Source organism: Burkholderia sp. HI2714 (genome assembly GCF_002223085.1).
Taxonomy (GTDB): Bacteria; Pseudomonadota; Gammaproteobacteria; order Burkholderiales; family Burkholderiaceae; genus Burkholderia; species Burkholderia lata_D.
Map to the genome: position 1 here is coordinate 1 of NZ_NKFM01000062.1, position 57,671 is coordinate 57,671.

Sequence of the window (57,671 nt, forward strand, 5' to 3'; positions counted from 1 at the left end):
GCGCTGTCGCGCCGAACAGATCGATCACCTGCGCAGCAATGCCTTCACGATTGCGATGCGCGAACAGCGGCGCCATCGTAGCTTCGAGCTGCGCCCACGGCATGCGCGTCGCGAGCACCGCAAGCGGATGGCGCAGGTCGATCATCGAATCAAGGCGGCTTCGGAAGAAATCGTCGGTCATGTCGGCGCGCTCCAGCTCCCAGGTTCTAAATCAGATCGATATTCGTTCTGGGAGTTCGCAGCATATCCGGCTCCCGGCAATCCCTTGCAGGGCTTGGTTCAACTATGTTTTGCATGTCCGACTATCTGGTTGTTTTGGAGCGGGAGTTTCGATCATCGCAATCTCCGTCTAAAACCTGGGGGTTTCAGCGCAGAAGTTCAGAAAAGCGGTGCCGAACGCAGCGCATTCACTTCCTGCACGGAAATTGCCGTGCCGTGATTGCCCCACGCCGTGCGGATATAGGTGACTACGGCCGCCACCTCCTCGTCGGAGAGCGACTGTGCGAACGGCGGCATGCCATACGGCATCGGGTTTCTCTTGGTGCCCGGTGCATAGCCACCGTTGAGCACCATGCGGATGGGGTTTACCGCGGAATTCATCTGTATCGATTGATTGTTTGCAAGTGGCGGGAAGTGCGGTAGCTTTCCCTGGCCTTCGGTCGCATGGCACACTGCACACTGCGCTTCGTAGATCTTCTTACCTAGCGGCGTGAGGCGATGTGCTTCCTCGGTCACGAATTGACTCTTGGGTGACTTGTCGACTTCGTTCGTGTGGCCTGGCAGCGACTTCAGATATACGGCCACGGCGCGTACGTCATCATCGGTAACATACTGGAAACTATCGTAGACGACTTCAGCCATGGGCCCGTAGACGGCGCCGCGCTTCGACACGCCTGCTTGCAGCAGGTCGACGATATCGTCGATGTTCCAGTCACCCAGGCCCGCTTCCTTGTTCGAGGTGAGCGAGGGGGCATACCAGTTCTGCACGGGGATCAGGCCGCCCTGGAACTCCTTCGAGGTCGCATTGCCACCAAGCGCGTTGATCTGCGTGTGGCACATCGTGCAATGACCTAGACTCTGGACTAGATAGGCACCGCGGTTCCATTCCACCGACTGCTTCGGATCGGGTTTGAACTCGCCGGGGCTGAAGAACAGCGCGCGCCAGCCGCGCAGCAGCTGTCGTTGGTTATACGGAAAGCGCAACGTGTGAGCGCGATTGGCCTGATGGACCGCCGGAGTGGAGAGTAGGTACGCGTAGATCGCATCGGAGTCTGCGCGCGTGACCTTCGTGTACGAGGTGAACGGCATTGCCGGATAAAGCAACGTTCCGTCACGGGACTTGCCTTCGTGCAGCATGCGATAGAAATCGTCGGCGCTCCATTTACCAATGCCATACTCCTTATCCGAGGAGATGTTGGGCGTATAGAGCGTGCCGAACGGGGTTTCCATCGGACGACCGCCACCGAACATCGTCTGCGAGGGCACTGTATGGCAGGCGATGCAGTCGCCCACGCGCGCGAGATACTCGCCGCGCATGATCGTGTTGGCGTTGCTTGCGCCAGACCGGGAGGTGGCAGCGAGTGCATCGATCTGCGCGTGAGTCAAAGTGCTAAACGCGCCGAGTGAGCACAACAGCGCGGCGCACAGAGCCAGGGGCCACGCGAGCGTCAGGATGAGCGATCGAAGTTGGTACACGTCGAGGCCTCGTCTATTGGGGGACGCTGCCGCACGCGAGGGGCAAGGGCGAGCGCGGTATCGGTGTCGGATTGGCGGGCGCGGGCTGCGCAGCGAGCCACGTGGCGATAGCGACAATGTCCTGCTCGGACAGCCGTGAGGCCACGTCGTGCATGCAGTCCGGGCTCGTCGCGCGGCGCGTGCCGTAACGAAACGCGCCTAGCTGCGCGCTGATGTACTCGGCCCGCAAGCCTACGAGGCCGGGAATAGCAGGCTCCATGCCGGTTAATGAGGCGCCGTGGCAAGCCACGCACGCGGGCACCTTGCGGCTGGACTGGCCGTTCGTGACCAGCGACTTGCCGAGCGCGAGCATTGTGGCGCTCACTTTGGGCGCTGTCGGCGGCGGATACGGCGGCCTCTCGTGCGCGAAGAACTCGGCGATCTGCTTGAGATAGACGTCGGGTAGATACGCGAGCAGATAGTTCATCGGTGGGTAGCTACGGCCGCCGTCGCGAAATGCGATGAGCTGATTGTAGAGATAGCCGGCGGGCTTGCCGGCCAGGCGTGGGAAGTAGTCATTGTCGGTGCCTTCACCATGCGCGCCGTGACACGCAGCGCACCCCATCACGCGGGCCTGCATCGTATTAGGTGCGCGCTCCGCAGGTGACGCAGCAAAGGGCGTGGCACATGGAAGCGCGAGCGTAAAAGTGCAGAGAACAACGCGGATGATGCTCTTTCTCAATGATTTCCTCGTTGCGGAACATGAAGCCACAATGATGCTGATATTGTCATCACATCCAGTCTTTCGCCATTCTTCGGAAAGCCAAACGGGAAAAATGGAGATGGACTTGTATATTAGGAATCCGGATGAAAAGTGAAATTGTCAGTGAAGAAAATAAACACTACCTCAAAACCAAGCATATCTAGCATCAGAGACAGAGACGCTAGATGCGTTCGGCAACTCGAATTGCGGGTGAAAATGGTGACCTTTAATCACTGTGACTTTTCCATTTTCGAGTTATCCGGATGGACGCAGATGGCAAGCATCGATATAGTTGGAGGGTAAGTGTAGGTCAATTAAAGCGTGCTGCAGGCCCGCGCATCACGAATTGGGCTAGCGCTGAAGGCCGGGACCAGTGCGAACCGGTTGCGCAAATGGGTAAGGTGGCGTAAACGACGGGAGAATGTCGTCGGTGCACAAAGCGCTATCGAGCTGCGGCCTTCGACTTTCATGATAGTCGTCATGATCGACGACGCGCCGGAGCTGAAGCCCACGGAAACAATCCCGCCAGGTCCGTAACAGGCTACTGAGCTCGATGAGCTTTTTCGACAGTTCGGTAGATTGCTGAAAGAAGTTGACACGTTGTGTCATTGTCGCTCCTGCAGGGATGGCGGGTTACATTCACCGTAACCGCGCCGAACACCGTATTGCCCGTACTGCTTGTAAAGAATCTTAACCTTTGAGTTGATTGGCTAGTAGGGTCGGCAAGGTGCGCACTCTGTTGTTGCCCCGACACCAATCCGGCCATCACGTACGCACCGCTGTAGGTTGGGAGATTGATCGCGAGTCAGTCGTTTGCAGGGAGGACTGGCTCGTGTAATGGATCGCGGATATCTGGGACAGGCGTGCGCACCGGCATTCTGACTCGTCGCCGGGCTTCTGCGGCCATGTGGCTCGTCAATGAAGCGACTCCTCGCATGGACATCACGCCCATCGTCTGCGATTCAGGATCACTTTGAGCTGGCTTGGAGTTTGTCTTTACTCACGTGGACCTAGCTCTGCTCAGGCCACCACGGTGCTGGCGCCTCTCGAATCAGGAAGTCGTCCAGATTCTTGTCGGCGAGCCACTTGGGGCGAGAGCCTTTGTTGCCGTCGGAGTCGAGATGGCGTGCTCCGCAGTGAGCGCGCGACGGACAACAGATCATGCCCAAGCTCAACTTTGTTTTGTTCTACGGCGGTGCCCAGCCGCTTCGCGCATTCCTCAATCCCTGCATCACCGATGTGACAAATGCGTGTCATTGGTGAATATGTTTTTTTTCGCTTGATTGAATCCCTATCGAACTGGATAGAATGCTACGCGTTCCTGATGAATACGGAACAGTTCGTACATATTTTGTCGCTTCGACCATAGCTAAAAAACTGGGGATCCAGACATGCGAGACAACGGAGCACCGACGATGCTACCCGAGGAAATCGTCCCACTCGGCGACATCGAAAATATTGCACGACGCCATTTCGTGATGGGGCTCGGTGCAACGCTTCTGGCCGGATGCGGCGGCGACGGAAGCAACGCGGCTACAGGCGGCGAGCGACCATCGGCAAACAGCACCGGCCAGGCGTCCGGCGTTGCTCCAGCTTCGGACGGTATCGACGCAGGGGCGACGTCGGCAGGCATTGCCCGAACCCGCGCGTTCACGCATCCCGGTTTGTTGCATACCGACGCGGATTTCGAACGCATGCGCGCTAAAGTCGGGGCCCACGCTTCCCCGTGGATCGACAGCTGGAACGTGCTCGTCGCCAACGGTCACACGCGCCTGACGAACAAGCCGAACCCGCAGGTCGGCATCTATCGCGGCAATGATCCCACGCATGGTCAGAACTACGGCGCGCTCTACAACGACATCGCCGCCGCCTATGGCGACGCGCTGCGCTGGAAGGTGTCGGACGACACACGCTATGCCGACAAAGCCGTGGAGTATCTGGACCAATGGGCCTCGACGCTGACGACGCTTGGCGGCAGCGACGTGGCGCTCGCTGCCGGCATCTACGGCTACGAGTTCGCCAACGCAGCCGAAATCATGCGCGGCTATAGCGGCTGGAGTCCGGCAGGACTCGCCGCGTTTCAGGCAATGATGCGCAATGTCTTCTACCCCGTCAGTCACGCTTTCCTGACCCGTATCGACACCGCGATGGACACGCACTACTGGGCCAACTGGGGCCTGGCCAACATCGCGTGCGTGCTGGCCATCGGCGTGCTGTGTGACGATGCCGAGCTCGTCAACGAGGCCGTCACCCATTTCAAGACCGGTGGCAGTAACGGCTGTATCCGGCAAGCCGTGTACTACCTGCACCCCGGCAACCTCGGGCAATGGCAGGAAGCCGGCCGGGACCAGGGCCACAGCACGCTCGGCATCGCATTGACGGGCGCCATTTGCGAGATGGCGTGGAATCAGGGCATCGACCTGTACGGCTATGACAACAATCGCTTCCTGGCGGGCGCGGAATACGTGGCCAAGGCCAACCTGAAGCAGGCGGACGGCGCGTTCTACACGGTGCCTTTCGTCACGTACCAGAACAGCGCCGGCGTCACCCAGACGCAGTTCGCCGCCGGCGGGCGAGGCGACGCCCTGGGGCGGCCCTGCTGGGCGCTGGTGGCCAACCATTACATCAACCGCAAAGGTCTGGCGGCGCCTTACACCAAGCGCGCTGCCGAGCTTGTGGCACCGGAAGGCGGCGGCGGCAACTACGGCCCCAACAGTGGCGGCTTCGATCAGCTTGGCTACGGCACGCTCACCTGCACGCTCGACCCCGGCACCCCCGCCGCAACGCCGACCGGCCTGACGGGCTACGCGAGCGCGGGCAAGGTGGTGCTGTCGTGGTGGGGCAGCAGCAACGCCGTCAGCTACAACGTCAAGCGCGCCACCATTGCCGGCGGACCGTACAGCACCATCCAGAGCGGTATCACCGATCTGCTGACCTATACCGATATGCCAGCCGCTGCCGGCACGTATTTTTATGTCGTGACAGCGCAAACGATTGCGGGCGAATCGGCGTTCTCCAACGAAGTGAAAGTGATCACGGCGCAGCAGCTGCTCGCGCACCTCACGTTTGATGAAGGCAGCGGCATCACGGCCGCCGATAGCTCGGGCAACCGGCGCAACGGCACGCTCAACGGCGCAACGTGGGCAGCGGGGCACAGCGGCAACGCGGTCTCGCTCAACGGCTCGGGCGCGTATGTGGCGTTGCCCGACGATCTGCTGGCCGATGTGTCGGACTTCACCATCGCCAGCTGGGTGTTCTGGAACGGCGCGCAAACGTGGGCACGCCTGTTCGACTTCGGCACGGGCTTCCATCGCTACATGATGTTCACGCCGCGCGGGCAGTTGCGCAACGGCTGGGCCGGCATGCGCTTCGCGATGACGGCCAACGGCCCCGGAGACGGCCCTCCGGAACAGATCATCGACGCGCCCACCGAGCTGCCGAGCAAGCGATGGGTGCATGTGGCCGTCACGCTATCGGGTTCGACCGGCACGATCTACGTGGACGGCACGCCCGTCAGTACCAACACGGCGATGTTCCAGGCGCCGTTCCGCCTAGGCAGTACCACGCAGAACTGGCTGGGCAAATCGCAATACAGTGCCGACGCCACGTTCCACGGTCTGATCGACGATTTCCGTATCTATCGCGGCGCGCTCAGCGCTGCGCAGATTGCATCGCTCATGGCGAATTGATTGCGCGGGGCCGATGGCGGGCCCTGCGATGGACCTCTTCCTTCAAGGATTTCTCCGATGACCGTGTTTTCTCAACGATGGATTGCCGCTGCGACGATGGCGTGTGCGTTATGGGGCTGTGGTGACGGATCCGATAGCAAGACAGGCGTGACCAACGCGGGTGCCAATGCAGCCGCCAATCGTAGCCAGATTGGCGGAAATGGCAGCGGCAGCAACCTGCCGGCGGCCAGCTGGACCAGCGTCAAGTGGGGCGGCGGCGGCTATGTCACCGGCCTGATCTACCATCCAGTCAACGCGAGCCTGCTGTACGCACGCACCGACGTTGGCGGCGCGTACCGCTGGAACGCGACCAACTCGACGTGGACGCCTATCACCGACGGCATCGGTTTCGGCGCAGGCGAGGGCGATTTCCACGGCGTCGAAAGCGTCGCGCTCGACCCGAACAACGATCAGCTCGTCTACATGATGACCGGCATTACCGTGACGCAGGGTCACAACGGCCGCATCTACATCTCGACCAACCGCGGCGACACCTGGACGCACTACGACCTGCCGTTCCCGGTGGGCGGCAACGACAACGGCCGCGCCACGGGCGAGCGCCTGCAGGTCGACCCGAACAATCCGTCGACACTGTTCTACGGAACGCGCACGGCCGGCCTGTGGAAGAGTGCCGATTCGGGCCGAACCTGGACGCAGGTCACGGGTCTGTCCTCCACCACGATCAGCGGCGGCGGCTCCCCGATCGGCGTCGAACAGGTGATCTTCGATACGTCGGGCAAGGGGAGTGGCCAGCCGACCTGGATCATGTGGGCCACCGTCGCCCCGGACTACGCCAACGCGGCGGGCCTGACGTCGACCCTGTACAAGTCCACCAACGGCGGCTTCTCGTGGACGCCGGTGCCCGTCCCGCCGACGGTGTCCGGCTACTACATCCCCCACGTCGTGCGCACGTCCGACGGCAACTTCTACGTGGTGTTCAACGCGGGCGTCGGCCAGGGCATCGGCGGACCGAGCTATCTCTACAAGTTCGGCGGCAGCAACAACAGCAACTGGACGCTGCTCAACAGCTCCAACAGCAACGGCTTTGGCGGCCTGTCCGTCTCCGGCCTGGGCGCGTCCGCCCGCATCGCACTGGGCATGACCGGCTGGAGCGACACCAGCAAGACCATCCAGCTGTCCGACGACGGCGGCAGTACGTGGCGCGAGATCGAGGCCGGCATGCCGCATACCGGCACTGCCTCGGGTGGCTGCGCCGGCTGGGTCGAAGGCGTCACCATCGACCCCGCCAATCGCGATCACGTCATGCACGTCCACGGCGGCGGCATCTGCGAAACCATGAACGCCTCGTCGCCCACGCCAACCTGGCGCCCCAAGGTCGACAACCTCGAGGAAACCGTGACGCTGGCGCTCGTCACGGCGCCGCCCGGTGCGTCGTACAAGTTCATCAACAGCGCCGGCGACATCGGCACGTGGGTCAATACGGATCTCATGACGAGGCCGACGAAAGGCCCGTTGAACTCGTGGAGCAGCGGCAATTCGGCCGATATGTCGTGGTCCGATCCGACGTACATCGCCGCCGCGGGCGTCGACAACGCCAACGGCCATGCGACCAAGGGCTTCTGGTCCGGCGACAGCGGCAATAGCTGGTCGACGTTCGCGTCGTTGCCCAACGGCGCAGCGGCAAGCCAGAGCAACGTGGGCAACCTGGTCGTCCCGTCCCGCAACAACGTGACCTGGGCACCGCCGGACTCGGTGCCGTCGTACACGACAAACAATGGCGCCAGCTGGACGACGACCAACCTGCCGGCGTTCAGTGCCACCTGGAACGGCTTCCCGCGTGCCTATCGCCTGGCCGCGGACCGCAAGAATCCGAAGAAGGTCTACGCCTACGACTCCGGCGGCGCACCGTGGAGCTGGCAGCGCGGCAAGATCTACGTCTCGAACGATGGCGGCCGCACGTTCGCGCTGAGCCAGGGCTCGGTGAACGCGAACCTGGCCTGGAATGCGTGGGGGGATACGTCGATCGTGGTCAATCCGAACGCGGAGGGTGATCTCTGGCTGGCCGACGGCACGGCCGTGTACCACTCGGTGGACTCGGGGGCGACCTGGACGAAGCTCGGCGTCTTTGCGTCGACCAACGACACACCGGGCGCCACCGTGATCACGTTGGGCAGGGCGCCGACCGGTTCGCCGTACTCGGCCGCGGTCTATGTGGAAGGCACATTGAACGGTGTCTGGGGCATTTACCATTCCGACGACGGTGGTGCAACGTGGGCGCGCTTCAACGATGACGCGCACCAATTCGGCGGCTCCGGCGTGATGGCCGGCGACTGGAACACGTATGGCAGGATTTACGTCAACGGCGCCGCTCGCGGTCTGATCTATAGCAATTGAGGTTGATCGACCGGAAGGGGGCCATTCTCGACGTCTACGTCACGGCGCGCTGACCAACGAGCATGGGTGTCCACCGATTGGGGAGGTGGGCACCTATGGCCGACAAAGACGCCGAGTTGATCTTTGACCACTACGGCCTGCTCAAACTCTGGTTCGCGCCACGATACATCAGGTTCGGACGTTGATGCGCGGGACGCGGCGCGATTGCGCCGGAGCGAGGCAGCGGCGCGCCCCCATACGCGGCTACTTCACCGCCGCAATTTCCTTCGCGCGAATCAGCCGCGCCCGGAGCACGTTGCGGCTGATGCCGAGCAGCCGTGCGGCCTGGATCTGGTTGCGGTGGCTGAATTCGAACGCGACGCGCATCACGGTGTCCTCGATGCGTTCGAACAGGTTGCCGTGATCCTCGTCGAACAGATCGCGCAGCGCGCGTTCGAGCGCGGCCTGCGCGCCGGCGGCCGGGTCGGGTTCCGGCGCCGACGTACTCAAGGCGGCCGTCGGCACGCCCGGCGGCGCGATATGCAGATCGGCCTCCTGCAGCGAATCGTGTCGGCTCACGAGCAGCGCGTGATGGATCACGTTCTCGAGTTCGCGAATGTTGCCGGGCCAGCCGTGTGCCTCGAGCCGACGCTCGGCGCGCGGGTCGATGCTGCGCGGCCCGTAGCCGAGGCGGCTCCGGTAGTCGTCGAAGAAGTGACGCGCGAGCGGCAGGATGTCGCCCGGACGCTCGCGCAGCGTCGGCACCGCGAGCTGCACGACGTTGAGCCGGTAGAACAGGTCGCCGCGAAACTGTCCGTGCGCGACGGCCTGCTGCAGATCCACGTTGGTCGCGGCAACCACGCGCACGTCGATCGGCACGCCCGTGCGCGAACCGAGCCGCACGACCTCGCGCTCCTGCAGCACGCGCAGCAGCTTGACCTGCATCGACAGCGGCAGGTCGCCGATCTCGTCGAGAAACAGCGTGCCGCCGTTCGCGGCTTCGAACCAGCCGGGCTTCGCGCTGAACGCGCCGGTAAATGCGCCTTTCTCGTGGCCGAACAGTTCGCTCTCGACGAGCGTCTCGGAGAAGGCGCCGCAGTTCACCGCGATGAACGGCCCGTTGCTGCGGCGGCTGAGGCCGTGCACGTGGCGCGCGATCAGTTCCTTGCCGGTGCCGGTCTCGCCGACGATCAGCACGTTCGCGTCGCTCGGCGCGACCAGGCGAATCCGGTCGAGCAGCGCGACCGAGCGCGGATCGACGAACACCTGCGCGCGGGCACGAATGGATGTCGCGAGCGCGGGCCGGTCGGGCAGCGTGAGGACGGGCGCGGCGTCGGGCCACGCATCGGAAGGAGTGTGGTTCACGAGTAGAAGCCCGGCGTCGGATAGGTTCGCTTGAGCGCCCATTCGCCGATCTCGCGAATCTTGTATGCGAGCGGGTCGTGGAGCGTGTGGGTGCGCAGGTTGCGCCAGTGCCGGTCGAGCCGCAGCGCGCCGTGCGTCGCGCGGGCGCCGGCGACGTCGAACATCCGCGTGCAGAGATCGAGCCCGGTGCGCGCGGCCGACACCTTCGCGGCGGCCGTGGCGAGCGCGACCTGGCCGCGCTCCGCATGGGTGAGCGCCGCGTCGCGCGACCATGCGGCGTCGAGCCGGTCCGCCGCGCGGTCGGCGAGCACGCGCGCAGCTTCGAGCCCGACCCAGAATTCGCCGTACTGGCCGAGGATGTACGGATCGTCGCCGGTGCTCGCGACCTGCGCGCCGGGCCACGGCCGTGCCTCGTGCAGCGTGTAGTGCCGCGCGTCGTTGAACGCGGCTTCGGCGATGCCGAGATACACGTTCGTCAGCACCAGCTGCGCGACGAGCGGGCGCAGGCACGCGAACGGCGTCGACAACGGGCCGGGGTCCGTCAGCAGTTCGTGGTCCTCGACGCGCACCTTCTCGAACGTGACCGTGCCGCTGTCGGTCTGGCGCTGGCCGATGTTGTTCCAGTCGTCGGCGATCGAGATGCCGCTGCGCTGCGTCGGCACGGTCGCGATCAGGAACGCGCGAGTCTGCGCATCGTGCGCGGACGCGATCAGCATCTGTGAATCCAGCGCCCCCGAGCAAAAGCTCTTCTGGCCGCTGAATTCATGCCATGCGCCGCGCGAGCGGCTGACCGTGCGCGCGTCGAGCGGATTCAGCGCATTGCCCCAGAACCACTGCTGGCGCGCGGTGCGCTCGAACCACGATTCCCACTGCGCGGGCGCGCCGAACAGCCGCACGGTCGCGAGCATCAGGTGGTGGAAACCGAACACGTGCGCGAGCGAACTGTCGGCGGCCGCGAGCACGCGGACGACGTCGAGCGTCGTGCGCCAGCTCGCGCCGAGGCCGCCATAGGCGGACGGGATGCTCAGCGCGAGCAGGCCGCTGTCGCGCAGCTGGTCGCGCTCGGCCTTCGGCGTGCCGCCCTGCTGGTCGCGTTCGGCCGCGGTGCGTGCAAAACCGGCCGCCAGGCGCTCGGCGGTTTGCACGGCGTCAGCGGGCGCCGGTTCGTCGCGGGACGGTGCGACGACGCGCAGGCCTTCCGCGCGGGGCGATACGGAAATGGGTGTCATGGCGATGAATGCGTCGGGTTGCTGCACGAAAACGGTCAGGCCGCGGCGGGCGTTGCTGGCCGGGTGCTGCGTGATCAGCAGAGTGTTCAACGTTTTGCGCAACGCGGGAAACATCGATTTCTGATAACCAATGCGGGATTGCTGCGCTGGACGCAGTCGCGCACGGCAAGGTCGCACGGCGCGGCGATCGGCGGCACGCAAGGCGACGATGCAGCAGCCATGCCGGCGCTACTGCAAGGGTGAGACGCGTCGCGGCGGCGCGTGAACGGGAAAAGCGGGCGCCGATGCCTGCCGATGGACGCCGTGCGCCTGCCGGAATCCGTGTCGAAGCGGAAAAACACGCCTGCCGCACACCGCGCTGCTGATTACGCAGCAGCGCATCAGCAGCGTTGTTTCCCCGAGTTCATCGCACTGGGGAATATGGTTGTGATGCGATGGCTGGCACGCTTATCGACGTGCGGCGAACAACGGGGATGCCGTGACGGGCCGTCGATCGCTATGAATTTCGTCATGCAGACGATCGTTTTCCGTCTCGATCATCGAAATGGCACGCTCCTTGCTGATCCATGACGTGACGGGTGCGTCGGCACCCGACTCGACAATGGGAATGCAACCGATGAGCAATGCAATCAACGTGGTCGCGATATCGGGCGGCCTGCAGCGGCCGTCGCGCACGCTGGCGCTGACCGACGCGATCGTCGCGGCACTCGGCGCCGCGCTGCCGATCGAAACACGGCTGATCGAACTCGGCGAGATCGGCGGCCGGCTGGCCGGCGCGCTGACGCGCGCGCAGGTACCGGCCGATCTCGATGCGCAGATCCGCGCGATCGAGACGGCCGATGCGCTCGTCGTCGCGAGCCCCGTGTATCGCGCGTCGTACACGGGCCTCTTCAAGCACCTGTTCGACCTCGTGCATCACGAAGCGCTGATCGACGTGCCCGTGCTGCTCGCGGCCACCGGCGGCAGCGAGCGTCACGCGCTCGTGATCGACCATCAGCTCCGTCCGCTGTTCAGCTTCTTCCAGGCCCGCACGCTGCCGATCGGCGTGTATGCGTCCGAGAGCGATTTCGACCAGTACCAGATTACGAACCCGGCGCTGCGCGCGCGTATCGCGCTCGCCGCCGATCGCGCGGTGCCGCAACTGCGCCCGCATGCGCTTTCCGTCGCGGCCGCGTAGGCCGCCTGCGTTTTCTCTCCCGACCAGGACACACTCATGAGCCATCCCGACCCTTCCGCCGACGGCGTCAAATTCGCCTACTGGGTGCCGAACGTCAGCGGCGGCCTCGTCGTCAGCACGATCGAGCAGCGCACCGACTGGAGCCTCGAATACAACCAGCAGCTCGCGCGCACGGCCGAGGCGGCCGGCTTCGACTACGCGCTGAGCCAGATCCGCTTCACGGCCGGCTACGGCGCCGAATACCAGCACGAGTCGGTGTCGTTCAGCCAGGCGCTGCTGCATGCGACGACGAAGCTCAAGGTGCTCGCCGCGATCCTGCCGGGGCCGTGGCATCCGGCCGTGGTCGCGAAGCAGCTCGCGACGATCGACCACATCTCGAACGGGCGCATCGCGATCAACGTCGTGAGCGGCTGGTTCAAGGGCGAATTCACCGCGATCGGCGAGCCGTGGCTCGAGCACGACGAACGCTATCGGCGCTCGAAGGAATTCATCCAGGCGCTGAAGGGCATCTGGACGCAGGACAACTTCACGTTCAAGGGCGATTTCTACCGCTTCAACGACTACACGCTGAGCCCGAAGCCGGTGCAGAAGCCGCATCCGGAGATCTTCCAGGGCGGCAGCTCGCGGGCGGCGCGCGACAACGCGGCGAGCGTGTCGGACTGGTACTTCACGAACGGCAATACGCCGGAGAACCTGAAGGCGCAGATCGACGACATCCGCGCGAAGGCGGCGGCGAACAATCATCGCGTGCGCATCGGCGTCAACGCGTTCGTGATCGCGCGCGATACCGAGGAAGAGGCGAAGGCCGTGCTCGACGACATCATCCGGCACGCGCACGTCGAGGCCGTGCATGCGTTCGGCGATGCGGTGAAGCAGGCCGGCAAGGCCTCGCCTGAAGGCGAGGGCAACTGGGCGAAGTCGACGTTCGAGGATCTCGTGCAGTACAACGACGGCTTTCGCACGAACCTGATCGGCACGCCGCGGCAGATCGCCGAACGCATCGTCGCGCTGAAGGCGATCGGCGTCGATCTCGTGCTCGCGGGGTTCCTGCATTTCATCGAGGAAGTCGAGTACTTCGGCCAGCGCGTGCTGCCGCTCGTGCGCGAACTCGAGGCGCGGCAGCAGGCGGTTGCCGCGTGATGCGGAGGCCGGTGCGCGGCGGGCAATCACGCATGCCGCACGCGGGCCGACCGAACGGGTGAAATCGACCGCTCTTGCGGGTCATCCAGGTTCGACGTTTCGGATATCGAAACAGGAGGCCGGCGGAGGCTTCGCGGCACCGCCGGCCGGTTCATGAGTTTTGCCGGAAATCACATGTCCACGGAAATCATCGAAGAAAACGTACAACCGCACGCGGGCGCCACACCCGTTCCCGTCATCGGCTCGGATGCCGAGGCACTCGACGTCGCGCACCAGGTCGCGGCACGACTGGCCGAGCAGGCCGCGTTGCGCGACCGCGAGCGGAAGCTGCCGTACGACGAGATCGAGCTGTTCTCGTCGAGCGGCCTGTGGGGCATCACCGTGCCGCGCGAATACGGCGGCGCGGAAGTATCGAACGTGACGCTCGCGGAAGTGATCGCGATCGTTTCGCAGGCGGACCCGTCGCTCGGCCAGATCCCGCAGAACCATTACTGCCTGGTCGAGGACATCCGCCTCGAAGGCAGCGATGCGCAGAAGCGCTTCTTCTTCGATCTCGTGCTGAAGGGCACGCGCTATGGGAACGCGTTCTCCGAAGCGGGCGGCAAGAACGTGCTCGACATCCAGACGCGCGTGCATCGCGACGGCGACGCGTTCGTGCTGAACGGCCGCAAGTTCTATTCGACCGGCACGCTGTTCGCGCACTGGATTCCGGTGCTCGCACTCGACGAGTCGGACCAGGCCGTGCTCGCGTTCGTGCGGCAGGGCGCGCCGGGGCTGACCGTCGTGGACGACTGGAGCGGCTTCGGGCAACGCACGACCGCGAGCGGCACGGTGATCGTCGAGAACGTGCGCGTGAGCCCGTTCGAAATCTTCCACACGCAGCGCTCGTACGACCGCCCGACCTTCGCGGGCCCGTTCGCGCAGATCACGACCGCCGCGATCGACCTCGGCATTGCGCGCGCCGCGCTGCAGGACACGATCGCGTTCGTGCAGCAGCATGCGCGCCCGTGGATCGACAGCGGCGTCGAACGCGCGAGCGAGGATCCGTTGACGGTCGCGCAGATCGGCGACATCGCGTACCGCGTGCACGCGGCCGAAGCGCTGCTCGCGCGCTCGGGGCGCTTCGTCGACGCGGCGAAGCGCGCGCCGAGCGAGGAAACGGTCGCGCAGGCCGCGATCGCGGTCGGCGAGGCGAAGATCGCGACGACCGAGGTGTCGCTGCTCGCGGCGAGCAAGCTGTTCGAGCTCGGCGGCAGCAAGTCGACGCTCGCGAAATACAACTTCGACCGCCACTGGCGCAACGCGCGCGTGCATACGCTGCACGACCCGGTGCGCTGGAAGTATCACGCGATCGGCAACTACTACCTCAACGGCGTGAAGCCCGCGCGCCATTCCTGGAATTGACCGGCTCCTGACGAGACAAATCGATGAATCATCCAGCCAGCACCGCGCAGGTATTGCCTGCGCAACATGCCGTGCCGCAGGCAGGCGGCCTGCGGCGCAACTATCTGAGCCTGCCCGAGCTGATCGCGCAGTCGATCGGCCTCGTCGGCGTGTCGGGCGGGATCGGCGTACTGATCCCCGCCGTCTTCGCGACGGCCGGCAACGGCACCTGGCTTGCCTACCTGTTCGCGATCGTCGCGCTGCTGTTCGCGTCGTGGAGCATCTCGGTGTTCGCGCGCGACTCGGCGTCGCCGGGCGCGCTGTATGCGTACGTGTCGGCCGGCATCGGGCCGGTCTGGGGCGCGATCTGCGGCTGGTCGCTGCTGATCGCCTATGCGGTGGCCGCCGCGGGCATCCTGCAGGGGACGATCAACACGTTTCTGGTGCTGGGCCGCGAGACCGGGCTGCTCGGCAGCGCGACGCCGCTCGGCGCAGTGCTCGGGCTGACGGTCGTCACCGCGTTCGCCGCGTGGTACATCGCGTTTCGCGACATCCGGCTGTCCACGCGCTTCACGCTGTTCGTCGAACTCGCGACGCTGCTGCTGATCGCCGTCGTCGTGATCGGGACGATCGCGTTCGGCGGGCATCCGGTCGATCGCGCACAGCTGACGCTGGAAGGCGTGAAACCGACGCAGCTGCAGCTCGGGATGGTGCTCGCGTTCTTCAGCTTCACGGGGTTCGAGAGTGCGACCGTGCTCGGCGCGGAAGCGCGTGACCCGTTCCGCGCGATTCCGCGCGCGGTGCTGATCAGCGTCGTCGGGCCGGCGATCCTGTTCGTTATCGGCGCGTACGGGATGGTGAGCGCGTTCCACGGGCAGACGCCGCCGCTCGATCAGGTCGACGGCCCGCTCGCGGTGCTCGCGCATCGGCTCGGGGCCGGCTGGGTCGGCGTGCTGATCGACGCGGGCGTGGCGCTGAGTTTCTTCGCGGCGTTCTTCTCGTCGATCAATGCGGCGGCGCGGATCGTCTATACGTTCGGGCGGCAGGGCGTCCTGCATGCGTCGACCGGCCACGCGCACGAGCGGAATGCGACGCCGCACGTCGCGGTGGCGCTGATCACGGTGCTGGCGCTGGCCGCTGCACTGGTGTTCACCGCGCGCGGCACCGCGCTGCTGGATTCGTATGGCTATCTCAGCTCGATCGCGACGTACGGCTGGCTGCTTGCGTACGTGCTGGTGGCGATCGGCGCGCCGCTTTACCTGCGCCGGCAGCGCCGGCTGCGTGCGCGGCATGTGGTGATCAGCATCGTGACAGTCGTGCTGCTCGCGATTCCGCTGGCCGGCAGCGTGTATCCGGTGCCGGCGGGCGTCTATGCGTGGCTGCCTTATGTGTTCGTCGCGCTGCTGGCGATCGGGCTCGGGTGGTTCCTGGTGCTGCGCGTCCGGTTTCCGGAACGGTTGCGCGACCTGGAGGCCGAGCTGCTGACGAAGTGACGGCGGTGACGGCTTGATATTGATCCGGATACCGAATCAGGCAGGCGATGCTCGCCGACGCATCCGCGCGCCGCTCACTCGGTCGCGTCGAAATCGTCCTCCCGGCCGTTCAGCATCGCGGTCAGCGTGCGCAGGCCGGCATCGAGCTGATCCATGCTCGGCGCGGCCAGTGCGAGCCGGACCGCGTTCGGCGCATGGCCGGACGACACGGCGAAGGTGGTCGACGGCGTCAGCCCGATGTCGCGCCGGGCCGCGGCTGCGACGAGGGCCTGCGAACGCCAGTGCGCCGGCAACGTCAGCCACAGGTGATAGCACTTGCCATTGGTCCGGACATCGAAACCCGCCAGACGCTCGATCGCCAGCGCCTGACGCGCACATGCGTCGATGCGTTTCAATCTCGCGAGTTCGGCCACGGTGCCGTCACGCATCAAGCGCTGAGCGGCTGCAAACGCGAACCCGGAAGCGGTCCATCCCCCCGAGCGTACCGACGCCATCACGCTTTCGCGCAGCCGCGGCGGCGGCACGATGAAGCCGAGGGTCAGGCCTGGCGTGACCCGCTTGGACAGGCTGTCGATCACGATGCAGGCGTCCGGGGCGAGTGCGGCCAGCGGCGGCTCGTCGCCGAGAAAGCCGTACACGTTGTCTTCGATGACCGGTATGTCGAGCTTGTCGACGACACGCAGCAGGTCGGCGCGGCGAGCGGCGCTCATCGTCGTGCCCAGCGGATTCTGGATGGCTGGCTGAACGTAGATCGCCGACAGCCTGGCCTCGCGGTGGGCCTTTTGCACGGCGTCGGGCCGAACGCCGTTTTCGTCCATCGCCAGCGGCACCAGCGAGATCCCCAGCTTGGCCGCGATGCCCTTGATGAACGGGTAGGTCAGTGCCTCCACGCCACAGCGCCCGCCGGTCGGCACCACCGCGGCAACGGCCGCGGCGATGCTTTGCCGCCCGTTGCCGGTAAACACCAGTTGGTCGGGCGACGGGGCCCATTCATGCTGCGCCAGATACGCGGCGGCAACGCTTCGGATGGCCGGGGTTCCGGTACTCGTCGCTTCGCGTAACGCGGTGTCGAGCTCCGCAGGTCGGTGCAATTCGCGCAGGCTTCTGGCGATCAACGCGGTCTGGGCCGGGACGGTCGGGTAGTTGAACTCGAGATCGATTCGAACGCCGCGCGGCTCGCCCGGCGCAGCGGCCCCGCGTCGCGTCTCACCCGACACGAAAGTGCCTCGGCCGACTTCGCCGACCACCAGGCCGCGCCGTAACAGTTCCGCGTAAACCCGTCCCGCCGTCGATGCGGCGATCGCATGCTGGTCGGCGAAATGACGCTGCGGAGGCAGGCGGTCGCCCGGCCTGAGCGTGCCGTCGGCAATTTGGGCGGCGATCGCGTCGGCCAACTGCAGATATTCGGAATTCGACATGGATTGCACCGATAACAATGAATATTGCACCGAGGTCAATGTTTTAATTGCACTGAGATAGGCGGCGGTGCATTCTGCTTTCATCAAGTCGATTGTACCGGGGCTGAAATGCTTGTGCTGCCCATGCGGCCGGCGGTGCGTTGGTGTACCGCATCGCCCCGGCACCTCATTGGAGAAACAGCATGCGCGCAACGCGTTCAACCCGGATCCACCGTGCGGCGATGCCGCCCGTGCGACCTGCTCCGTGGCTGTCCGCCATGCCGCGATTCGAACCGGTACGGAGGTCATGATGGCGACCCCTGCTGCGATGGGCGTGCACTTGACGCTGGCCACGATCCTGATCGCGTTTGCCGGCGTGTTCGTGATCGCGTTCATGCGCGGCGCGTTCGGTGGCGGATTCGCGATCATCGGCATTCCGCTGCTGTCACTCGTGATGGACCCGGTGACGGCCGGCGGCTTGCTCGCCCCGTTGTTCATCGCGATGGACCTGTTCGCGCTGCGGTACTGGAAGCCGTCGACATGGTCGAAGCCCGACCTCGTGCTGCTCCTGCCGGGGCTGGTGATCGGTATCGGGTTCGGCTACCTGGCTTTCCGCTTCCTCGACCATCGCGCCATCGAGCTTTTGATGGCGGTGGTCACGCTGGTCTTCGTCGGGCTATGGGTGCGGGGCGGCGCGCAGCCGACGGTTCGTCCGCGTTCGTCGCCGAAGGCCGTCTCGGCCGGTCTAGCGTCGGGCGTCACGACGATGGTCGCGCACTCGGGCGGGCCGCCGCTCGCGATGTATCTGCTGCCGCTCGGCCTCAGCAAGGAGATGTACGCGGGAACGACGAGCCTGTTCTTCACCGTGGGCAATGCGATCAAGGCGGTGCCGTGGCTGCTGATCGTGCAGCCGACCGCGAACGTCTGGGCGTTGATGGCGGTGTGCGTGCTTGCCATTCCGGCCGGCGTGGTGTTCGGCTGGCGGCTTCACGGCAGGCTGGACCAGCGCCTGATCTACCGGAGTTGCTACGGATTGCTGGCGGTGACCGCATTGAAACTGCTCTGGGACGGCGTTTCCGGCTATCTCGCGTAAAACCGGTGCGCGGCTGGCCTGGTTCCGGTTCCCGGTTCTCATGGGTGGCCACAAATCAGTAGTGCTGAGATGAAAACCCTCGAAAACGTGAGCATATATGCCAATCGATATCCTTCCGCCGGCACCGTCGCGGCGTCGATTCATGGGTGCCGCAGCGGCCGCCATGGCGGGTTCGCTGAGTCGCCTTGCTTGTGCAGAAGCGGAAACGGCGCAGCCTGTCGCGGGCATTGCCCGATCGGCCGGTGGCGCCGGGGCCGCCGTGCGTCCGCTGCGGGTGCATGCGACGGACGCGCAGCTCGCCGATTTGCGGCGACGGATCGGCGCGACGCGCTGGCCCGAACGGGAAATGGTCGCAGATGCATCGCAGGGCGTGCCGCTGGCGCTTTCGGAAGCGCTGCGCGCGAGTTTCCGCGCGCTGCGTTGAACGGCATCCGCGCGATGGCGTGATTGGCGCACTATGCCATGCCCGCCATCTTCGACGCATCGACCACCATCTGCACGCCGAGCCCGCCGAGAATGAGCCCCATCGCCCAGCGCTGTGCCAGCAGCAGCGTCGGGCGCCCGTGCAGGAACGTCGCGATGCTGCTCGAACAGATCGCCACCAGCCCGTTCGCGGACACGAACGCAACGATCAGCAGCGAACCGAGAAACAGCGATTGCCCGAGCACGCTGCCGTTCCGGTAGTCGATGAACTGCGGCAGCAACGAAATGAACAGCATCGCGAGCTTCGGGTTCAGCACGCTGGTCGTCGCGCCCATCGCGAGCAGCCGAAGCGGGCGCTCGCTCGGCAATGCCCGCACCTCGAACGGCGAGCGGCCGCCGGGCCTGACGGCCTGCCACGCCAGATACAACAGATACGCCGCACCGACCACGGCCAGCCCGCTGCCTGCATAGGGCACGCTCATGAACAGCGTCGTGATCCCGAACGCCGCACCGAACATGTAGAACAGGTAGCCGATCATCACGCCGCCGAGCGAGATGAGCCCCGCGGTGCGTCCCTGCGCGATCGAGCGCGACATCACGTAGACCATGTTCGGCCCGGGCGTGATCGCGAGCATGCCGCCGATGACGAGAAATCCGTAGAGCGATCCGGACGTATGCATGTCTGATGATTCCTGCAACGAGTAAGGGCTGACGGGATTCATTGTCCGACCGTGGAGGAGAACAGTAAAACGGGATAAACTGAATCGATTAATCAGTTTTTCTGAATTCTATGAAAAAGCTCGACCTCGATGTGCTCGCGATGGTGGTGGCCGTGGCGGAATCCGGATCGTTCGCGCAGGGCGCGCAGGCCGTGCACCGGTCGCCGTCGGCGGTGAGCATGCAGATCAAGGCGCTGGAAGACGCGCTCGGCAAGCCGCTGTTCATCCGCGACACGCGCAACGTGACGCCGACCGACGAAGGCATGATGCTTGCCGAGTACGGCCGCCGGATGCTGGCGATGCGCGACGAGGCCTGGGCGTCGGTCGTGCGCCCGGAGATCCGCGGCCGCGTGACGATCGGCGTGCCCGACGATTACATTTCGTCGCTGCTGCCGCAGGTGCTCGGCAAGTTCGCCGCGATGCATCCGCGCGTGGAAGTGCGGGTGATCGGCCAGCCGAGCAGCGCGCTCGTGCCGATGTTGAAGGACAACACGGTCGACCTCGCATGCCTCACGCGGATCAAGGGGGTGACCGGCGAGCTGATCCGGCTCGAACCGCTCGTCTGGGTCGGGTCGCCGAAGCGCAATGTGTGGGAAGAGCGGCCGCTGCCGGTGGCCTTTTTCACGCACGGCGGCAGCATGGCGCGCGATCACGCGGTCAAGGCGCTGAACCGGCGGAAGATCCCGTACCGGATGTCGTATGAGAGCCCGAGCCACCTCGGCCTGCTCAGCATGGTGGAGGCCGGGCTTGCGGTCGCGCCGCTGGCGCGCTGCTGCATTCCCGATCATCTCGTGCAGCTGTCGGAAAGCCACGGGCTGCCGCCGCTCGGCGAAATGGAGGTCGTGCTCGCGCGCAGCGCGCAGTCCGCGCGCCCGCCGTGCGACTATCTGGCCGAGCAGATTCTCGGCGAATGGCGCACCTGAGCGGCCCGCCGGCGGCCGCGTTTCAGCAGGATTTCAGCAGCCATTCGCGGAACGCGACGAGCGACGGCAGCGTCTCGTTCCCCGGCGGATAGACGAGGTAGTAGCTGCGCTGGCTGGTGATCGCGTCGCCGATCGACACGAGCTCATGCCGGCTCAGCTCGTCTTCCACCAGCACCTTCGGCACCAGCCCGATCCCCATCCCCGCCCGCACCGCCTGGATCAGGTGCGACGTGAGCTCGAAACTCGGGCCGATGCGCATCTGCCGATGGTCGAGCCGATAGTGCGAAAACCATTCCGCCCACGCCTGCTGGTTGCTCGTCACGCCGAGCAGCGTCTGCTTCGCGGCCCACGCCGGCGTGCGTGCGTCGGCCTTGCGGCGGCTTCCGCTGCCTGTGTCCGGCGGCGCGATCGCGATCAGGAACTCGTTGTACAGCCGGTGCGCGTGCAGGCCCGGCCAGTCGCCCGCGCCGACGGTAATGGCCGCGTCGAGGTCGTCGTTGAGGAAATCGATGGCGCCGATCCGCGAGTGAAGGTGCACCGTCACGCCCGGATGCGCGGCGTAGAAATCGTGCAGGTGCGGCAGCAGCCATTTCGAGCCGAACGTGGGCAGTGTCGCGAGCCGCAGCGTGCCGGCGCCCGCCTGGTGGGACATCGCCTGCAGCGTCGCGCCGCGGATACGCCCCAGTGCGCCGCTCAGCTCGGTGAAGTAGCGGCGCCCGACCTCGGTCAGCTTGACCGAGCGGCCCTCGCGCCGGAACAGCGGCACGCCGAGCTGATCCTCCAGCGTCTGCACCTGCCGGCTGATCGCGCTCTGGCTCAGCGACAGCTCCTCGGCCGCGCGCGTGTAGCTTTCATGCCGTGCGGCGGCCTCGAACACCAGCAGCAGCGACATCGACGGGGTGAGGCGACGGTAATTCATGAGTTTTATGCAATATTCGCCGGAGCAGAATTCGTTTGTTTCTCGCGAAGTATCGAAAGATACTGGAATTCCCGGTCGCGTGGAAACTTGCTAAAAAATCATGTTTTGGCCATGCGAGCCGGCCGGTTCCACCCACACTGCCGCTTTTACCCATGTCGATCGCCTCGTTGCCCCGTCCCGCCAGCCCGCCCGCGCATGCGTACCGTGACTTTCTCGCCGCGCTGCAGGCCGCCGGATTCGCCGGGGAAATCCGCGCGGACCATGCGAACCGGACGGTGCAGGCCACCGACAACTCGATCTACCAGCGTCTGCCGCAAGCGGTGATCTGCCCCGCGCATGCGGACGACGTCCGGTTGCTGGCACGGCTGCTCGCCGAGCCCGCGCATCGCGACGTCGCGGTGGCCGCGCGCGGCGGCGGCACGGGCACCAACGGGCAGTCGCTGACCGACGGCGTGGTGGTCGACCTGTCGCGCAACATGAACCGGATCCTTGAAATCGACGTCGAGCAGCGCTGGGTGCGCGTGCAGGCGGGCGTCGTCAAGGATCAGCTCAATGCGGCGCTGAAGCCGCACGGGCTGTTTTTCGCGCCGGAACTGTCGACGTCGAACCGTGCGACCGTCGGCGGGATGATCAATACCGACGCGAGCGGGCAGGGCAGCTGCACGTACGGCAAGACGCGTGACCACGTGCTCGAGCTCGACTTCGTGCTGATGGGCGGCGAGCACCTGCACAGCGAAGCGCTCGCGGACGACGAACTCGAGCGCCGCTGCGCGCGCGAGGACCGCATCGGCAAGGTCTACCGCACCGCGCGGCGCATCAGCGACGACAAGGCGGCGCTGATCGAAGCGAAGTTTCCGAAGCTCAATCGCTGCCTGACCGGCTACGACCTCGCGCACCTGCGCGAACCGGACGGCCGCTTCAACCTGAACAGCGTGCTGTGCGGCGCGGAAGGCTCGCTCGGCTTCGTCGTCGAGGCGAAGCTCAACGTGCTGCCGATCCCGAAGTATTCGGTGCTGGTCAACGTGCGCTACGCGGGCTTCATGGACGCGCTGCGCGACGCGCGAGCGTTGCTCGCGCACCAGCCGCTGTCGATCGAGACGGTCGACTCGAAGGTGCTGATGCTGGCGATGAAGGACTTCGTGTGGAGCAGCGTGGCCAAGTATTTCCCGCAGGACGACGCGCGGCCGACGCTCGGCATCAACCTGATCGAATTCAGCGGCGACGATGCGGAGGGCGTCGACGCACGCGTGCACGCGTTCGTCGATCATCTGCGTACCGATAAGAGCGTGGAACGCCTGGGCCACACGCTCGCGGCCGGCGACGACGCGGTGAAGGGCGTGTATGCGATGCGCAAGCGCGCGGTCGGCCTGCTCGGCAACGTGCAGGGCGAGGCGCGCCCGCAGCCGTTCGTCGAGGACACGGCGGTGCCGCCCGAGAACCTTCCCGCGTACATCGCCGAGTTCCGCGCGCTGCTCGACGGTCATGGGCTGCAATACGGGATGTTCGGCCACGTCGACGCGGGCGTGCTGCACGTGCGGCCGGCGCTCGACATGAAGGACCCGAAGCAGGCCGCGCTGGTGCGGCCCGTGTCGGATGCGGTGGCCGAGCTCACGCAGCGCCACGGCGGCCTGTTGTGGGGAGAGCACGGCAAGGGCGTGCGCTCCGAATATGCGCCGGCGTTCTTCGGCGAGCTGTATCCGTCGCTGCAGCAACTGAAGGCCGCGTTCGATCCGCACAACCAGTTCAACCCGGGCAAGATCGCGACGCCGCCGGACCACACGATGCGGCTGCTGAAGATCGACGAAGTGCCGACGCGCGGCGACCACGACCGGCAGATCGACGAGCGCGTGTGGCAGAGCTACGGCACCGCGATGCACTGCAACGGCAACGGCGCGTGCTACAACTTCGATCCGGACGATGCGATGTGCCCGTCGTGGAAGGCGACGCGCGAACGCGTGCAATCGCCGAAGGGGCGCGCGTCGCTGATGCGCGAATGGTTGCGCCTGCAAGGGCAGGCCGGCGTCGACGTCGTCGCGGCGGCGCGTGCGCGGCAGCCGTTCCTGAGCGGCCTTGCCACGCGCTGGCGCAACAGCCGCGCGGCGCGCAACGGCGAAGCCGACTTCTCGCACGAGGTGTACGACGCGATGGCCGGATGCCTCGCGTGCAAGTCGTGCGCGGGGCAGTGCCCGGTGAAGGTGAACGTGCCGGAGTTTCGGTCGCGTTTTCTCGAGCTGTATCACCAGCGTTACCTGCGGCCGCTGCGCGACTACCTGATCGGCTCGCTCGAATTCACGATGCCGTGGATGGCGCGGGTGCCCGCGCTGTACAACGGGCTGATGCGGGCGGGATGGGTGCGCACGGTGCTGGAGCGGCACGTCGGCATGGTCGACAGCCCGCTGCTGAGCCGCTTCGATCTCGCGGCCGTGATCCGTCAATGGCGCGTGAAGCCGGCCGACCCGCAGGCGCTCGCCGCGCTGAGCGACGCGCAGCGCGCACGCAGCGTCGTCATCGTGCAGGACACCTTCACGCGCTATTTCGATACGGAGCAACTGGCGACGCTGATCGAACTGGCGGCGCGCATGGGCTTTCAGGTGTGGCTCGCGCCGCTCGCGCCGAACGGCAAGGCGCTGCACGTGCAGGGCTTTCTTCACGCATTCGAAAAGGCCGCGATTCGCAACGCGACGCAGCTGGCCGCGCTGGCGCGCTCGGGTGTCGCGCTGGTCGGCCTCGATCCGGCGATGACGCTCACGTATCGGCAGGAGTACCTGAAGGTGACGGGGCTCTCCGATGTGCCGAAGGTCGCGCTGCCGCAGGAGTGGCTGCTGCAGGCGCTGCCGGAAGCCGCGACCGGTGTCGGCGGCGTGCCCGCGTCGTACCGGTTGCTGCCGCACTGCACCGAGAAGACCAATGCGCCCGACAGCGGCAAGCAGTGGGCCCAGGTGTTCGCGCGGCGCGGGCTGCGCTTGAAGGTCCAGGCGACCGGGTGCTGCGGGATGTCGGGTACCTACGGGCACGAGGCGCGCAATCTCGCGACGTCGAAGACGATCTACGCGCAGTCGTGGGCGGCACACGTGGACGGGCTGGAGGACGAAGGCGAGGCGCTGGCGACCGGCTATTCGTGCCGCAGCCAGGTGAAGCGGATGTCGTCGAAGCAGGTGCGGCATCCGTTGCAGGCGCTGCTCGATCACGTGCGGGCAGTGGGGTGATGGTCGGGCGTCGCATTGCCCGTGAGATGACATTCGATTCAGCGTCGAGCGGCAAGCCTCGTGCCGTTATCGACGCATGCCTGGGCTCAGGCGTCGGCTTTCGCCGCTTTTCTGGAACGCGGTTTTTCCACCGCAGGAAACGCACCGCCGCCGCGCGGCCGTTTCGGTTCGATCCGCATCTGCCGGATCACGCGCCGGAAATCGATCTCGTGCGCCGCCATCGTGCCGATCAGTTTCGCGATGACCGCGAGGTGGGACGGGACCGTGCCCTTGCTCGAATAGTTCGTGATCGAGCTTTCGTTCATCCGGATCAGGCGGGCGAACTCGCGCGCCGTCAGCTGTGCCTTCTTCAACTCCTGTTGAAATTCCGCATACGCCATTGCACACATGATGCTTCGTCTCCGTGAATCAGAAATCGGCCCGCGCGGCACCGGCGCCGACGGGTGGCGCTCCCGTCGCACCGGCGCCGCGGCGGGTTACATCTTCACCTGGTCGAGGAAGGTCTTCTTGCCGCTCTTGTAGCCGTAGATCGAGATGATCCCGTGCGTCAGGTCGCCCTTCGAATCGAACGTCGTCGTGCCGATCACGCCTTCGTACTTCGTCGCCGGCATCGCCGCGAGGATCTTCGCCGGATCGGTCGAGTTCGCGCGCTTCATCGCGTCGACCGCGATGTAGACCGCGTCATACGCGAACGGCGCATCGAACTTGATGCCCTGGTTGAAGCGCTTCTGGTACTTCGCGAGGAAGTCCGTGCCGCCCGGCATCTTCTCGAGCGCCGCGCCGGCCTGCGAGCACAGCACGTTGTCGGCCGCCGGGCCTGCCAGTTGGGCCAACGAGTCGGTGCACACGCCGTCGCCGGACAGGATCTTCGCGCGCAGGCCGAGCTGCTTCGCCTGCTTCGCGAGCGGGCCGCCGGTGGCGTCCATGCCGCCGTACATGATCGCGTCTGGGTTCTCGCCCTTGACCTTCGTCAGGATCGCGCGGAAGTCGACCGCCTTGTCGTTGGTCGCGTCGTGCGACAGCACCTTCAGGCCGAGCGCCTTCGCCTTCTTCTCGAACTCGTTCGCGAGGCCCTGGCCGTACGCGGTCGAATCGTCGATCACCGCGACGCTCTTCACACCCTTCGCCTGCGCGTAGCTCGCGAGCGCCGGGCCTTGCTGCGCGTCGGTCGCGACGACGCGGTAGGTCGTCTTGAAGCCTTGCTGCGTGTAGGTCGGGTTCGTGGCCGACGGCGAGATCTGCACGATGCCCGCGTCGCTGTAGATCTTCGACGCCGGGATCGACGTGCCCGAGTTCAGGTGGCCGATGACGGCGACGACCTTGTCGTCGACGAGCTTCTGCGCGACCTGGGTAGCCTGGCGCGGGTCGGCCGCGTCATCCTGTGCATCGAGTTGCAGCGTGATCTTCTTGCCGCCGATCGTGAGGCCCTTCGCATTGATTTCCTCGACCGCGAGGCGCGCACCGTTCTCGTTGTCCTTGCCGAGGTGCGAGATGCCGCCCGTCGTCGGTTCGACGCTGCCGATCTTGACGACCTGGTCGGCCATCGCGGTCGACGCGGCCGCGAACGCGGCGGCAGCCAGTGCGACGGTGATCAGGGGTTTGCAGCGCATGCCGACAATGCTTCGTTCCATCTGCCATCTCCGATTTGAATGTCTTTCTATTGACGTCTCGACCGGCCGACGGCGAGGTCGGGGCGATCGGACGAGTCTCCATACCCATCATGGGCTTCACTGCATCGCATCCAGCCGCTCGACGGGCCGCCCGGGTGAGCGGGCGAATCGGGGCCTGAAACGGTGCAATTCGTATGAATATATATGAAGCCGATTTTGCGCGCTGCAGCGAATCGCGTAGCGGGGCGGGTGCATCACGGCCGGCGCCCGACATTCGAAGGCGCCGGATGCCGGAAATCGTGCGCCGCGGCAGGCCACAGGCTGCGATTCGCTGTCGACGGCCTTACGGCCGCATCCATTATTCGGCCGGCGGGCGGGACGAAGCCATGGACACTGGTGCACGGTCAATCCGGAACTGTTCGGTCGATTTGTCTGCACAGTTTGGACGATTTCGATTGCGCATCCGATTGCAGGGCCATGCTTCGTCACGATGGATACCATCGCTTTAATGCAACTAACGGTCCGGCCCGGCGACGTCGACGAACTGGCGCGAGTCGACAGCCCGCGCGACGCATCCGGCTTCGCAGATGCCGGGGTTCGTCCTGACCGGCTCGCCTGCGGATCGTCGGGCCGATCGTGCCGGCCCGATGCCGAACCAATCCTAGGACCGTCCGCGCAACGCCACGAAGATCACGCCGGCAATCGCCAGCAGGCCGCCGCACACCGTCTCGATACCGGGTCGCTCGCCCGTCAGCGCCATCGACAGGACCGTCGCGACCGCCGGCGTCAGATAGAGGAAGTTGGCGGCGCGCGCCGCGCCGAAGTAGCCGAGTGCGAAGGTCCAGGTCGCGTAACCCAGCGCGGCGGGGAAGATGCCGAGCATCAGCACGGCCAGCGCCGTGTCGCGCGAACCGCTGCCGAGCGCCACGAGCGCACCCGGCAACCACGGTGTGAGCAGCAGCGCGCCGGCCAGCAGCGTGTACGCGGTGCAGGCCAGCGCGCCGTACACTGGAATGAGCCGCCGCTGCAGCACGAAATAGCTGGCCGAACACAAGGCCGCGCCGAGGATCAGCGTGCTGCCCGCACCGAGGACCAGGCCCCCCGGCTGCCCGCGCGCGATCACCGCGATGCCGGCGAGGCTGACCAGCGAACCGAGCCAGCCCCAGCGATTGAAGCGCTCGCCGAGAAACACGGCGGCCAGCAGCGCCGTGAAGATCGGCAGCGTATTCACGATGAAGCTTGCGGCGCCGGCCGAGACGGTCTGCTCGCCGGTATTGAGCAGCGCGTTGTAGAGCGCGATGCCGAGAAAGCCGCACAGCAGGAAGCGCAGCGCGTCGCCCCGGGTCGGCACGCGCGGCCGCCGCGCGATCAGCCACGCGATGATCAGCACGGCGGCAGTGGCGAAGCGCGCCGCCGCGAGCTGCAGCGGCGTCAGGCCATGCAGGCCGATCCGGATGAACGGGAAGGCGGACGCCCACGAAACGATCGTGAAGGCGACCGCGCCGGCCGCGATCAGCGGCTGCCGCGCAGGGCGCGACGACGGGGTGGAGAGCGTGTTCATGCGCCAATGATGCGGCGTGGCAAGATGCTAAGCTAGCGCACAGATCAGCATGCAGATATGAACATGATTCACAGCTCGAGCCGGCAGCCGGCCGGCGCTTCAGCCCGCTCGAAGCGGGGCTCGGCGGCGTTGCCCGTCGCAGCGCCATCGCCGGGTTCGCGGCCGCCGCTCGCGAGTCTCGACACGGTGTGCACGGTCGCGCGCGAGGGTTCGTTCCTCGCCGCGGCCGACGTATCCGGCGTGACGCACGGCGCGATCAGCCGGCGGGTGGCCGCCGTCGAAAACTGGCTCGGCCTGCGGTTGTTCGAACGTCATGCGCGCGGTGTGCGCCTGACGCCGGACGGCCAGCGCTTCGTCGGCCGGATCGAGCAGGCGTTCGCGATCATCGACAGTGCGGCCGATCAGTGGCGCTCGCCGCGTACGCCGCGGCTGGTGAGGGTGAGCGTGGTGCCGGCCTTCGCGCAGCTCTGGCTGTTCGAGCGCCAGCATGCGCTCGAGAGCGAGGCGCCCGCGTTGCGGATCGAACTCGGCATCGATCTGCGCAACGTGGATATCGCCGGCGGCGAAGCGGACCTGTCGATCCGGTACGGGCGCGGCAATTGGCGTCAGCTCGAAACCCGCGCGTTCATGCCGGAACGGCTCTATCCGGTCGCGCATCCGCGGCTCGCCGCGCAACTGGCGAAGGCGCGCCGCCGGCGCGGCGATGCCGCGTTGCTCGACATGCCGTTGCTGCACGATTCCGATGTGACCGGCTGGCGCACGTGGTTCGATGCATTGGGCGTGCCGTTCAAGCCGCGCGTGCAGGATCGCCGTTTCGAGGATTACAACCTCGTGCTGGCCGCCGCCGAGGCCGGGCTCGGCGTGGCGCTGGCGCGGGTACCGCTCGCCGACGCCTATCTCGAGCGCAGCGATCTCGTGCGCGTGAGCCGGCACGAGGTCGATTCGGTGCTCAGTTATTACTTCGTGCATGCGAAGGGGGAGAATCGGCCTGAGGTGCTGGCGTTGATGGAGCGGATGCGGGCGGCGGTGGGGGCAGGCGGCTAGCGCTGGCTGGTGTATCGTGTCGGCCCGCCGCGGTACGCTGGTGGGCGCGAAAAAAGGCGTTGTGCGATACGCGGCACTAGGCTCGGGCCGCCGGATCGACGACAATGCGACCGCGAAAAACGATGAGGTGGAGAGATGAACGAGATTCGAAAAGGGATGCATCCGTGCGGATGCAAGCGAGGTCAACAATGAACAAACCGGACAAGTCGTCGAAAGCGCGCGCCGCGCTCGACCAGCTGTTTTCGGGCATGGCGCCCACGGATGCGACGCGCGCGTCGCGTCCGGGCAATCCGTTCGAAGCGAACGCAGACGACGCATCCGCCGGCACGGGCGGGCGCGGCGGTATCGAAGTCACGCTGTCGACCCGGATCCAGTTGCGCGGCTATCCGAATGCGAACGCATTCATGAAGCGCATGGCCGAAGCGTGGGGGCTCGAGTGGGGGATGTACGACAGCGTCAAGGCCATCGCGACGCTGCCTGTCGGATGGCGAGCGCGCCGGTTGCCGGAAGTCACGCAGATCGTCGACGGACACGACGTGCTGCGCGCGGAGAGCAGCCTGCAGGGCGGCGAAATGTCGTATCTGAAAGTGCATCCGCGGTACTACATCGACGCACGCAAGGGATTGGGCTGGGGCAAGTCGTCGAAGGCGTCCGACGATCCGGATCTCGACGGCCCCGACTGGAACTGCTTCGTGATCGATCGCGAAAAGTCCATCGAAGTGCACGAACTGACGACCTCGTCGCTGAAAGCCGACATGGACAACGCGCGGGCGACGCTGTTGAAATGGCTGGACGAGAACTATCCGAAACATCGCGATCCTTTCGCGTACTGGTCGGATTGCGAAGGGGCGTCGTAATTTTGCGTGGCTGCCCGGTTCGGGTTCGGGTTCGCGGGCGCGCGCTGCGCGACCGGCGCCGGAGCGGGTGGGGTGCAAGTCGCTTCGATGCATCGGCCGGTTGCGATGGGAGCGTCAATTGAAACGAGCCCGTGTCGTCCCGGTTCTCTGGGCAGCGTTCGGTGCGGCGGTCGGCTCGACCGTCGTCGAACTGCTGCTCTGGCCGATCGCCGGCGACGATGCGATCGGGAACCTGTTGCGCGACACACGCCTCACGGCGGCCATCGTGATGGGGCGCGGCGTGCTCGGCGCGTCCGCCGGCTTCGATCCGCTGGTCATGGCGGTTGCGACCCTCGTGCATCTGGTGCTGTCGCTGGTCTATGCGGCCGTGCTGGCGAAGATGATTCGCAACCTGTCGCTCGCGTCCGCGCTCCTCGCAGGCGGCGCGTTCGGCCTCATCCTGTACGGCGTCAACCTGTACGCCTTCACCGCGATCTTCCCGTGGTTCATCCCGGTTCGTGGCGCAATCACACTCGTGGCCCATCTGGTATTCGGGGTCACGGCAGCGGCTACCTACCGCTCTGCCAGGCGCTAGGCCGGGCGCCAATCGACGGTTCCCGCGCAGGTCATTCGCACCAGACCCCTGGAATAAGCCCGCGCGCTGCATCGTTTAGCCGTCAGGAGACCCTGTACGATGCGGCGGCGCGTGAGCACCGCAAGATGAATCGTGCGCAAGCAATCCGGTCTGCCGGGCGCCGTCAGCGGCGCCCGCGATCGAGTGGTCGGGGGGAATCAGGCAGGAGCCGATCATGTGCAACTGGTTTCGATCCGGGATAGGTATCGTCTGTCTCGGCTGTTCCGCGGCGGTCTTTGCACAAACGTACGACGATCTGGCGGACAACACGACGAACTGCCGTGCAGTCGTCGCGCACGCGAACATCGACGGCACCGAGCAGCAAGTCGTCGGGCGTGCGTGCCTGCAGGACGATGGCACATGGCAGTTCGTGCAGAGCGCCGACGGTAGTGTTCTATGGTATCCGGCGGCGGACTATCCGTATGCCGACCTGGGGTACTGGGGGCCGCCGCTTTTCATCGGCGCAGGTGTGGGCTTCGTGTTCGTCGATCGCTTCCACCACTTCCACCATTTTCACCACTTCGATCACGTCGGCCACTTCAACGGGGTGGACCATCACCGCATCGGCGCGCCGATCGGCGCCGGCTTTCACCATGGCGCGTTTCCTGCCGGCACCGTCGGCCACGGATTCGGCGGCATGCATCAGTTCGGCGGGGCGAGCGGATTCGGTGGAATGCGGCGACGCTGAGGCAGCAGTTACAGGATCGATGCGAGCCTGGGCACGCGAAGCAGCAGGCCAGCGATCAGGTAGCACGCGACGCACGCGATACCGCCGGTCACGGCGAGCTTCAGGAATGGGGCTGCCGGCACGTTTTGCCACGCGAGGGCGACCCCGACCAGCACCGGCGGATGGATGATGTAGATCGAGTAAGCGCGTCGCGCCAGCGGCTGCCAGACGCCCGTCAGTCGAGTGAAGCGCCGCTGAAAGCGGCTGGCGAGAAACAGTATCGTGCCCCATGCGACCAGCGGCTCCCAGAACGCGTACACCACGTCGACCGGTCGGCCATGCAATGCGGGAACGTGCTTCGCGAGAAGGTAGACGATCGGCAGGACGGGGAGTGTCAGCAGCGTGATGCGCCACCACGTGCCGACCTGCCGCAGCGGAAGATGCTCGAGCCAGCGTGCGTGCGCTGCCCGGCAACCTGCTGCGTACAAGACGACGTAGCTGGCGAAATACCCGAGCTGAAGCCCCCATACGTTGACACCTATCGGCCATCGAGACCGCAACGCCAGCGCCGCGATCCCGGTCAGCAATGCCGCCGCGGCCAGGGTGCGATCGGAGGGGAACGGGTGCTGAACGGGGCGGCTCGCGATGCGCGGAAACGCAATGCTCCAGAGTGCTGCAGCCGCACTGAAAATCAGCAACGCCTTGGCGAACCACATGGGACCGTTGTCGAACGTGCCGTGGCGCCACAGGCGGCCGAGCGTATCGTCGAACGGGTGGCCGGCAGCGGACTGTGCCAGCGCGATCGTCGCGGGGCCGATCAGAAGTCCATACACCAGCAACGGCAGGCCGAGCCTGAGGAAGCGGTCGGCGAGGAAGCGGGCGGCACCCTTGCGATCGATGGATGGTGGCGTGTGGTAGCCGGCCAGGAAAAAGAACAGGCCCATGAAGAATGCCTGGTTGATCGCGCAGAAGAGCGTCAACAGCGCGGATTCCACCGACGGCCCCGCGGCCACCTCGTGGTAGTACCACCCACCGAGCGCGCCGTACGTGATCGCGCAGTGGTGAAACACGACCAGCAACGTCAGGCAGGCGCGCAACGCGTCGAGGCCGGCGTTGCGATGCGCGGCAACCGCCTGGTCCGTCCGGAACGCGACATCGACCGCAATGTCCTGAGCGCTCATTGCCTTGCCCGTGTGGTTGGCCAGTCACGACCCGCACCGTGCACATCGGGCGGGCGTACAGGTCGGCAACATACACCGTTGTTCTTACAACCTTCCTACAGGCCGATCCGCTGCCGGCCCGATGCCTGGTCGAGCCGCCCGCGCAGGTCGTCGAACGGAATCATCACGTGCGTGCGATATGCGGGCCGTGCTTTCAGCCGTTCGTACCACGCTTGCACGTGCGGGATGTCCGGCCGTGCGATGTCGAGTTCGAAGTAGCGATACAGGTGCGTGCCGGCCGCGATGTCGGCGAGCGTGAGCGTGTCGCCCGCGAGAAACGGCTGCCCGGCCAGCGCCGCGTCGAGCGCCTGGAAGTGCTGCGCGCACTGCGCGATGCTTTGCTCGACGCGCACCGTGTCGCGCTGTTCGGGCGGCGTCCGGAAGTAGCCCCGGAACACGCCGTTCAGGAACGTCGGCTGCAACGTGGTTTGCGACCAGTCCATCCAGCGGTCGGCGCGCGACTGTTCGGCGGGGTTGTCGTGCCAGAAGCCGGGGCGCCCGTAACGCGCGGCGAGGTAGCGCAGGATGCTGTGCGATTCCCAGACGACCGTGCCGCCATCGTCGATCACGGGTATGCGCCCGTGCGGGTTCATCGCCAAAAAATCGGGCGTGTCGAGCACGCCGAACTGCCCGCCGGCCGGCACGTGCCGATGCGCAAGCGCGAGCTCGTCGACGAGCCACATCACCTTCTGGACGTTGAATGCATTGCGGCGTCCCCATACGGTCAGCATGCCGGCCTCCTTGTGTCGTGCGGAACGGGATCGCGACAGTGTAAACGCCGCAGGCGCGCACCACGGTGCGCGCCTGCCGGCTGTCGTCATTGTCGTTGCCGCCGTGCGGCGACGCGATCAGAACTTGTGGCGAATCCCGACGATCGCGAGTTCCTGCGTATCGGTGCCGGAGTTCACGCCGTACGAGCCGACCGACGCGGCGGCCTTCACGACCGCGCCGTTCGCGTTGAGCGTGTTGCCGCTTGCCTTCTGGTAGCCGAACAGCGCATACAGGTCGGTGCGTTTCGACAGCGCGTAGTCCGCGCCGAGGTTGACCTGGTTGTAGTGCGCGGAACTCGGCCCCGTCAGCGACGTGTAGTTGTAGCCGACGCCTGCGCGCAGCGCCGGCGAGAACTGCCAGTTGAAGAACGCCGAGCCGTTGTTGAACTTCGCGTTCTGGCTGAACGCCGACAGCGTGTCCGCGCCATACTGCGTATTCGAATACGCGAGGCCGAAGGTGGCGGGCCCGGCCACGTACTGGCCGGCCACGCGCACGATCTGGATCGACTTCGCGCTCGAGAAGCCCTGGTTGATCACGGTGTTGAACAGCGTGTCCGAACTGCTCGACCACGTGCGCACGCCGTTCGCGACGGTGGAGCCGCCGTTCGCGTAGAAGAAGCCGGCGCCGAGCGACAGCGGGCCGTTCGCGTAGCTTGCGCCGAAGCTGTACGTGCGGCCGCTGCCGGTGGCGCCCGCCACGCCGCCGAAGCCGTACAGGCCTTCGAACTGGAAGCCCGAGATCAGCGGGCTCGTGTATTTCACCGAGTTGCTGACGCGCAGGCTGTTGTCGTAGTTGTCGAGGTCGCCCGGCGTCGCGAACACGCCGCCGAAGTAGTTGTCCTGCGTGAGGCCCTGCACGAGATCGACGACCGGATCGTACTGGCGGCCGAGCGTGACGGTGCCGTACGTGCTGCTCGCGAGGCCGACGACGGCCTTGCGGCCGAATTCGCGCCCACCCTGGCCGAGCGCGCCCGTGCCGATGTTGAAGCCGTTCTCGAGCTGGAACAGCGCCGCCAGGCCACCGCCGAGATCCTCGGTGCCGCGCAGCCCCCAGCGGCTGCCCGACAGGTTGCCGCTGCTGAACTTGACGAGGCTCGACGCGTTGCTGCCGTTCGCGTTCTGCGCATTGTGCACGTACGCGATGCCCGCATCGGCGATACCGTACAGCGTGACGCCGCTTTGCGCGTGAGCGCCGGCGGCATGGAGCGCGGCCGGCAGTGCGAGCAGTGCGAATGAACGGATCTGTTTCATTGTTGGATTCCCCCGTTGGTCGATTGGTCTGACGAGTCGGTGAACGATACGGATGACGCATCGTCGAGGGAACCAATAAATTGTCGGATCGTTATGAGGCGGCGCCGAGATGGATGCGCGCGCAACCTGCCGGCGGCCGGCACGCGGGGATGTTATGCGTCGTGCCGCCGCGACGCGTTTCTCAGCACGAGTGTCATCAGTTGCCGGCGCGAATCGACGCCGAGCTTCGCGAAGGCGCGCTTCGCGTAGGTATCGACGGTGGAGGTCTTGAGCCCCATCGATTGCGCGATGGCCGCCGACGTCATGCCCTGGATGAACGACGCGCACACGTGCATCTCGCGCGCGGTCAACCGTTCCTGCCATTCCGGCAGCCATTGCGCGACGAGGTCGAGATCGAGTTCGTCACGCGGTGCGTCGTCGGCGGAGATCGCGCCGAGCAGGCGCTTGTGCGCGGACGCCAGCGGCAGCACGACCTGCGAAAGCTGCTTCAGGAGGCTCAGCTCCTTCAGCGAAAACGGCGGCAGGCGCCGCGAGCGCGCGATCGAGATCGAGTAACGCGTGCCGCCCGTCACGCCCGCGATCACGCATTCGTCGTGAATGTCGCCGGCATCGAAGAACAGATGCCGCAGCTCGCTCGCCACGCGCTGCGCGGACACCTGCAGCAACTGCACGTCGTTTTCGGTTTCGATCGCCGCGTACGTTGCATCGTCGCTCGCGTAGCTGCGGTAGTAGTGGCGCATCACCTGCGCGACCAGCTCGGGCTCGCGGCCGAAGCTGCCGATCCAGCCGACGCTGCGCCGGCCGGAAGACGCGCTGCGCTCGTAGTCGAGATGCACGGCGTCGAAATCGACGTAGCGCACGAGCGTGTCGTAGACGGCGCGCATGAACTTCGGCGTGCCGACGGCTTGCGCGATGTCGCCCAGCGTTTCGGTCACGAACGCGACGTGGCTCAGCGGGAGATCGGGGGCGGGCAGCGCAGCGCTCATGGCGTCGTGTATCGAAGATTTTCAGGTGGCGCTACAGGTATCACGAATATTTTCGACTGCCTACACGGGAATCTACCCAAACGGGGGGAATCGACGTCGCCGTTTGTCCCGGTTTTCGGGACTGACGCTGCCGGCCGCGATCTCTACATTGGTCCTTGTGCTGAACACCGCTCGACGGCGTTGACGCGAGTCCGGACCCGGACCGGGCGCAACGGCCGATCCCCATCACAAGGAGAATCCCCATGCGTATCCGTATCCGTCGTCAACCGGTGTTGCGCGCCGCGCGCGTCACGTCGGCGGCGCTGGCCGTCGCGGCCAGCCTGTCCGCCCATGCCGGCGACACCCACCTGAACGTGTACAACTGGTCGGAGTACGTCGCGAAGGACACGGTCCCCGTCTTCGAGAAGCAGTCGGGTATCAAGGTGCGCTACGACAGCTACGACAGCGACGATACGCTGCAGACCAAGCTGCTTGCGGGCAGCTCGGGCTACGACATCGTCGTGCCGACGTCGAACTATCTCGCGCAGCAGATCCAGGCCGGCGTGTACCAGAAGCTCGACAAGTCGAAGCTGCCGAATCTCGCGAACCTCGACCCGTTGCTGATGAAAATGGTCGCGAAGGCCGACCCGGGCAACCAGTACGGCGTGCCGTGGGCATGGGGCACGACGGGAATCGGCTACAACGTCGAGGCGGTCAGGAAGCGGCTCGGCGACAACGCACCGACTGACAGCTGGGCGCTGCTGTTCGACCCGGCGAACGCGGCGAAGCTGAAAAGCTGCGGCATCTCGCTGCTCGACGCGCCGGACGCCGCGTTCGCGGCGGCGCTGCAGTACATGGGCAAGGACCCGGAGAGCAAGAACCCGGCCGACTACCAGGCGGCCTACGACGTGCTGAAGAAGATCCGCCCGTACGTCACGCAGTTCAGCTCGGCCGGCTATGCGGACGATCTGGCGAACAACGATGTGTGCGTCGTGCTCGGCTGGTCGGGCGACGTCGGTATCGCGCGGCGGCGCACGCTGGACGCAAAGCGCTCGTACGAGATCCGCTATGTGAATCCGAAGGAAGGCGGCCTGCTGTGGTTCGACGTGATGGCGATCCCGAAGGATGCGCCGCATCCGGAAGCCGCGCTGAAGTGGATCAACTACATCGAGGACCCGAAGACCAACGCGGCGATCACGAACGAGATCTTCTACCCGAGCGCCAACAAGGCCGCGCGCCCGTTCGTGACACCGGCGATCGTGCAGGACCCGGGCATTTACCTGTCCGACGCGACGATCGCGAAGGCGTCGCTCGCGATGCCGCGCAGCGCCGACATCGCGCGGATGCAGAACCGTCTGTGGCTGCAGCTGAAGTCGGGCGGTTGAGGGAGACGACGATGATCCATACGCTCCCTGCCGCATCGGTTGCGGCCGCCGCCCGCCGCGATGCGGACGCATTCGTCCGCATCGAAAACGTCGTGAAGAAATTCGGCGACAGCACCGCCGTCGACAACGTGAACCTGACGATCGCGAAGAACGAGCTGTTCGCGCTGCTCGGCAGCTCGGGCTGCGGCAAGTCGACGTTGCTGCGCATGCTCGCCGGGCTCGAGACGGCCACCTCCGGCAAGATCTTCGTCGACGGCGAGGACCTCGCGTCGCTGCCGCCGTACCGCCGCCCGGTGAACATGATGTTCCAGTCGTACGCGCTGTTCCCGCACATGACGGTCGAATCGAACGTCGCGTTCGGCCTGAAGCAGGAAGGCACGCCGAAGAACGAGATCAAGGAGCGCGTGGCCGATGCGCTCGCGCTCGTGCAGATGGGCAAGTACGCGCAGCGCAAGCCGCACCAGCTCTCCGGCGGCCAGCAGCAGCGCGTCGCGCTGGCCCGTTCGCTGGTGAAGCGCCCGAAGCTGCTCTTGCTCGACGAGCCGATGTCCGCGCTCGACAAGAAGATCCGCCAGAAGACCCAGCTCGAACTCGTGAACATCATCGAGAAGGTCGACGTGACCTGCGTGATGGTCACGCACGACCAGGAAGAGGCGATGACGATGGCCAGCCGCCTCGCGGTGATGAGCGAAGGCAAGATCGTGCAGATCGGCGCGCCGGGCGAGGTGTACGAGTTTCCGAACAGCCGCTTCTCGGCCGAATTCATCGGCTCGACCAACCTGTTCGAAGGCCGCGTGGTCGAGGACGAGCCCGATCACATCTTCGTCGAAAGCGACGACCTCGAGGCGCGGATGTACGTGAGCCATGGCGTCACCGGCCCGCTCGGCATGCCGGTCGGCATCTCGGTGCGCCCGGAACGCATTCACGTGTCGCGCGAAAAACCGGGCTCGAAACACAACTGGGCGCGCGGCGTCGTGACCGATATCGCGTACATGGGCAGCTACTCGCTGTACCACGTGCGCTTGCCGAGCGGCAAGACGGTCGTGTCGAACCTGTCGAGCTCGCACCTGATGAACGACAACGCACCGGCGTGGAACGACGACGTGTTCGTGTCGTGGTCGCCGGCCAGCGGCGTCGTGCTGACGCAGTGAGGGCGCCACGATGAAAACCTCCGCCTCCACGCCCTCCACTCCGGTGTCGACCGGCACGACCGCCGCGCCCCAGGCTTACAAGCGCCGCAGCCGCTTCGCCGCGCTGTCGCGCTTCCTGCCGTCGGGCCGCAGCGTCGCGATCGGCGTGCCGTTCGTGTGGCTTGCCGTGTTCTTCGCGCTGCCGTTCGTGCTGGTGCTGAAGATCAGCTTCGCCGACCAGATGCTCGGCATCCCGCCGTACACCGCACTTGCGCGGCTGGAGGCCGGCACCGTGCAGGTCGTGCTGTCGCTGAAGCATTACGCGCTGCTGCTGCAGGACGACCTGTACCTGAACACCTACGTCAGCTCGCTGAAGATGGCCGCGGCATCGACGCTGATGTGCCTGCTGGCCGGCTACCCGATCGCGTACTTCATTGCGCGCTCGGCGCCGGCCCGCCGCAACCTGCTGATGATGGGCGTGATGCTGCCGTTCTGGACGTCGTTCCTGATCCGCGTCTATGCGTGGGTCGGGATCATGAAGGACGACGGGCTGCTGAACCACGTATTAGCGGCACTCGGCGTGATCGCGACACCGCTGCGGCTGTATCACACCGACGCGGGCGTCTACATCGGGATGGTCTATTCGTACCTGCCGTTCATGGTGATGCCGCTGTACGCGCACCTCGTGAAGATGGACCTCACGTTGCTCGAAGCCGCGAACGATCTCGGCGCGACGCCGTGGTCCGCGTTCTGGCGCATCACGCTGCCGCTGTCGAGGAACGGCATCGTCGCGGGCAGCCTGCTGGTGTTCATCCCGGCGGTGGGCGAATACGTGATCCCCGAGCTGCTCGGCGGCGCGAACACGCTGATGCTCGGCCGCGTGATGTGGGATGAATTCTTCAACAACATGGACTGGCCGATGGCGTCCGCGGTGACGGTGACGATGGTGCTGCTGCTGCTCGTGCCGATGGCCCTGCTTCATTACAGCCAGACCGAAGCGGAGGCCCGGTCATGAACCGTGCGAATCGCATCCTGTCCGTGTGCGTGCTGGGCGCGGGCTTCCTGTTCCTGTATATCCCGATCGTCAGCCTGGTCGTCTACTCGTTCAACGCGTCGAAGCTGGTGACGGTGTGGTCGGGCTTCTCGCTGAAATGGTACGGCGCGCTGCTGCACGACGACGAACTGCTCACGGCCGCCTGGCTGTCGCTGAAGATCGCGCTGCTGACGGCCACCGCGTCGGTCGCGATCGGCACCTGGGCCGGCTTCGTGCTCGCTCGCATGGGGCGCTTTCGCGGCTTCACGCTGTATGCCGCGATGATCAACGCGCCGCTCGTGATTCCGGAAGTAATCCAGGGCATCTCGCTGCTGCTGCTGTTCGTCGCGATGCAGCAGACCTTCGGCTGGCCGGCCGGGCGCGGCTGGCTGACGATCTGGATCGGCCACGTGATGCTGTGCCTGTCGTTCGTCGCGGTGATCGTGCAGTCGCGCGTGAAGGAGCTCGATCGTTCGATCGAGGAAGCCGCGCTCGATCTCGGCGCGCGGCCGTGGAAGGTGTTCTTCGTGATCACGCTGCCGCTGATCGCGCAGGCGCTGGTGTCCGGCTGGCTGCTTGCCTTCACGGTGTCGATCGACGACGTGATCCTGTCCGCGTTCCTGTCGGGCCCGGGTTCGACGACGCTGCCGCTCGTCGTGTTCTCGCGCGTGCGGATGGGGCTCAACCCGGAGATGAATGCGCTCGCCACGGTGTTCATCACCGTCGTGACGATCGGGGTCATCGTCGTGAACCGCGCGATGCTGGCCCGCGAGCGGCGGCACGTGCGCGACACGCGGATGTGGCACGCGGCGTCCGCGACTGAGGTATCCGGCACCTCCGCGTCGCCGTCCGCCATGCCGCCCGCGCGCGCGCCCGCCGCGCCGCCGCTGCACGACCGCATCCCGCATCCCACGAAGTGACGAACAGTGACGAACGACCAGGAGACATTCCATGAAAAAGAAGATGCTCTGCGCGCTGATCGCCGGAGCGCTGCCGGGGCTGGCTGCGGCGAACTCGAGCGCCGACCAGATCCGGACGCTGCAGCAGCAGATCGCGGTGCTGCAACGGCAGATGAGCGCGCTGCAATCACAGCTCGGCGCGAAGCCTTCGGCCGCACCGGTGGCGGCGAACGTGGCGAACGCGCCAAACCCGGCGACCGGCGCGGCGGCTGATCCGTCGGCACCGGGCTACGGGCAGGCACCGGCCGTGCTGACCAACGACGACGTGTCGGAACTCCGGCAACAAGTTGCGAACCAGCAGTTGAAGGTCGATTCGCTGACCGATGCCGCGCGCACGGGCCCGATCGCCGGGCTGTCGGTGACGGGCTACCTCGACCCGACCTACGTATACAACCGGGGTGCCGGCACGTCGTCGTTCCAGTTCGCGAATCACGAGAACGCGTACACCTACTACAACAGCACGTTCGGCGATGTATTCCTCGACATCAAGAAGACGTTCGGTGTCGGTCCGACCGCGCCGTCCGCGGAAATCACGCTGATGCCGAACCGCGGCGCGGGCCTGTCGATGATGACGGGCAGCGGCTCGAGCGGCCTGAACATCATCAACACGGCCGTCCTGACCGTACCGCTGTCGGGCACGACGGCGCTCACCGGCGGGCTCGTGACGGGCTTCGGCGGCTACGAGTACCAGCAGTCGAACATGATGCTGACGCTCACGCACAACCTGCTGTACGACTTCTCCGATCCGGGTTCGTCGATCGGCGCGGGCCTCAACTACCTGAGCGCGGACGGCCACTGGGCGTGGAAGTTCTTCGTCGGCAACGAGCAGTTCCGCAGCGCGGGCGCGGTCACGCAGACCGGCGTCAACGCGTTCGGCGACCCGATCACGACGAGCAACAAGGTGCCGACCTTCACCGCGCGCGTCGATTACCTGCGCGGCAGCGCGCTCGACGTCGGCGGCTCGATCAGCATCGGCCGCCAGACGCTGCCGAGCGCGGTCGACCCGGCGACCGGCAACGTGCGCTACGGCGTGGGCGGCAACGCACCGAGCGCGTACGGCGCGTTCTTCTTCGGCGAGGCTGATGCGACCTACACGCTCGCCGATGCGCAGTACAACGCCGAGTTCGACTACGGCCAGCAGCAGCACGGCGCGTTCAACGGCGGGCTCGCACAGTGGTTCGGGCTGTCGCTGCTCGCGCACCGCAAGTTCAACGCGCCGGTGGTCGGCCGCATGGGTGCGACGCTGCGCTACGACCTGCTCGTGAACCGGAAGAACGGCGGCGGCGGCTCGTCGATCGGCCTGAACGGCAACGGGATGGACCCGTACAACGGCTTCGGCATCGATGCGGACTGCCTGGCGCTGTCGAAGGCGAACGGCGGCGTCGGCTTCGAGTGCAAGGGCGCGACGCGGCAGGCTGCCGCGTTCGACCTGCTGTTCTACCCGACCCAGCAAGTGACGGTGAAGGTTGAATACCGGCACGACTGGGCGAGCAACAAGGTGTTCCTGCGTCACGACGGGTCGTACGAGAAGTCGAACGACCTGCTCGCCACCCAACTCATCTACGCGTTCTGACGCGACGCCGTTCGCGAGTCTTGCACATGCTCAAGTTCGAAAACCAGCAACATGTTCAGTCCTACTATGCAGCGACGGTCAACAACCATACGCGGCATCCGTCGCTCGACGGGGCCGTGACGGCCGACGTCTGCGTGATCGGCGGCGGGCTCACGGGCCTGTCCGCGGCACTCGAGCTCGCCGAGCGCGGCCATTCGGTCGTGCTCGTCGAGGCGTCGAAGATCGGCTGGGGCGCGAGCGGGCGCAACGGTGGCCAGCTGATCGCCGGGTACGCGTGCGACATCGATACGTTCTCGGCCTACCTGCCGGAAGACGACGTGCGGCGCGTCTGGGCGATGGGGCTGGAGTCGGTCGAGATCGTCCGGCAGCGGGTCGAGCGGTACGGCATCGATTGCGACCTGACCTTCGGCTACCTGACCGCCGCGAACAAGCCGCGCCATCTCGATGCGTTGCGCGCGTGGCGCGATATCGCGGCGCGCCGCTTCGGCTACCGCGGCTACGAAGTCGTCGAGCGCGCCGACATGCATCGCTTCATCGCATCGGACCGTTACGTCGGCGGCCTCCGCTACGAAGGCAGCGGCCACCTGCATCCGCTCAACTACACGCTCGGCCTCGCGCGGGCGGCGCGCGAGGCCGGCGTGACGATCCACGAGGACACGCCCGCGATTGCGCTCGATCGTGCCGCGCCGCATCACCGCGTGACGTGCGCCCGCGGCCACGTGGATGCCCGTCATGTCGTGCTGGCCTGCAATGCGTACCTGGGGCGGCTGGCGCCGGCGCTCGCGCGCAAGATCATTCCGGTCGCGACTTACCTGATCGCAACGGAGCCGCTCGGCGACGCGCGCGCGGCCGAAACGATGCCGGCCAATGCGGCGATCTGCGACACCCGTTCGGCGCTCGACTATTTCCGGCTGACACGCGACCGCCGGCTGCTGTGGGGCGGCAAGGCCAGCAGCTCGACGAACACGCCGCGCGATCTCGCGGCCGCGATGCGGCGCGACATGCTGAAGACGTTCCCGCAACTGACCGATGTGCGGATCGACTACGCGTGGGGCGGACTGATCGACGCGACGATGAATCGCGCACCGCATTTCGGCAGGCTCGAGCCGACCGTGTATTTCGCGCAGGGATTTTCCGGACACGGCGTCAACGTGACGGGCCTCGCGGGGCGGCTGATCGCGGAAGCGATCGACGCGCAGGCCACGCGCTTCGACCTGTTCGGCCGAATTCGCCATCGCGACTTTCCGGGCGGGCGCGCGCTGCGCACGCCGATGCTGGCGCTCGCGATGACCTGGCACCGGATGATGGACCTGCTCTGATCCGGGCGGGCGGTTCACCCGTCCGCACGGCACCGAAACGTTTCGAATCACTCATGCCCTGGAGGCACTCATGACCAACCTCACGAATCTCGTCGACCTGATGCGCGCACCGGCGAAGCTCACGCAGAGCCGCGTGCCGAGCGGGTTGCTGCTCGACGGCAATCCGCTGCAGACGCTGTCGCATCACTACATCAGCCCGTGCGGGCAGTTCAGCTGCGGGATCTGGGCATGCACGCCCGGCCGCTGGACGATCGAGTACGACGAGTCTGAGTATTGCGAGATGCTGAGCGGCGTCGCGATCGTGCGCGACGCGGACGGCCGCGAGCGCGTGTTGCGCGCGGGCGACCGCTTCGTGATTCCACCGGGTTTTCGCGGCACGTGGGAAGTCGTCGAAACGTGCCGCAAGATCTATGCATCGCACGCACCGCAAGCCGGACAGCCGACCGCGTAACGCGCGGCCGGTTCAGGACAACCATCGAGATCAACGAGGAGCAACCCATGACCCAGGAATTGTGGCGTCTCAGCGCGGCCGAGATGGCCGAGCGCGTCGCGCGTCGCGACGTGTCTGCCACCGAACTCACGCGCAGCTGCCTGCAGCGGCTTGAAGCAGTGAACCCCGTCATCAACGCGATCGTCGACGTGATGACCGACAGCGCGTTGCAGGCGGCGTCCGATGCCGATGCCGCGATCGCGCGCGGCGCACCGGTCGGCCCGCTGCACGGCGTGCCGGTGACCGTGAAGATCAACGTCGACACGGCGGGATACGCGACGACCAACGGCGTGCGCGCGTTTTCGGACCTGGTTGCGCACGAGGACAGCCCGGTGACCGCGAACCTGCGCAAGGCCGGCGCGATCGTGATCGGGCGCAGCAATGCGCCGGCGTTTTCGTACCGCTGGTTCACCGATAACGACCTGTACGGCCGCACGTCGAATCCGTGGGATGCGTCGCTGACGCCGGGCGGTTCCAGCGGTGGCGCAGCCGCGGCGGTGGCGGCCGGTATCGGCGCGATCGCGCACGGCAACGACCTGGGTGGCTCGATCCGCTACCCGGCCTACGCGTGCGGCGTCGCCGGGCTGCGGCCCAGCACCGGGCGCGTGCCGGCGTACAACCCGACGCAGTCGAAGGACCGCACGCTCGCGGTGCAGCTCGCGTCCGTGCAGGGGCCGCTCGCGCGCACGGTCGGCGACCTGCGGCTCGCGCTCGACGCGATGGCGGCAGGCGACGCGCGCGACGCATGGTGGATGCCGGTCGCGCCGAATGCACGTGAAGCCGCGTTCCCCGCGCGTGTGGCCGTTTGCGCGGCGCTGCCGGGCGTGCCGTCCGATCCGGTGGTGGTCGACGCGATCCGGCAGGCCGCGCGCTGGCTTGAAGAAGCCGGCTGCATCGTCGAGGAAGCGGAGCCGCCGCGGTTCGCCGAAGCGTGCGAACTGTGGCTGGACCTGGTGACCAACGAAGCGCGCAGCGGCCTCGGCGACGTGATCATGCAGCACGGCGACGCGGCGATCCGTACCGCGTTCGCGAGCCAGCGCCGTCTCGCGAAGCCGCTGGACCTCGAGGGCTACATGAACGGCCTCGCGCGGCGCACCGCGTTGCTGCGCGACTGGCAGCAGTTCTTCGCCCGCTATCCGCTGCTGCTGATGCCGGTGTCGTGCGCGCAGCCGTTCGCGATCGACGCCGATCAGCATGGCGACGACGCGATGCGCGCGATCGTCGAGCGGCAGGGGCCGCTGCTCGCGACCGCGCTGCTCGGGCTGCCGGGACTGTCGGTGCCGACCGGCATCCGCGATGGCGTGCCGACCGGCGTGCAGCTCGTCGCCGGACGCTTCCAGGAAGCGCTGTGTCTCGCCGCGGGCGAAGCGATCGAGGCACGTGCGGGCATCTTTACGCCGATCGATCCGGTCACCGGGTCGTGATCCGCGATCTTTCACGAGGAAACACATGAATCAATCGACATTCGAAGATTGGCAAGCCCGCGCGGCCGTGCTGCGGATCGAAGGGCGCGCGTTCATCGACGGCGAGGCGCGCCACGCGCAAACCGGCGCGACCTTCGCCTGCGTGAGCCCGATCGACGGTGGCGTGCTCGCGCACGTGGCCGATTGCGGCACCGACGACGTCGACGTCGCGGTGGCGGCCGCGCGCCGCGCGTTCGACGTGCGGAGCTGGGCCGGCATGAACCCGCGCGCCCGCAAGGCGGTGCTGCAGCGCTGGGCCGCGCTGATGCGCGAGCACCTCGACGAGCTCGCGCTGCTCGAGACGCTCGACACCGGCAAGCCGATCGCCGATACCACGGCGATCGACGTGCCGGCCGCCGCGCATTGCGTCGACTGGTATGCGGAAGCGATCGACAAGGTCGGCGGCGAAGTCGCGCCGGTGGACCATCATCTGGTCGGGCTCGTCACGCGCGAGCCGATCGGCGTCGTTGCGGCCGTCGTGCCGTGGAATTTCCCGCTGCTGATGGCCGCATGGAAACTCGCGCCGGCGCTCGCGGCCGGCAACAGCGTCGTGCTCAAGCCGTCCGAGAAATCGCCGCTCAGCGCGATCCGCGTCGCGCAGCTCGCGTGCGACGCGGGCATGCCGCCCGGCGTGTTCAGCGTGGTGCCGGGCGGCGTGGAGCCGGGCAGGGCGCTCGCGCTGCATCGCGACGTCGACTGCATCGCGTTCACAGGGTCGACGCGTACGGGGCAGCAGATCATGGCGTGCGCTGCGCAATCGAATCTGAAGCGCGTGTGGCTCGAACTCGGCGGCAAGTCGCCGAACATCGTGCTGCGCGATTGCCCCGATCTCGACCGCGCCGCGCAGGCGGCCGCCGACGCGATCTTCTTCAACATGGGCGAAGTGTGTACGGCCGGCTCGCGCCTGCTCGTACATCGCGACATCAAGGACGCATTCGTCGCGAAGCTGGTCGACGCGTCGCGGCGCTTCGCGCCCGGGCACCCGCTCGATCCGTCGGTGACGATGGGGGCGATCGTCGACCGCACACAGCTCGAGCGCGTGATGGGGTATATCGGTGCCGGGCGCGACGAAGGCAAGCTCGTCACGGGCGGCGCGCGCGTGCGAGAGGAGACGGGCGGGTTCTATGTCGAGCCGACGGTGTTCGAGGTGAAGCCCGATGCGAAGATCGCCCGCGAGGAGATCTTCGGGCCGGTGCTGTCGGTGATCGTGTTCGACGATGTCGACGAGGCCGTGCGGATCGCCAATGACACGGAGTATGGACTGGCCGCCGCCGTCTGGTCGGCCGACCTCTCGACCGCGCACGCGGTGGCACGACGTCTGCGCGCGGGCACCGTGTGGGTCAACTGCTACGGCGACGGCAGCGACGACATGAACTTCCCGTTCGGCGGTTACAAGCTGTCGGGCAACGGTCGTGACAAATCGCTGCATGCGCTCGACAAGTACACCGAGCTGAAGTCGACGATCGTGCGGTTGTAATGCCATGGGCGACGCGCGGCCTGGGCAACGAGGCCGCGCGTCTTGCGCATCCGGACAGGTGGGTTACTGCTCCGCCTTCTCCACGTCCGCCGTCTCCCCGAGGAACCCGCCGCTCTGGTGCGCCCACAGCGCCGCGTAAATACCACCCGCCTGCAGCAGTTGCTGGTGCGTACCTTCCTCGACGATGCGCCCTTCGTCGAGCACGATCAGCCGGTCCATCGCCGCGATCGTCGACAGCCGGTGCGCGATCGCGATCACCGTCTTGCCGCTCATCAGATCGTCGAGGCTGCGCTGGATCGCGACTTCGACCTCGGAATCGAGCGCGCTGGTCGCCTCGTCGAGCACGAGGATCGGCGCGTCCTTGAGCATCACGCGCGCGATCGCGACGCGCTGCCGCTGGCCGCCCGACAGCTTCACGCCGCGCTCGCCGACTTCGACGTCGTAGCCGCTGCGCCCATGGCGGTCGCGCAGTCGCTCGATGAACTCGGACGCTTCCGCGCGCACGGCTGCGTCGTGCATCTCGCGCTCGGTCGCGTCGGGGCGACCGTACAGCAGGTTCTCGCGCATCGTCCGGTGCAGCAGCGACGTATCCTGCGTGACCATCCCGATCGCGCCGCGCAGGCTGTCCTGCGTCACGTGCGCGATGTCCTGCCCGTCGATCCGGATCGTGCCGCCGCCCACGTCGTAGAAGCGCAGCAGCAGGTTCACGAGCGTCGACTTGCCGGCACCCGAGCGGCCGATCAGGCCGATCCGCTCGCCGGGCCGGATCGTCAGGTTCAGCCCGTCGAATACCGCGCGATCGTTGTCCTCGTGCGCGAACTGCACGTTGTCGAACACGATCTCGCCGCGCTGCACCGTGAGCGGCTTTGCGTCGGGCGCGTCGACCACGCTGTGCACCTTCGTCAGCGTGTTGATGCCGTCCTGGATCGTGCCGACGTTCTCGAACAGCTCGGTCATTTCCCACATGATCCAGTGCGAGTAGCTCGACAGGCGCAGCGCCATCGCGATCACGGCGGCGACCACGCCCGCACTCGCCTCGCCGTGCATCCACAGAACCAGCGCGAGGCCGGTCGAGCCGACCAGCAGCAGCGTCGACAGCAGGTGATTGACGACCTCGAACGCGCTGACGAGCCGCATCTGCGCGTCGCCGGTCGCCTTGAACGCCTCCATCGCGCGGCGCGCGTGGTCGGCTTCGCGCCGCGTGTGCGAGAACAGCTTGACGGTCGTGATGTTCGAATACGCGTCGGTGATGCGGCCCGTCATCAGCGCGCGCGCATCGGCCTGGCGGCTGCCGACGGCACCGAGGCGCGGCACGAAATACGCGCACGCCAGGCCGTAGCCGAGCGCCCACAGCGCGAGCGGGATCATCAGCCGCCAGTCGAAGCTGGCCGCGAGCGCGAGGATGCCGATCAGGTACGCGGCGACGCCAATCACGACGTCGACCGACATGAACAGTGCGTCGCGCACCGCGAGCGCGGTCTGCATGATCTTGGTCGTCACGCGACCGGCGAACTCGTTCGCATAGAACGACAGGCTCTGGTCGAGCATCAGCCGGTGAAACAGCCAGCGCAGCCGCATCGGGAAGTTGATCGCGAGCACCTGGTGCTTGACCATCGTATGCAGCGCGATCAGCAGCGCACTGCCGGCGAGGATCGCCGCGAACCCGGCGAGCGTGCCGAAGTGCCGGCCGCCGAAATCGGCCGGCGTCGAGGACGCGAGCCAGTCGACCACGCGGCCCATCATCGCGAACAGCGCGGCTTCGTACGCGGCCAGCGCGGCCGACGTCAGCGCGATCAGCAGGATCCAGCTGCGCGCGCCTTTCGTGCACGCCCAGACGAACGAGAAGAATCCCCGCGGCGGCGTGACGGGATCTTCGAGCGGGAAAGTCGGCAGGCGCCGTTCAAACCACGAAAACATTGAAACCTCTCCTTGATGCGGCCACGCCGGCCGGCGCGGCCCCTATTGCCCGTTTCATGCGCGACGCCTTCGAAGGCGTCGCCGTGTTGCACACGTGTTCACTGCGCCCGAATCCACGCTTCGATCGGCCCGAGCGTGCCCGGTGCATAGGCATCGCGCCCGAGCACCGTGTACAGCCACTGCTTCCACGTCGGCCAGTCGGACTCGAGCTGGTAGTCGAACCAGCCGGCGCGCAGCAGCGCATGCGTCGCACCGGGCACGACCACCACGCGCCGGTCGGGCCGGTTCGCGAACGCATGCGTGTAAGTGTTCGCCTCGTCGACCGGATCGACATTGCGATCCTGCGCGCCCCACACGGCCAGCACCGGCCCCTGCATCGTCGCGAGCGCCTGTGACGCGTCTTCCAGGTAGTTGCGCGCGATGAAGCCGAAGCGGCGCGGCTCGATGTCCGGGCGGCGGCGCGGATCGGCCGGCACGTCCGCCTGGCCGAAGATCGCGTCGTTGGCGCGTCGCTCGGCGGCCAGTGTCGCATCGATTCGATCCGGCTGCAGGCCGGTTGCCTGGAGCTGCTGTCGCGTCAGGTAGGTGCCTTGCCGGCGCCAGCTGACGGCGCCGCCGACGATCACCGAGAACGCGGGCCGCACCGCATTCGCGACGCGCGGAATCACCCAGCCGCCTTGCGAGAAGCCAAGCAGGCCGATCTTGTGCGCGGGACCGATGGCGGCGCGCACGCGCGCCATCGCGGCGATCGTTTCGTTCGCACGGTCCTGCATCGATTGCGCGAGCCAGTCGCCGCCGCTGCGGCCGGTGCCCTGCTTGTCCCACGCGAACACGCCGATACCGGCGTCGAGCAGGCTGTTGACGAGCGGCAGCATCGCGTCGTCGGAGAAACGCGTGCGTGGCCCGTCGCCGTGGACGAGCAGCACGATCGGCGCAGCGGACGCGTGGGCCGGCAGCGCGAGCGTGCCGACGAGGTCGGCTTCACCGGTGCGGAATGCGAGCGTCGACACCTCCGCGCCCTTCAGCTCGAAATCGGACAGGCCGCGCAACGCGATTGCCCCCACCGCGGCCAGCAGGAGCAGGACGAGCGCGATGCCGGCAATGGCGATTCGTTTCAAGAGGCCCTCGGAGCGGCGGTGTGAGCGGAGGTCGCAGGCGGCACGGGCACGATGCCTTGACGCCTGCAGGACGTCGCCACGATAATAGATCGACTAATCAGTCTAATAAAGATTCGAGTCATCGTCTAGCACGGAGTGCCTGTTGAGAAAGATCGACCCTGAAAGAGCGGAAGCGAAGCGGCGCCAGATCCTGGACGCCGCGATCGACTGTTTTGCGCGCGACGGCTTCCATGCGACGTCCACGGCCGCGATTTGCAAGGCGGCCGGCATGAGCCCCGGCAACCTGTTCCACTATTTCCCGACGAAGGCGGCGATCATCGAGGCGGTCGCGCAGGAGGACCAGTGCGAGATGGCGGAACTGTTCGCACGGCATGCGGACGCCGACGATGCGCTGACCGCGATCGAGGAGATCGCACTGGCATTGATGGAATTGTCGAGCGAGCCCGTCTATGCGCGCATCAGCGTGGAGACCGCGGCGGAGGCGACGCGCAATCCGGACGTCGCCGCGCTGTTCGCGGCGAACGAGGCGCAGGTGAAAGGGCGGATGGTCGCGCTGATCAAGCGTGGCGTCGCGCAAGGGAAGATCGACGGCAGCCTGAAGCCCGATCTCGTCGCGACCTGGCTGCTCGCGCTCGCGGAAGGGGCGGTCGGGCGCGTCGTGTTCGAGCCGGGGTTCAAGCCGCGCGCGCACCGGGCGATGCTGCGGACGATCATTCAACGGATGTTGAAGCCGCAGTAGGTATTTACGTGACTTAGCGCTAGCCCGTCCGTCATCGCAACCGGCGCGCTACGTCGCGTCGACATGCCTATCGCTTGGTGGATTACCGTCAGTCGCTCGTGGAGCAATCGTAGGACTAGCGCGTTCCGACGTTAGCTCTTGGATGGCGCCTCGTGTCAACCGCCGCTCCAGTTGGATGTTCGACGAAGGTCAGGGCGACCGCCGGCTGGAAGGGGAGGCGCACACTGGATTTCGGGCCGCTCAAGGAAATGATTGGCTGACGGTGCTGTACCTGTCGCGCATCTACTTCACCTTCTCCGTGTGTGGGCCCTCGACCCTTCGACTGACTGCGTGTTTTCGACTTCGGATCGTGATGAAAATCCGAAGTTGCCCGCGAATTTACCATCCCAGCATATTGAGGGTATGAACCTAATGTACTTCGTTGTAGTTTGTGGCGTACACCAATATCGCCAAAACTGAGGGGTGAGAGAAAGGAAAAAGAAAGGAGTGTGTTTTGAGTATGTAATTATTGCGACGGAAGGTCCATCTCGAAACTGGTTTGTGTTTCAATTCTCGTCAGACATATTGCGGGTACCTGGGCTAGGATGCATTCTTATAGCTTGTAAATGCCGACCGAATCACAGCCTCCAAAGCCGGGACTGTTTCCATGAGAGAGCGGGCCGATGTAGCAGCCCGCATTGATAACAAGATGGATATGCGTATGAATATGACCGAGTTGGTTCAAGCGATTCGTGGCGGCCTGATCCAGCACGATCGCTTGCTGAAGACAGATATTCCGTCGCTGCCAGTCAATACATTGATACCTCGTCGGGCTGTCCTCCATTCAGAGCTTGGCCGGGATTTCAGCGTTACGCTGGACGCGGTATCCACGGCGGGCGACATCGAGCTCAAGACACTAATCGCTCGGCCGATGACGCTGTGGATTCAGCAAGCGAACCGATCATATCTCCCAGTCAACGGCTACATCCACACTGCACGAAGACTCGGATCGGACGGCGGGTTGTCAAGCTATCAATTGACCTTTGCATCATGGATGCATTTCCTCAAGTTTCGCAGTGATATGCGGTACTGGCAGGATAAAAGCGCAGATGGGATCATCGCGGATGTATTCGATTCGCATCCCCAGGCGCGTGGACAGTACCGGTTTGCGTTATCGAGGTCGTTGCCATCGCGCTCGTACTGCCGTCAGAGCGAAACCGACTGGAACTTTGTGCACCGCCTGATGGAGGATGAGGGACTATTCGGTTTCTGGCGACACAGCGAAGATGGCAAGACTCACATGCTTGTCGTTACCGACGACATCTATGCGATCGATGAGATGTCGTCTAACCGGATCGAATTTTCCCGGTCGGGAGTAATTGGAGAAGCCGACGCATTTACTCAATGGGCGGGTTCGCGAACATTGCAGAGCGCGCTGCATACGACGTGCACGTTCGACTACAAGGCGCCGTCTGCCCCCGTCAACCCCAAAGGCACAACACTGCCGACCCGGGCCGATCAAGGGAGCTTGCCCGAACAGGCCGAAGTGTATGAATATACCGGCGCCTATACATATCTGGATCAGGATCGTGGCGAGCATCTTTCAAAGATTCGCCTGGAAGAATGGGAATCTCGAGCGAAGCGGTTCTTTGGTGTGGGAGGCGTTCGTGGTATTGATGCCGGACGACGCTTCACACTGACCGGCCATCCTGAGCATGATCGTGATGAGGCCAGTCAGCGTGAATTCGTGGCAATCAAGGTGCACAGGTACATCGAGAACAACCTGCCGCTGTCCAATCTGGAAGCCAGTTTTCCGCATAGTCTGCAAAATCAGTTGGTCAAGGCCAAAGCCGGTATTTCAGGAGAAACCGCGCTCACGGTTACGCATGAAGACGGCTCGGTTGGTTTCTATCTGGTTGAAGTCGAATCGCAGCGTGTGACCGTACCGTATCGCAGTTCATTCGAGCACAAAAAGCCGGTAATGCAGTTTGAGACAGCGATCGTTGTCGGCCCGAAAAATGAAGAGGTCTATACGGATGAACTGAACCGGGTCAAGGTCATGTTTGTCTGGGACCGGCAGAGTCAGGGGGATGAACGTGCGTCGTGCTGGGTACGCGTGGCTCAGTCAGATACCGGTGGGGGCTACGGAAGCGTGCACGTTCCGAGAGTCGGCGAAGAGGTGCTCGTAGGTTATGTCGGCGGAGATTGCGACAGACCGATTGTTCTACATCGCGTTTATAACGGGCGCGTACAGCCGCAGTGGCACAGCAACGGCATCCTGTCCGGCTACCGATCGAAGGAGTACTCGGGAGTCGGCTACAACGAGATGGTTCTCGACGATGCAACAGGTCAAAACCGGCTACGGCTGTTTAGCAGTAGCGCGAATTCTATGCTTCATCTGGGCTATCAGATCGATCAGAACGGAAACACGCGGGGGGCATATCTGGGAACGGGTTTTGACTTGAGAACCGATTCGCACGGTGCGGTACGTGCAAATGGCGGCCTCTATGTGACGACGCATACGACATCGGCGGGAAGTCAACCGATTGATGCATCGCTTACGCAGCAGCAGCTTGCTCGCGCGGAAAACGTCGCTAAAGGGCTATCGGACGCGGCAAAGCAACGTAATGCCGAAGATTTGCAGGCCCAACTCGACACGCTCAAACAGTATTCGGCGGCAACCAATCATTCCGTGACCGGACAATCATCGGGGGGACGAACTGCCGGAGGCGGAACAGGCAGCGCGAGCGCTTTCAAAGAACCGCTGATGTTGTTCGGCAGTCCGTCCGGTATCGGCTTCTCATCCGAAAAATCGATACGTATTACAACCGATCAGCATTTGAATCTGGTTAGTGGGCAGAACAGTCACATTGCAGCTGGTAGATCGCTGATCGCAAGCGTAGCCGAGAAGATCAGCCTGTTCGTACAGAACGCCGGTATGAAACTGTTCGCGGCGAAGGGAAAGGTCGAGATACAGGCACAAAGTGACGGAATGGACCTGATTTCAGAGAAACAACTTCGTGTAACGAGTGCCGGCGAAGATATCCTCGTCGCCGCGAAGGAAAAAGTGGTTGTTACGAGTGGTGGTGCGAGTATTACGCTCGAGAATGGAAATGTCGAAATACGGTGCCCGGGAACGTTTACGGTTAAAGCGGCATCACATTCCTTTGAAGGCCCGGCGAGTCTTGAGACCCCATTGCCGTCGCTCCCGCAAGGCGAGCTGAAAATCAAGAACGTCTATAACTTGTCGCGATAATAACGATGATTATTAGCCCTCCCTTTCTGCCTGCTTCAGGCTTGACATCCGGCGACGCATTTGAAATTGATTCGATGATGGTCGCGATTGACAACTTCGAGTTGGCGCACGGAATTTATCCTATCGCATTCGATCGACGGTGGCATACCGGTGTTCATTTGATGCCGGATTCGCAAAATGAACGAGTGCGAGCTATTGCTGATGGTGAGGTGGTCGCGTATAGAGTGTGCCAAAAAGCCATCGATGGTGGGAGCGGCAAACCTGACAGTAATGCAGGCTTCGTTTTGCTCAAACACAAAACCGAAACTGGCGAAGGTCGGGTAATCACGTTCTATTCCCTATATATGCATTTGCTGGAGCTGGACGGCTACAAGAAACTAGGCGTTAGTCTGGATGGGTTTCCTGAGTTTTTGCAAACTCCTTCGCCGGGTGAGGTGGAAATGCTTCCAGTAACGCCGCCGCCGGCTCAATCGGGAAACGGCAGGAAGATATATCGAAAAGATTCACTCGGGTTGGCTGGGCGCTGTCATGGGCAAAACCATCTTCACTTTGAAATATTCATGCTTCCAGATGATTTTGATGCATATTTCGGAGGAACGCAGCTTGATAAACTGCAGCCAAAAACACCAGCCGGTTCCGATTGTTGGGGGCATGTGTATTATATTATTCCGCCTGAGCAGGCGTTTATGGATAAACCACCAAACTCGGATTCAAAAGGAAAGATCGCTGCGCCCAGTAAAGAGGGGCTCAAAGACGTGAAATATGCAGTTCTGCAGGAGGGGAAGAACTCCCAGTGTACCTTGCATGTGGAAGTGTATTTCCATAAAGGCGACAAGTTCACGAATGTGTGGAGCGTGGCTCAAGATGGGACAAGAACTCTACTTACTCAAAAACCTGTTCAAGAATCAGGGTATGAGTATGATTTGGTAAATCGCGCAAGGGTTTTGTATCCGGACTGCCCGAGCGATGGCTACGAGTTGCTCCGTTTTGGACGAATTCTTTCATCGCAGCCAACACTGGCAACCGGTGCTGCACGTGCTACGTGGATGCGAGTAACATTTGCATCCGGGCAGGAAGGGTACATCGACGTTAATTCAGACTCCATTGTCAAGTTATCGGATGCGGATTTCCCATTTTTTATGGGATGGAAGAAGGTTAGTAAAAGCGATAACAATATGCCGTATGACAATGATGGAATGTGTGATGTCGATGAGCTAAGGAAGATTGTTAATGATGTTGCGGCGGCAACCTGGCTCCCTGAAGAGCCTGAGGACGAGGATTTTCTCAGTGAATATATTAAGAGCAATGATGTTCTGAGGGCGGTTCTCAAAGGGTTTGTGTGCCACGCGCCGACGGAGTGGGACAGCAGTCAGAACGATAAGCGATATGCAGCTCTAAATGCTCCGGGTGGATTTTATGGACAACAAAAAGAATTAAATCCGACGGGAACGGGCTATACGGATTTTCTGGATCTGCTTAAAAAATTTCAATTTTGGGATAAAACGGGATTGCCGTCCGGTGAGCTCTGGTTTTTTCATCCACTTCAGTTTATTCGGCACTTCAGGAAGTGTGGGTGGATGCAAGCAGAGGAGTTGGCGCAGTGCTTTCCTAGAACCCATTTGCGTCTGAAGCATACGAATTTTGTTACGGAATCTGTTGCCTGGAGTACTGCATATTCGCATGCGAAGGACTGGGCCGGTGCATTCAATCGTGGCACCAGGAAATATGGCCTTGATAATGGAAAATTGAGGCTGCTCCATTTTCTGGCTCACGTAATACCGGAAACGGCTAGTTTGACTCTCGTTGTCGAGGGTGGGGCCGACCATGCAGATTATGCTCCATATTGGGGGCGGGGTTTGATTCAGTTGACTCATCTTAGTAATTACTTGCCATATGGGAAGTTTAGAAAATTTCAAAATGGAAATGTGCCAAATTTATATAAGGATTTGGGGTGGGATCCGGATGAGTTGATCGCGAAGGATAATAAGGGGCATCGAAATTCAGAGAATTGCGTTGATAGTTCTTGTTTTTATATCGCAAATAAATCTGGAATGCTCGGGCATATGGACGCTGGTTGCAATCAAAGTGATGCCATTGTTGTGAGTAAAGATGTGAATGGATACGTAGCGATTGAAAATTTAAATGGCCTTGATGTGCGACTTCAGTCAGTACTTTATCTGAGAAAAATTCTCCTGGATGACGTCTTTGACGCCGAATCCGTTCAGATTGTATTCGAATGGCGTCGAAGTAGTGATAGGGAGCCAAAGCGCGATGCTCAAGGGAATATTGTGAAGCACGGAAATCCACCGAAGGACGTAATGATATTTTATAAGGCGACGCATACGATGCAGGCGCCTCTGGCCAGACAGAAACCTTGATGATGGAGCGGTAATGAAGAAGATCGTGGCATTGATGATTCTTGTTTTCTCGGCATCGGCTCATTGTGAGGTGCGGGTTGAAGACTACTGCTTCGTTTCGACTGACGGGAAGTCGACTCGCTTTGAGTTGAGAACGTATTTCGATGATTCGATCAATTGGTCGGGTGCGGTCGTTAGATACGAAAGATCAAGCAAATCGATACCTTTGGTTTTGTTGAACAATAATATCGATGAGGTCGAAAAGGGGCGTCCGGCCGAAATTTCGAGAAAATGGGCGGAAGTTTTGAATGGCTCTATTGGTGGTGAGTATGAGATGTCCAGTCAAGGAGGGAGCATAAATTCTATGACGTACAAAAATAGCAAGACAAAAAGGAAGCTTGATTTCGATTTTGATGTAAATGCCCAACGTACTGAGGGCATGGGGTGTAATTGGTAGTTTGTGTGGAGAAATGGAGGCGCATCGGGTAACGCTGAAGTCCATCGTTGGGCGGATGTCGTTGCCGCAGCGGGCACGGAATGGCGCACAACTAACCGTTCGTCGGGAAGGTTTACGGCACTCCTTTCGCCTGCGGGATCACAATGGACCACTCACGTGGCAGGCGCCACATGGACGGGCGTCAGGCGTCGGCTTCGACCGTTGCTTTGAGTCGGCCGCGATTTCCAGTGCTGTTGGACGTAGATCGGGATGATGGCTGGCGAGGCCGTGCGTATATGAGCTGCGTGGTTTCCATTCGCGCGTGTGAAACAGGTGTGGGTGCTGCTTTGCCGGCGACCACGCGGTTGTGTGGGTGATTGCGTTCCTAGTTCATTCGGGCCGGCGAACTGTCATGTGTTTGGCAAGCACGCGCGGGGAAAAATAGACCAACACCGGAACGGTTCACCTGTCTCGAGATCGCGTCAGTGACGATTGAATCACCGAGGTGGATCGACTTCGAGGCGCGTCGGCGGGCGCGAAGGCCGAGATTAAAGATGGGCCGATGGGGTTCTGGAGGATCTCCTCGACAGCGCGCGGCCAGAGTTCAAGTCTCGTCAGCATTCTGACAATATTTCTAAAAAACCCCTTGACTATCTATCTATGAGTAGATAAAGTTCGATCCATGGAAACGAAACCGACCGTCCGCGAACAGATTCTCGACCACGCGATCACGCTGATGATGCAGCGCGGTTACAACGGCTTCAGCTATCGAGACCTGTCCGACCTGGTGGGCGTGAAGACGTCGAGCATCCACTACTACTTCCCGTCGAAGGACGATCTGGTGCTGGAAGCGGTGGCGGCCTACAGCGACGAAGTCCTCGCGGCCGTGCGGGCGATCGATCCGGCGCTGCCGGCCGACGTGAAGCTGAGCCTGTACACGAAGATGTTCGGCCGCACGCTGGGCGACGGAAACCTGATCTGCCTGTGCGGGATGCTCGCGTCCGACATCGAAACGCTGCCGGAGAACGTGCGGCAGGCGGTGCAGGCGTTCTTCACGGCCAACGAGCGCTGGCTCGCGGAATTGCTGGCGCAAGGCGCGAAGGAAGGCACGCTGCAGTTCAGCGGCGAGCCGGACACGGCCGCGCGCACGCTGTACGCGGCGTTCCAGGGCAGCGTGCTGGCCAGTCGGTTGTTTCATACGCGGGCGCGTCTCGAGGATGTCGAGGCCGTCTGGAAAGCGCGGTCCTGACGGGCGGCGCGCGAGCGGTGGGGCGGTTCGCCGCCTTTTTATTGAATCTTGTTATCTATCATGTAGTAGATAGATGATTGGTGCAGAGGAATCGATCCTCTGCATTTTTTGGGAATGTTTATCTATCTATGAGTAGATAAATAAACGCGAGGCCGGCGAAGAAACCGCCGGCACGCGCTCCCCGGTTCGAAGGCTGTTTCATTCATTTGCTGAAAAAGGAGTCTGTCATGTCGATCGAAAAAGTGCTGTACCGCGCCCATGCAAAAG

Annotated in this window: 45 protein-coding genes and 3 pseudogenes (1 of these 48 running past the window's edge); 31 read left to right on the forward strand and 17 right to left on the reverse strand. The window is 64.6% G+C overall.

Going from position 1 to position 57,671, the window contains the following annotated elements:
* The 3 genes and pseudogenes from CFB82_RS33760 to CFB82_RS33770 form a co-directional block, all read right to left on the reverse strand.
* A pseudogene (locus CFB82_RS33760) lies at nt 1-181 on the reverse strand (IS5/IS1182 family transposase); the annotation flags it as partial.
* A 197-nt stretch (nt 182-378) separates the two neighbouring features.
* Nucleotides 379-1,590 (reverse strand): c-type cytochrome, encoded by a 1,212-nt coding sequence (locus CFB82_RS33765; RefSeq protein ID WP_256990620.1) that lies wholly within the window; start codon nt 1,588-1,590, stop codon nt 379-381.
* Nucleotides 1,591-1,708: 118 nt separating this feature from the next.
* Nucleotides 1,709-2,314 (reverse strand): c-type cytochrome, encoded by a 606-nt coding sequence (locus tag CFB82_RS33770; protein ID WP_089486788.1) that lies wholly within the window; start codon nt 2,312-2,314, stop codon nt 1,709-1,711.
* 1,538 nt (nt 2,315-3,852) lie between these two features.
* On the opposite strand from CFB82_RS33770, the gene CFB82_RS33780 reads away from it, so the two are divergent.
* Together CFB82_RS33780 and CFB82_RS33785 are read left to right on the forward strand one after the other, a co-directional pair.
* Nucleotides 3,853-6,126, forward strand: a complete 2,274-nt coding sequence (locus CFB82_RS33780) for a LamG-like jellyroll fold domain-containing protein (protein WP_089486789.1) — start codon at nt 3,853-3,855, stop codon at nt 6,124-6,126.
* Nucleotides 6,127-8,520 carry a WD40/YVTN/BNR-like repeat-containing protein gene (locus CFB82_RS33785; protein ID WP_256990579.1) on the forward strand — a complete coding sequence of 798 codons (2,394 nt, stop codon included), beginning with the start codon at nt 6,127-6,129 and terminating at the stop codon, nt 8,518-8,520.
* 243 nt (nt 8,521-8,763) lie between these two features.
* Here CFB82_RS33785 and CFB82_RS33790 read toward each other — a convergent pair whose 3' ends face one another.
* Both CFB82_RS33790 and CFB82_RS33795 read right to left on the reverse strand, forming a co-directional pair.
* On the reverse strand, nt 8,764-9,864 hold the full coding sequence (locus CFB82_RS33790; RefSeq protein ID WP_089486791.1) for a sigma-54 interaction domain-containing protein: 1,101 nt from the start codon (nt 9,862-9,864) through the stop codon (nt 8,764-8,766).
* Complete coding sequence (locus tag CFB82_RS33795) at nt 9,861-11,093, reverse strand: acyl-CoA dehydrogenase family protein (RefSeq protein ID WP_373558882.1); 1,233 nt, start codon at nt 11,091-11,093, stop codon at nt 9,861-9,863. Before CFB82_RS33795 ends, CFB82_RS33790 begins: the two co-directional genes overlap by 4 nt.
* Before the next feature lie 18 nt (nt 11,094-11,111).
* On the opposite strand from CFB82_RS33795, the gene CFB82_RS42595 reads away from it, so the two are divergent.
* From CFB82_RS42595 to CFB82_RS33815, 6 genes are all read left to right on the forward strand, one after another.
* Nucleotides 11,112-11,336 (forward strand): hypothetical protein, encoded by a 225-nt coding sequence (locus CFB82_RS42595; protein ID WP_143751001.1) that lies wholly within the window; start codon nt 11,112-11,114, stop codon nt 11,334-11,336.
* A 51-nt stretch (nt 11,337-11,387) separates the two neighbouring features.
* Nucleotides 11,388-11,663: a hypothetical protein gene (locus tag CFB82_RS42600; protein ID WP_143751002.1), complete on the forward strand. Its 276-nt coding sequence runs from the start codon at nt 11,388-11,390 to the stop codon at nt 11,661-11,663.
* A gap of 46 nt (nt 11,664-11,709) precedes the next feature.
* Nucleotides 11,710-12,270, forward strand: coding sequence for an FMN reductase (msuE, locus tag CFB82_RS33800; RefSeq protein WP_089487019.1), 561 nt, complete (start codon nt 11,710-11,712; stop codon nt 12,268-12,270).
* 36 nt (nt 12,271-12,306) lie between these two features.
* Nucleotides 12,307-13,410, forward strand: a complete 1,104-nt coding sequence (gene sfnG / locus CFB82_RS33805) for a dimethylsulfone monooxygenase SfnG (RefSeq protein ID WP_069249897.1) — start codon at nt 12,307-12,309, stop codon at nt 13,408-13,410.
* A gap of 174 nt (nt 13,411-13,584) precedes the next feature.
* Nucleotides 13,585-14,814, forward strand: a complete 1,230-nt coding sequence (locus tag CFB82_RS33810) for an SfnB family sulfur acquisition oxidoreductase (RefSeq protein WP_089486792.1) — start codon at nt 13,585-13,587, stop codon at nt 14,812-14,814.
* A 23-nt stretch (nt 14,815-14,837) separates the two neighbouring features.
* The gene (locus CFB82_RS33815; RefSeq protein WP_089486793.1) at nt 14,838-16,286 is read left to right on the forward strand and encodes an APC family permease; all 1,449 of its coding nucleotides are present in this window, start codon (nt 14,838-14,840) and stop codon (nt 16,284-16,286) included.
* Between the two features lie 74 nt (nt 16,287-16,360).
* Here the strand turns inward: CFB82_RS33815 and CFB82_RS33820 are convergent, their stop codons facing one another.
* A complete protein-coding gene (locus CFB82_RS33820) occupies nt 16,361-17,992 on the reverse strand; it encodes an aminotransferase-like domain-containing protein (RefSeq protein WP_256990581.1) in 1,632 nt (543 codons plus the stop codon).
* A 1-nt stretch (nt 17,993) separates the two neighbouring features.
* Here CFB82_RS33820 and CFB82_RS33825 point away from each other — a divergent pair, with 1 nt between their 5' ends.
* The gene (locus CFB82_RS33825) at nt 17,994-18,776 is read left to right on the forward strand and encodes a sulfite exporter TauE/SafE family protein (RefSeq protein WP_256990582.1); all 783 of its coding nucleotides are present in this window, start codon (nt 17,994-17,996) and stop codon (nt 18,774-18,776) included.
* A 97-nt stretch (nt 18,777-18,873) separates the two neighbouring features.
* Nucleotides 18,874-19,200 (forward strand): epoxide hydrolase N-terminal domain-containing protein, encoded by a 327-nt coding sequence (locus CFB82_RS33830; protein ID WP_179255487.1) that lies wholly within the window; start codon nt 18,874-18,876, stop codon nt 19,198-19,200.
* A gap of 31 nt (nt 19,201-19,231) precedes the next feature.
* Here the strand turns inward: CFB82_RS33830 and CFB82_RS33835 are convergent, their stop codons facing one another.
* Entirely contained in the window at nt 19,232-19,879 is a 648-nt protein-coding gene (locus CFB82_RS33835; RefSeq protein ID WP_089486796.1) for a LysE family translocator, read from the reverse strand.
* A gap of 110 nt (nt 19,880-19,989) precedes the next feature.
* On the opposite strand from CFB82_RS33835, the gene CFB82_RS33840 reads away from it, so the two are divergent.
* Nucleotides 19,990-20,841 (forward strand): LysR substrate-binding domain-containing protein, encoded by an 852-nt coding sequence (locus CFB82_RS33840; RefSeq protein WP_089448985.1) that lies wholly within the window; start codon nt 19,990-19,992, stop codon nt 20,839-20,841.
* Nucleotides 20,842-20,863: 22 nt separating this feature from the next.
* Here CFB82_RS33840 and CFB82_RS33845 read toward each other — a convergent pair whose 3' ends face one another.
* Nucleotides 20,864-21,760 carry a LysR substrate-binding domain-containing protein gene (locus CFB82_RS33845; RefSeq protein ID WP_069249893.1) on the reverse strand — a complete coding sequence of 299 codons (897 nt, stop codon included), beginning with the start codon at nt 21,758-21,760 and terminating at the stop codon, nt 20,864-20,866.
* A gap of 152 nt (nt 21,761-21,912) precedes the next feature.
* On the opposite strand from CFB82_RS33845, the gene ydiJ reads away from it, so the two are divergent.
* A complete protein-coding gene (gene ydiJ / locus CFB82_RS33850; protein ID WP_089486797.1) occupies nt 21,913-24,966 on the forward strand; it encodes a D-2-hydroxyglutarate dehydrogenase YdiJ in 3,054 nt (1,017 codons plus the stop codon).
* 86 nt (nt 24,967-25,052) lie between these two features.
* On the opposite strand, the gene CFB82_RS33855 is transcribed toward ydiJ, so the two are convergent.
* From CFB82_RS33855 to CFB82_RS33865, 3 genes are all read right to left on the reverse strand, one after another.
* Nucleotides 25,053-25,355 carry a DNA-binding protein gene (locus CFB82_RS33855; RefSeq protein WP_069249891.1) on the reverse strand — a complete coding sequence of 101 codons (303 nt, stop codon included), beginning with the start codon at nt 25,353-25,355 and terminating at the stop codon, nt 25,053-25,055.
* An 87-nt stretch (nt 25,356-25,442) separates the two neighbouring features.
* Nucleotides 25,443-26,597 carry a branched-chain amino acid ABC transporter substrate-binding protein gene (locus tag CFB82_RS33860; protein ID WP_089486798.1) on the reverse strand — a complete coding sequence of 385 codons (1,155 nt, stop codon included), beginning with the start codon at nt 26,595-26,597 and terminating at the stop codon, nt 25,443-25,445.
* A gap of 640 nt (nt 26,598-27,237) precedes the next feature.
* Complete coding sequence (locus CFB82_RS33865) at nt 27,238-28,137, reverse strand: DMT family transporter (RefSeq protein WP_069249889.1); 900 nt, start codon at nt 28,135-28,137, stop codon at nt 27,238-27,240.
* A gap of 57 nt (nt 28,138-28,194) precedes the next feature.
* On the opposite strand from CFB82_RS33865, the gene CFB82_RS33870 reads away from it, so the two are divergent.
* The 4 genes from CFB82_RS33870 (at nt 28,195) to CFB82_RS33885 (ending at nt 31,339) form a co-directional block, all read left to right on the forward strand.
* Nucleotides 28,195-29,181: a LysR substrate-binding domain-containing protein gene (locus CFB82_RS33870; RefSeq protein WP_089486799.1), complete on the forward strand. Its 987-nt coding sequence runs from the start codon at nt 28,195-28,197 to the stop codon at nt 29,179-29,181.
* Between the two features lie 188 nt (nt 29,182-29,369).
* Nucleotides 29,370-30,038, forward strand: a complete 669-nt coding sequence (locus CFB82_RS33875; protein WP_089448982.1) for a nitroreductase — start codon at nt 29,370-29,372, stop codon at nt 30,036-30,038.
* Nucleotides 30,039-30,156: 118 nt separating this feature from the next.
* The gene (locus CFB82_RS33880) at nt 30,157-30,612 is read left to right on the forward strand and encodes a sodium:proline symporter (RefSeq protein ID WP_089486800.1); all 456 of its coding nucleotides are present in this window, start codon (nt 30,157-30,159) and stop codon (nt 30,610-30,612) included.
* A gap of 214 nt (nt 30,613-30,826) precedes the next feature.
* Nucleotides 30,827-31,339, forward strand: a complete 513-nt coding sequence (locus tag CFB82_RS33885) for a hypothetical protein (protein ID WP_089486801.1) — start codon at nt 30,827-30,829, stop codon at nt 31,337-31,339.
* An 8-nt stretch (nt 31,340-31,347) separates the two neighbouring features.
* On the opposite strand, the gene CFB82_RS33890 is transcribed toward CFB82_RS33885, so the two are convergent.
* The 4 genes from CFB82_RS33890 to CFB82_RS33905 all read right to left on the reverse strand — a co-directional run bounded on the left by CFB82_RS33890 (nt 31,348) and on the right by CFB82_RS33905 (nt 35,545).
* A complete protein-coding gene (locus CFB82_RS33890) occupies nt 31,348-32,499 on the reverse strand; it encodes an acyltransferase family protein (protein WP_089486802.1) in 1,152 nt (383 codons plus the stop codon).
* A gap of 95 nt (nt 32,500-32,594) precedes the next feature.
* Complete coding sequence (locus CFB82_RS33895; protein ID WP_089448978.1) at nt 32,595-33,269, reverse strand: glutathione S-transferase family protein; 675 nt, start codon at nt 33,267-33,269, stop codon at nt 32,595-32,597.
* Nucleotides 33,270-33,386: 117 nt separating this feature from the next.
* On the reverse strand, nt 33,387-34,559 hold the full coding sequence (locus CFB82_RS33900; protein ID WP_089448977.1) for a porin: 1,173 nt from the start codon (nt 34,557-34,559) through the stop codon (nt 33,387-33,389).
* Nucleotides 34,560-34,711: 152 nt separating this feature from the next.
* Nucleotides 34,712-35,545, reverse strand: a complete 834-nt coding sequence (locus CFB82_RS33905) for a helix-turn-helix transcriptional regulator (protein ID WP_089486803.1) — start codon at nt 35,543-35,545, stop codon at nt 34,712-34,714.
* 242 nt (nt 35,546-35,787) lie between these two features.
* Between CFB82_RS33905 and CFB82_RS33910 the strand changes: the two genes are divergently transcribed.
* From CFB82_RS33910 to CFB82_RS33950, 9 genes and pseudogenes are all read left to right on the forward strand, one after another.
* Nucleotides 35,788-36,909 carry a polyamine ABC transporter substrate-binding protein gene (locus tag CFB82_RS33910; protein ID WP_089486804.1) on the forward strand — a complete coding sequence of 374 codons (1,122 nt, stop codon included), beginning with the start codon at nt 35,788-35,790 and terminating at the stop codon, nt 36,907-36,909.
* A 65-nt stretch (nt 36,910-36,974) separates the two neighbouring features.
* Nucleotides 36,975-38,060, forward strand: a pseudogene (locus CFB82_RS33915) (ABC transporter ATP-binding protein); the annotation flags it as partial.
* A gap of 10 nt (nt 38,061-38,070) precedes the next feature.
* Nucleotides 38,071-39,054 (forward strand): ABC transporter permease subunit, encoded by a 984-nt coding sequence (locus CFB82_RS33920; RefSeq protein WP_089486806.1) that lies wholly within the window; start codon nt 38,071-38,073, stop codon nt 39,052-39,054.
* A complete protein-coding gene (locus tag CFB82_RS33925) occupies nt 39,051-39,992 on the forward strand; it encodes an ABC transporter permease subunit (RefSeq protein WP_089486807.1) in 942 nt (313 codons plus the stop codon). Before CFB82_RS33920 ends, CFB82_RS33925 begins: the two co-directional genes overlap by 4 nt.
* A gap of 31 nt (nt 39,993-40,023) precedes the next feature.
* Nucleotides 40,024-41,604 (forward strand): DUF3138 family protein, encoded by a 1,581-nt coding sequence (locus CFB82_RS33930; RefSeq protein WP_089448971.1) that lies wholly within the window; start codon nt 40,024-40,026, stop codon nt 41,602-41,604.
* A gap of 26 nt (nt 41,605-41,630) precedes the next feature.
* Nucleotides 41,631-42,923 (forward strand): NAD(P)/FAD-dependent oxidoreductase, encoded by a 1,293-nt coding sequence (locus tag CFB82_RS33935; RefSeq protein WP_089486808.1) that lies wholly within the window; start codon nt 41,631-41,633, stop codon nt 42,921-42,923.
* A gap of 70 nt (nt 42,924-42,993) precedes the next feature.
* A complete protein-coding gene (locus tag CFB82_RS33940) occupies nt 42,994-43,374 on the forward strand; it encodes a cupin domain-containing protein (protein ID WP_089448969.1) in 381 nt (126 codons plus the stop codon).
* A 47-nt stretch (nt 43,375-43,421) separates the two neighbouring features.
* Complete coding sequence (locus CFB82_RS33945) at nt 43,422-44,837, forward strand: amidase family protein (protein WP_089486809.1); 1,416 nt, start codon at nt 43,422-43,424, stop codon at nt 44,835-44,837.
* Nucleotides 44,838-44,862: 25 nt separating this feature from the next.
* A complete protein-coding gene (locus CFB82_RS33950; RefSeq protein ID WP_089486810.1) occupies nt 44,863-46,353 on the forward strand; it encodes an aldehyde dehydrogenase in 1,491 nt (496 codons plus the stop codon).
* A gap of 63 nt (nt 46,354-46,416) precedes the next feature.
* Here the strand turns inward: CFB82_RS33950 and CFB82_RS33955 are convergent, their stop codons facing one another.
* The gene (locus CFB82_RS33955; RefSeq protein WP_089486811.1) at nt 46,417-48,270 is read right to left on the reverse strand and encodes an ABC transporter ATP-binding protein; all 1,854 of its coding nucleotides are present in this window, start codon (nt 48,268-48,270) and stop codon (nt 46,417-46,419) included.
* Between the two features lie 98 nt (nt 48,271-48,368).
* Nucleotides 48,369-49,388, reverse strand: coding sequence for an alpha/beta hydrolase family protein (locus CFB82_RS33960; RefSeq protein WP_089486812.1), 1,020 nt, complete (start codon nt 49,386-49,388; stop codon nt 48,369-48,371).
* A gap of 142 nt (nt 49,389-49,530) precedes the next feature.
* Here CFB82_RS33960 and CFB82_RS33965 point away from each other — a divergent pair, with 142 nt between their 5' ends.
* From CFB82_RS33965 to CFB82_RS33980, 6 genes and pseudogenes are all read left to right on the forward strand, one after another.
* Entirely contained in the window at nt 49,531-50,127 is a 597-nt protein-coding gene (locus CFB82_RS33965; protein WP_089486813.1) for a TetR/AcrR family transcriptional regulator, read from the forward strand.
* Between the two features lie 700 nt (nt 50,128-50,827).
* Nucleotides 50,828-53,362 carry a type VI secretion system Vgr family protein gene (locus CFB82_RS33970; RefSeq protein ID WP_089487020.1) on the forward strand — a complete coding sequence of 845 codons (2,535 nt, stop codon included), beginning with the start codon at nt 50,828-50,830 and terminating at the stop codon, nt 53,360-53,362.
* A 5-nt stretch (nt 53,363-53,367) separates the two neighbouring features.
* Nucleotides 53,368-55,740, forward strand: a complete 2,373-nt coding sequence (locus CFB82_RS42605; protein WP_143751003.1) for a hypothetical protein — start codon at nt 53,368-53,370, stop codon at nt 55,738-55,740.
* A gap of 13 nt (nt 55,741-55,753) precedes the next feature.
* Nucleotides 55,754-56,176 (forward strand): hypothetical protein, encoded by a 423-nt coding sequence (locus tag CFB82_RS42610; RefSeq protein WP_143751004.1) that lies wholly within the window; start codon nt 55,754-55,756, stop codon nt 56,174-56,176.
* 661 nt (nt 56,177-56,837) lie between these two features.
* Nucleotides 56,838-57,404, forward strand: coding sequence for a TetR/AcrR family transcriptional regulator (locus CFB82_RS33975; RefSeq protein ID WP_089448963.1), 567 nt, complete (start codon nt 56,838-56,840; stop codon nt 57,402-57,404).
* 227 nt (nt 57,405-57,631) lie between these two features.
* Nucleotides 57,632-57,671 (forward strand): annotated as a pseudogene (locus CFB82_RS33980) (organic hydroperoxide resistance protein); it runs 385 nt beyond the window's last position.

What these genes read in the sequence shown, in the direction of transcription:
- CFB82_RS33780 (WP_089486789.1), top strand. Translation starts at nt 3,853, where the DNA reads ATGCTACCCGAGGAAATCGTCCCACTCGGCGACATCGAAAATATTGCA.
- ydiJ (WP_089486797.1), top strand. Translation starts at nt 21,913, where the DNA reads ATGTCGATCGCCTCGTTGCCCCGTCCCGCCAGCCCGCCCGCGCATGCG.
- CFB82_RS33905 (WP_089486803.1), bottom strand. Translation starts at nt 35,545, where the DNA reads ATGAGCGCTGCGCTGCCCGCCCCCGATCTCCCGCTGAGCCACGTCGCG.
- CFB82_RS33900 (WP_089448977.1), bottom strand. Translation starts at nt 34,559, where the DNA reads ATGAAACAGATCCGTTCATTCGCACTGCTCGCACTGCCGGCCGCGCTC.
- CFB82_RS33815 (WP_089486793.1), top strand. Translation starts at nt 14,838, where the DNA reads ATGAATCATCCAGCCAGCACCGCGCAGGTATTGCCTGCGCAACATGCC.
- CFB82_RS33925 (WP_089486807.1), top strand. Translation starts at nt 39,051, where the DNA reads ATGAACCGTGCGAATCGCATCCTGTCCGTGTGCGTGCTGGGCGCGGGC.
- CFB82_RS33825 (WP_256990582.1), top strand. Translation starts at nt 17,994, where the DNA reads ATGGCGACCCCTGCTGCGATGGGCGTGCACTTGACGCTGGCCACGATC.
- CFB82_RS33810 (WP_089486792.1), top strand. Translation starts at nt 13,585, where the DNA reads ATGTCCACGGAAATCATCGAAGAAAACGTACAACCGCACGCGGGCGCC.
- CFB82_RS33875 (WP_089448982.1), top strand. Translation starts at nt 29,370, where the DNA reads ATGAACAAACCGGACAAGTCGTCGAAAGCGCGCGCCGCGCTCGACCAG.
- CFB82_RS33770 (WP_089486788.1), bottom strand. Translation starts at nt 2,314, where the DNA reads ATGCAGGCCCGCGTGATGGGGTGCGCTGCGTGTCACGGCGCGCATGGT.
- CFB82_RS42610 (WP_143751004.1), top strand. Translation starts at nt 55,754, where the DNA reads ATGAAGAAGATCGTGGCATTGATGATTCTTGTTTTCTCGGCATCGGCT.
- CFB82_RS33975 (WP_089448963.1), top strand. Translation starts at nt 56,838, where the DNA reads ATGGAAACGAAACCGACCGTCCGCGAACAGATTCTCGACCACGCGATC.
- sfnG (WP_069249897.1), top strand. Translation starts at nt 12,307, where the DNA reads ATGAGCCATCCCGACCCTTCCGCCGACGGCGTCAAATTCGCCTACTGG.
- CFB82_RS33840 (WP_089448985.1), top strand. Translation starts at nt 19,990, where the DNA reads ATGAAAAAGCTCGACCTCGATGTGCTCGCGATGGTGGTGGCCGTGGCG.
- CFB82_RS33830 (WP_179255487.1), top strand. Translation starts at nt 18,874, where the DNA reads ATGCCAATCGATATCCTTCCGCCGGCACCGTCGCGGCGTCGATTCATG.
- CFB82_RS33885 (WP_089486801.1), top strand. Translation starts at nt 30,827, where the DNA reads ATGTGCAACTGGTTTCGATCCGGGATAGGTATCGTCTGTCTCGGCTGT.
- CFB82_RS33920 (WP_089486806.1), top strand. Translation starts at nt 38,071, where the DNA reads ATGAAAACCTCCGCCTCCACGCCCTCCACTCCGGTGTCGACCGGCACG.
- CFB82_RS33795 (WP_373558882.1), bottom strand. Translation starts at nt 11,093, where the DNA reads ATGACACCCATTTCCGTATCGCCCCGCGCGGAAGGCCTGCGCGTCGTC.
- CFB82_RS33940 (WP_089448969.1), top strand. Translation starts at nt 42,994, where the DNA reads ATGACCAACCTCACGAATCTCGTCGACCTGATGCGCGCACCGGCGAAG.
- CFB82_RS33930 (WP_089448971.1), top strand. Translation starts at nt 40,024, where the DNA reads ATGAAAAAGAAGATGCTCTGCGCGCTGATCGCCGGAGCGCTGCCGGGG.
- CFB82_RS33935 (WP_089486808.1), top strand. Translation starts at nt 41,631, where the DNA reads ATGCTCAAGTTCGAAAACCAGCAACATGTTCAGTCCTACTATGCAGCG.
- CFB82_RS33865 (WP_069249889.1), bottom strand. Translation starts at nt 28,137, where the DNA reads ATGAACACGCTCTCCACCCCGTCGTCGCGCCCTGCGCGGCAGCCGCTG.
- CFB82_RS33970 (WP_089487020.1), top strand. Translation starts at nt 50,828, where the DNA reads ATGAATATGACCGAGTTGGTTCAAGCGATTCGTGGCGGCCTGATCCAG.
- CFB82_RS33820 (WP_256990581.1), bottom strand. Translation starts at nt 17,992, where the DNA reads ATGACCTCCGTACCGGTTCGAATCGCGGCATGGCGGACAGCCACGGAG.
- msuE (WP_089487019.1), top strand. Translation starts at nt 11,710, where the DNA reads ATGAGCAATGCAATCAACGTGGTCGCGATATCGGGCGGCCTGCAGCGG.
- CFB82_RS33860 (WP_089486798.1), bottom strand. Translation starts at nt 26,597, where the DNA reads ATGGAACGAAGCATTGTCGGCATGCGCTGCAAACCCCTGATCACCGTC.
- CFB82_RS33845 (WP_069249893.1), bottom strand. Translation starts at nt 21,760, where the DNA reads ATGAATTACCGTCGCCTCACCCCGTCGATGTCGCTGCTGCTGGTGTTC.
- CFB82_RS33955 (WP_089486811.1), bottom strand. Translation starts at nt 48,270, where the DNA reads ATGTTTTCGTGGTTTGAACGGCGCCTGCCGACTTTCCCGCTCGAAGAT.
- CFB82_RS42605 (WP_143751003.1), top strand. Translation starts at nt 53,368, where the DNA reads ATGATTATTAGCCCTCCCTTTCTGCCTGCTTCAGGCTTGACATCCGGC.
- CFB82_RS33910 (WP_089486804.1), top strand. Translation starts at nt 35,788, where the DNA reads ATGCGTATCCGTATCCGTCGTCAACCGGTGTTGCGCGCCGCGCGCGTC.
- CFB82_RS33870 (WP_089486799.1), top strand. Translation starts at nt 28,195, where the DNA reads ATGAACATGATTCACAGCTCGAGCCGGCAGCCGGCCGGCGCTTCAGCC.
- CFB82_RS42600 (WP_143751002.1), top strand. Translation starts at nt 11,388, where the DNA reads ATGGACGCCGTGCGCCTGCCGGAATCCGTGTCGAAGCGGAAAAACACG.
- CFB82_RS33945 (WP_089486809.1), top strand. Translation starts at nt 43,422, where the DNA reads ATGACCCAGGAATTGTGGCGTCTCAGCGCGGCCGAGATGGCCGAGCGC.
- CFB82_RS33855 (WP_069249891.1), bottom strand. Translation starts at nt 25,355, where the DNA reads ATGTGTGCAATGGCGTATGCGGAATTTCAACAGGAGTTGAAGAAGGCA.
- CFB82_RS33950 (WP_089486810.1), top strand. Translation starts at nt 44,863, where the DNA reads ATGAATCAATCGACATTCGAAGATTGGCAAGCCCGCGCGGCCGTGCTG.
- CFB82_RS33895 (WP_089448978.1), bottom strand. Translation starts at nt 33,269, where the DNA reads ATGCTGACCGTATGGGGACGCCGCAATGCATTCAACGTCCAGAAGGTG.
- CFB82_RS33890 (WP_089486802.1), bottom strand. Translation starts at nt 32,499, where the DNA reads ATGAGCGCTCAGGACATTGCGGTCGATGTCGCGTTCCGGACGGACCAG.
- CFB82_RS33835 (WP_089486796.1), bottom strand. Translation starts at nt 19,879, where the DNA reads ATGCATACGTCCGGATCGCTCTACGGATTTCTCGTCATCGGCGGCATG.